The organism is Protaetiibacter mangrovi (assembly GCF_024752305.1).
Taxonomy (GTDB): Bacteria; Actinomycetota; Actinomycetes; order Actinomycetales; family Microbacteriaceae; genus Homoserinibacter; species Homoserinibacter mangrovi.
The window spans coordinates 572073-628476 of sequence record NZ_JANTHX010000007.1 but is presented as its reverse complement, the minus strand read 5'-3'; the positions used below and the strand labels follow the sequence as shown (position 1 = coordinate 628476).

The following is a 56404-nucleotide window of genomic DNA, read 5'->3' as shown; positions in this document are numbered from 1 at the left end:
CCCACGCCAGGTCGGCGGTGCACCAGTGCACGTCGTCGGGCTTCGCGTCGAACGCGGCCCAGTGGGTCCACGAGGCCTGGGTGAGGTAGCCGCCGCTCGTGTGCACGAGACCCTTCGGCCGTCCCGTGGTTCCGGAGGTGTAGATGATGAAGAGCGGCGTCTCGGCGGGGAACGCCTCGGCCGCGTGGGTGTCGGGCTGCCGTTCGACGAGCTCGTGCCACCACACGTCGCGGCCCGGCGTCCACGCGATCTCGTCGCCCGTGCGGCGCACCACGAGCACGTGCTCGACGTGGTCGAGGCCCGCGACCGCGGCATCCGCGTTGTCCTTGACCGGAACGGCCTTCCCCCGTCGGTACTGGCCGTCGGAGGTGACGAGCAGCTTGGCTCCGGTGTCCTCGACGCGGAAGCGCAGCGCCTCGGCCGAGAAGCCGCCGAAGACGAGCGAGTGCACGGCACCGATCCGGGCGACCGCGAGCGTCACGATGACCGTCTCGAGCAGCACGGGCAGGTAGATCACGACGCGGTCGCCCCGCCGGATGCCGAGCTCCGTGAGCGCGTTCGCCGCCTTCGCGACCTCGCGCTGCAGCTCGGCGAAGGTCAGCGTGCGGCTGTCGCCGGGCTCGCCCTCCCAGTGGTACGCGACCCGATCGCCGAGGCCGGCGTCGACGTGCCGGTCGACGCAGTTCACCGCCACGTTGAGGGTGCCGTCGGCGAACCACTCGGCGCGCGGAGGCTGCAGCGTTCCATCGGCGGCGAGCGCGGGCGTCCAGTCGAGGGTGCGCGTGAACGGCGTCTCCCAGCGAAGGCGGCGGGCGGCATCCGCCCAGAACGCGACCGGGTCGTCGGCGGCGCGCGCCCACGCATCCGGCGCGACGTTCGACCGGGCGGCGAGCTCGGCGGGCGGCGGGTAGGCGCGGGTCTCGACCAGGAGTTCGTGGATGGGGGCCTCGCGCGTCACCGGTCGACGCTAACCGCCGCCCGCCCGCAGGCCGAATCCCTCCGCAACCTCGCGTCACACACGCCGCCGCCGCCCCGCCGGGGGTCAGCTCAGCGCGGGGATGACCTTCTCCTCGAAGAGGGCGACGCCGGAGCGGTCGTACGCCGAGTCGGGGAAGTAGTGGATGCTGTAGCCGAGCCCCAGGGCCTCGCGCTCGCGCAGCACCTCGATCACCTCGTCGGGGGTGCCGGCGATGCCCTCCTTGGAGGCCACCCCGCGGTACTGCGACACGAGCTCCGCCGCCTTGGCGTCGCCGATCGACGCCGCGAGCCGCGCCTCGAGGGCGTCGACCTTGCGATGCACCTCGGCGCTCGTCTCGGCGATGATCGTGTTGAAGTTGCTCGAGCGCGTGATCGCACCGAAGTCCCTGCCGAGGGTCTCGCAGTGCCCGCGCAGGATCTCGCTCTTGGCGGCGAACTCCTCGGCGCCTCCGTTGAAGTTCGTGTAGCTCGCGTACTGCGCCGCGATCTTGAGCGTCACCTTCTCACCCCCGCCGGCGACCCAGAACGGGATGCCGCCGTCCTGCAGCGGGCGGGGCTCGACGATCGCGCCGTCGACCTGCCAGAACTCGCCGTCGAGGGTCGCCGTGCCGGTGGTCCAGGCCTGGTGCATGACCTCGACGCCCTCGCGGAGCGCGCGCAGCCGGGCCGGCGCATCCGGGAACCCGTAGCCGTAGGCGCGCCACTCGTGCTCGTACCAGCCGGCGCCGATGCCCATCTCGAGGCGGCCGCCCGAGATCAGGTCGACGGTCGCGGCGACTTTCGCGAGGTAGGCGGGGTTGCGGTACGCGACGCACGTGCACATCTGCCCGAGCCGGATGCGCGAGGTCGACGCCGCGAACGCGGCCATGAGGGTCCACGCCTCGTGGGTGGCCTCCTCGCTCGGCACCGGCGTGGTGTGGAAGTGGTCGTAGACCCACAGCGACTCCCACGGTCCCGCCTCCGCGGCCTGGGCGAGGTCGTGCATCACCCCCCACTGCCGTGCGGGGTCGATGCCCACCAGGTCGAAACGCCAGCCCTGGGGGATGAAGATGCCGAATTTCACGCGGGGGTGCCCTTCTCTGCTCCGGATGCGATCAGCTGCTCGCGCACCTTGCGCCGCAGCACCTTGCCGATCATGGACTTCGGGAGCTCGTCGACCAGGTGCACGCGCCGCGGCACCTTGTAGGCGGCGAGCTGCTGCTTCGCCCAGGCGCGCAGCGCATCCGTGTCGACGCTCGCCCCCGGCTCGGCGACGACCGCGGCGACGACGTGCTCGCCGTCGCGCGCGTCGGGGATGCCGACGATCGCGACATCCGCGATGCCGTCGTAGCCGCGCAGCATGTCCTCGACCTCGGAGGGCGAGACGTTGAAGCCGCCCGTGATCACGAGCTCCTTGATGCGGTCGGTGATGGTGACGAAGCCCGCGTCGTCGACCGAGACGATGTCGCCCGTGCGGAACCATCCGTCGGTGAAGACCTCGGCCGTGGCCTCCGGCTTCTTCCAGTAGCCCGAGAACACCTGCGGACCGCGCACGACGAGTTCGCCCGGTTCGCCCGGCTCGACGTCGCGGGTGGGCTCGTCGGGGTCGACGACGCGCAGCTCGGTGCCGGGCAGCGGCAGGCCGACGGTGCCCGCGCGCCTGTTCGGCGCGACCGGGTTCGCCATGAGCACGGGCGAGCACTCGGAGAGGCCGTAGCCCTCGACGAGGTAGCCGCCCGTGAGGGCCTCCCAGGGTTCGACGACGTCCTTCGACAGCGGCATCGCCCCGGAGATCGCGATCTCGATGCCCTGGAGCGAGACGCCCTTCTCCTCGGCGGCCTTCCGCAGCCGGTCGTACAGCGGCGGCACCGCGGGCAGGAAGGTCGGCGGTCGCTTCTTGAAGACAGGCAGCACGAGGTCGGGGTCGGGCTTCGGGAACAGCACGAGCCGCGCGCCCATGCTCATCGCGAAGGTGAGGCAGAGGGTCAGGCCGTAGGCGTGGAAGAGCGGCAGGATCGCGTGCACCGACGCCGAGCCGCGGGGGATCGCGGGCACCCAGGCGCGGGCCTGCGCGGCGTTCGCCACCAGGTTGCGATGGGTGAGGGTCGCGCCCTTGGGGGTTCCGGTGGTGCCGGAGGTGTACTGGATGAGGGCGACGTCGTCGGCGGCGGGCGTCGGAGCGGATGCGGGGATCGCGGGGCCGGTGAGGAGCTCCTCCCAGGTGACGGTGCCCTGCACCTCGCTCGTGAGCTCGGCGCGGCTGGTGCGCGCCTTCTCGATCGGCAGGCGCAGCAGCATCCGCATCCGCACCGGGAATGCGCGCGTCATGTCGACCGAGACGATCGAGTCGAGCGCGAGGTCGGCGGGGAAGTCCTGCAGGGTGGGCACCGTCTTGTCCCACGCGATCGCGACGCGGGCGCGGTGATCCTCGAACTGGTGCCGCAGCTCGCGGGGCGTGTAGAGCGGGTTGTGCTCGACGACGATGCCGCCGACCCGCAGGATCGCGTAGAACGCCACGACGTGCTGCGGGCAGTTCGGCAGCACGAGCGCCACCCGGTCGCCCGGCTGCACGCCGAGGCGCCGCAGGCCTTCCGCCGCGTGGTCGATCTGGGAGCCGAGGGCGGCGTAGCTGGTCTCGCGGCCGAAGAACTCGAGCGCCGGGTGACCCGGGTAGGAGCGCACCGACTCGGCGATCAGGTCGACGAGCGACCCCGGCGGAACCTCCAGCTCACGCGGCACGCCCTCGGCGTAGGAGTCGAGCCACGGCATCTCGGCAGGCGACCTCGTCACCCGTCGAGCCTACGCTCGTGCCAGTTCCTCGCGGATCGCGGCGACGAACGCGTCGATGTCGGCCTCCGTCGTGTCGAACGCCGTCATCCAGCGCACCTGACCGGCCGCGCGATCCCAGTCGTAGAAGCGGAAGCGCGCGCGGATGCGGTCGGCCGCATCGTTCGCGAGCACCGCGAACACGGCGTTCGCCTGGGTCGCCTGGCTGAACGACAGGCCCGTGATCGAGCCGTCGGCGATGCCCCCCTCGAGGGCGGAACGCAGCCGCGCCGCCATCGCGTTGGCGTGCTCGGCCGCCCGCAGCCCCACCCCGTCGAACAGCGCGAGCAGCTGGGCGCTGAAGAAGCGCATCTTGCTCGCGAGCTGCATCGTCGTCTTGCGCAGCCGCACGATGTCCGAGACGCGGTCGGGGTTCAGCACGACGATCGCCTCGACGCCGAGCGCGCCGATCTTGGTGCCGCCGAAGCTCAGGATGTCGACCCCGGCATCCGTGGTGAAGGCCCGGAACGGCACCCCGAGTGCGGCTGCCGCGTTCCAGATGCGCGCGCCGTCCATGTGCACGGCGAGGCCCGCGGCGTGGGCGGCGTCGGCGATCGCCCGCACCTCGTCCGGCGTGTAGAGGGTGCCGAGCTCGGTGGTCTGGGTGATCGAGACGGCCGCCGGCTCGGCGCGGTGCTCGTCGTCCATGCCCCAGGCCTCGGTGGCCAGCAGCTCGGGGGTGAGCTTGCCGTCGGGCGTCGGCACGACGAAGAGCTTGAGCCCCGCGACCTTCTCGGGGGCACCGCCCTCGTCGGTGTGGATGTGCGCCGTGCTCGTCGCGACGACCGACCCCCAGCGCGGCAGCAACGCGGTCAGCGAGACGACGTTGGCGCCGGTGCCGTTGAATACCGGGAACACCTCGGCGCGCTCGCCGAACTCGGCGCGGATCACCTCGCCGAGTAGCGCGGTGTAGTCGTCTTCGCCGTACGCGATCTGGTGCCCGCCGTTCGCCGCGGCGATGGCATCCATCACCTCGGGGTGGATTCCGGCGTAGTTGTCGCTCGCGAAGCCGCGGAAGGAGGTGTCGTGCAGAGTCACCTCACCATTCTGGTGCCTAGCCGCGCAGGGCCTCGGCCCACCGCACCCGCTGACCGAGCCGCAGCAGCGAGTTCTCGTAGATGCGGGCGCCGAGCGCGATCACCCCGACGCACGTCGCGGCGAGGATCGCGAGCGACAGGATGGGCTCCCACCAGGCCGCGTCGCCCTGGAACAGCCGCAGCGGCATCCCGATGGGCGCCGAGAACGGCACGTACGACATGATCCGCACGACGAGGTCGTTGTCGTTGAAGAAGACGACGATCAGGTAGGGCAGCATCACGAGCATCGTCACCGGCGTCGTCGTCGAGCCGATGTCCTCCTGCCGCGAGACCATCGCGCCGGTGGCCGCGAACAGGGCGGCCAGCAGCATGAAGCCCAGCACGAAGAAGACGGCGAACCAGGCGAACGGCAGCCCGAGCCCGGCCAGCAGCGCGCCCTGCCCCGTGATCGTGAGGCCGGTCACGGCGATCGCGAGCAGCAGCACGATCTGCCCGAGCGCGAGGATCGTCGTGCCGAGGATCTTGCCGGCCAGCAGCGCCCGCGTCGGGATGGTGGCGAGCAGGATCTCGATCACGCGGGTCTGCTTCTCCTCGACGACGGATTGGGCGATCGTCTGCCCGAACGTCATCGCCGACACGAAGAACACGAGGCCGAAGCCGATGGCGACGAAGTAGCCGAGCACGCCCGCCGTCGAGCTCGCGTCGAGCAGGTGCACGGGCGGGGAGACGCTGAGCGCCTGCACGACGCCCAACGGGATGCTGTCGTCGCCGACCACGGCGTAGCCGAGCGGCCCGGCGTCGGGCACGATCGCCGCGTCGACCGTTCCGGCGGTCACGAGCTCCTCCGCCGCGTCGCGGGTGTCCGCCTCGATCACCGTGAGGCCGCTGCCCGCGGGCAGGGTCACGCCCGCGACCACGGCCACCTTCGGCGCCTGCGCGTTGGCGGCGGTCACGGCGCTGATCAGCACCGAGCCGAGGATGAGCGCCAGCAGGATGCCGGTCGACACCAGGAAGGCGACGCTGCGCAGCCGCACCATCACCTCCCGCTGGGCGACGAGCCACACCGTGCGGGGGGTCGAGTAGGGCTGCGCGGTGGCGGTCATCGTGCGACCTCCTTGAAGATCTGCGAGAGCGAGGGATGCTGCCGGGCGAAGTCGGCGACCCGGCCGCGGGCGATCGCCGCCGCGAGCACGCGCTGGGCCGCATCCGCGTCGTCGGCGTCGAACAGCGCGGAGCCGCCCTCCGCCTCGATCACGGTGACGCCCGGCTCGTCGCGCACCCAGGCGGCGTCACCCGTGGTCTGCAGCCGATAGCGCAGCGTCGCGTGCTCCTCGCGCAGCGCGTCGCGGGCGCCGGCGGCGCGGATGCGGCCCTCGGCGATGATCACCAGGTCGTCGCACAGGCGCTCCACGATGTCGAGCTGGTGGCTCGAGAACAGCACCGGAACGCCGCTGCGCGCCCGTTCGGCGAGCACCTCGACCACGACGTCGACGGCCATCGGGTCGAGCCCGCTGAACGGCTCGTCGAGGATCAGCACCTCCGGGTCGTGCACGAGTGCGGCGGCGATCTGGGCGCGCTGCTGGTTGCCGAGCGACAGCTTCTCGATCGCGTCGCCCGCCCGTTCGCCGAGCGACAGCCGCTCGAGCAGGGCGTCGGTGTTGCGGCCGGCGTCGGCTCTCGACAGGCCGTGCAGCCGGGCGAGGTAGACCAGCTGCTCGCCGAGCTTCATCTTGGGGTAGAGGCCGCGCTCCTCGGGCATGTAGCCGAAGCGCCGTCGCCCGGTCGGTCCGAGGGGTTCGCCGTCGAGGGTGACGGTGCCGGTGTCGGCGTCGAGCACGCCGAGGATGATGCGCATCGTGGTCGTCTTGCCGGCGCCGTTCGCGCCGACGAAGCCCGTCATGCGCCCCGGCGCGACGTCGAACCCCACGGCGTCGAGCACGCGTCGCGCGCCGTAGCTCTTGCTGACATCCCGGATCTCGAGCACGGTCCCTCCCCGCGCGCCCCTCGTCGCGGACGCTCCTCCGAGCCTAGGCGGCGTCTCCCGTGTCAACGGCGGCCGCCTCGTCGCACGCGGTGCCGATCGTGCGGCGCACCCGGCGCGCGATCGTGCCGAGCACGCGCTTCTCCTCGTCGGTCATGGTGTCGATGAACCACTCGCGGATCGCGTCGGTGTGGTCGCGTGTCGCGCGCAGCAGCAGGCGCTTGCCGTCGGCGGTCAGCTCGACCCAGACGCCCCGCGCATCCGTGCTGCACTCGCGGCGCTCCACGAGTCCGCGCGACTCCATGCGCGAGACCTGGTGCGAGACCCGGCTCTTCTCCCACGACAGCTCCTCGGCGAGCTCGCCGGTGCGCAGGTGCTGGTCGGGGGCGTACCAGAGGCTCATCATGAGCAGGTACTCCGGATGCGAGATGCCCGCGTCGTCCTGCAGGCGCCGGTCGAGCGCCGCGACGAGCTCGCGACCCCCGCGGAAGTAGTCGCGCCAGAGGTCCCAGTCGTCGGGGCTCACCTCGGACATCGTCGACATGCGCCTCAGGATACTGCCCGGGAATGAGTTGACGCATCAACTTGTTGTGTTACGGTGACACGTCAACTAACGAGAGGACACTCATGACCAGCGCGCTGCGCATCGGCATCATCATCGGCAGCACCCGCCCCGGTCGGGTGGGCGACCAGGTGGCCCAGTGGGTCGGGGAGCACGCCAACCGGCTCGGCGAGGCCGAGTACGAGGTCGTCGACATCGCCGAGGCGAACCTGCCGCTGCTCGACGAGGCGATCCCCGCATCCGCCGGCCGCTACGAGCACGACCACACGCGCGCCTGGGCCGAGAAGATCGACCGGTACGACGGCTTCGTCTTCGTGACCTCCGAGTACAACCACGCCCCGTCGCCCGCGCTGCTGAACGCCATCTCGTTCATCTACCGCGAGTGGAACGACAAGGCCGGCGCGATCGTCAGCTACGGCGCCCTCTCGAGCGGCATCCGCGCCGCCGACAAGCTGCGCAGCACCCTCGGCGAGCTGCAGATCGCCGACGTGCGCACCCAGCTCGCCTTCTCGTTCTTCCACGACTTCGAGAACTTCAGCACCTTCACGCCCGGTGAGCAGCACCTCGCCACCCTGCAGAACCTCGTGAACCAGCTCGAGAGCTGGGCGGGCGCCCTGCGCGGCGTGCGCGAGGCCAAGCTGGAGGCCGCCGCCGCGGCCTGAGCCGGATGAGAACATCCTCAGACTGAGGCCCCGGGCGAGAAACTCCCCGGGGCCTCTGTCTATTCTCGGAACATGGCGGTTCCCCCCGATCTGCCGACCCTCGACGAGACGGTCGCGCTCGTGCGGCGTTGGCTCGCGGCGGCGGAGGGGGAGAAGCCGGATGCGGCGGCCGAGCAGCTCGCGGGGGTGCTGCAGGACCCCCTCGGCCTCGACTTCACCCTCGGCTTCGTCGACCGCGTGGTGCGCCCGGAGGATCCCCGCGTCGCGGCGAAGAGCTTCGAGCGCCTGTCGCGTCGCGTGCCGCGATTCCTGCCCTGGTACCTGCGGGCCGCGGTCGTGCTCGGCGGCGGGTTCGCGGTGCTCGCGCCCCGCCTCGTCATCCCCGTCGCCCGGCGCGTGCTGCGTCGGATGGTCAGCCATCTGGTGATCGACGCGACCCCGAAGAAGCTCGACGGCACGCTCGCCCGGCTGCGGTCGTCCGGTGCCCGCCTGAACCTCAACCTGCTCGGCGAGGCGGTGCTCGGCGACCGGGAGGCGGCGAGGCGACTGCAGGGCACGCGCGAGCTGCTCGCCCGCGACGACGTCGACTACGTCTCGGTCAAGGTGTCGTCGGTCGCGGCGCAGCTGACGCTCTGGGGCTTCGACGAGACGGTCGAGCGGGTCGCCGAGCTGCTGCGCCCGCTCTACCTCGACGCCGTCCGCGCGAAGACCCGCAAGTTCATCAACCTCGACATGGAGGAGTACCGCGACCTCGGCCTCACGATCGCCGTGTTCACCCGCCTGCTCGACGAGCCGGAGTTCGCGCGCCTCGAGGCCGGCATCGTGCTGCAGGCCTACCTGCCCGACTCGGTCGCGGCGCTCGCCCATCTCACCGAGTGGGCGCGGGCGCGGGTGCGCGCGGGCGGTGCCGGCATCAAGGTGCGCATCGTGAAGGGCGCCAACCTCGCGATGGAGCGGGTCGACGCGACGATGCACGGCTGGCCGCTCGCGACCTGGTCGAGCAAGCGCGCCACCGACACGAACTACAAGCGGATGCTGATGGCGGCGCTCGCACCGGAGGCGAGCTCGGCGGTGCGTATCGGCGTCGCGGGTCACAACCTCTTCGACCTCGCCTGGGCGTGGCTGCTCGCGAACGGCCGCGGCGTCGAGCAGCAGCTCGACGTCGAGATGCTGCTCGGCATGGCGCCCGCGCAGGCGCGGGCGGTTCGGGCTGACGTGCGCCGCCTGCTGCTCTACACCCCGGTCGTGCACCCCGACGAGTTCGACGCGGCCATCGGCTACCTGGTGCGTCGCCTCGAGGAGAACGCGAGTCCCGAGAACTTCATGTCGGGGGTGTTCACGCTCGGCGACCCCGCCGTGTTCCGGCGCGAGGCGGAGCGATTCGAGGCGTCGCTCGCCGCCCTCGACGACGAGGTGCCCCCCGCGAACCGCACCCAGAACCGGCTGAGCCCGCCGCTGCCACGCGCGCCCGAGGCGTTCCGCAACGAGCCCGACACCGACCCCGCCCTCGTCGCCAACCGGGTGTGGGCGCACGCCATCCTCGAACGCACCGCGCAGAGCACGCTCGGAGAGCGCACGGCCGCGGCCGCCCGCGTCGACGACGACGCCCAGCTCGCGGGGCTGCTGCGCGACACGGCGGAGGCCGGGCGGCACTGGGGGCGCGTCGCACCGCACGCGCGCGCCGAGCTGCTGGAGCGGGCGGCCGAGGTGCTCTCGGTGTTCCGCGGCCGGCTCATCGAGGTCATGGCGGCCGAGACCGGGAAGACGCTCGCCGAGGCGGATGTCGAGGTCAGCGAGGCGGTCGACTTCGCCGTGCACTACGCGGCGGCGGCGCGCGAGCTCCCCGCCATCCGGGATGCCACCTTCGCGCCGGTGCCGTTCGTGCTGGTGGTGCCGCCGTGGAACTTCCCCGTCTCGATCCCCGCCGGCGGGGTGCTCTCGGCGCTCGCCGCGGGCAGCGCCGTCGTGCTGAAGCCCGCGCCGCAGGCCCGGCGCAGCGCCGCGGTGCTCGCCGAGGCGCTCTGGGAGGCCGGGGTGCCGCGCGAGCTGCTGCGCCTGGTCGACGTCGACGAGGACGCGCTCGGCCGCCGGCTCGTGACCTCGCCCGAGGTCGGACGCGTCGTGCTCACCGGCTCGTACGAGACCGCGGCCCTGTTCCGCTCGTGGCGCGCCGAGCTGCCGCTGCTCGCCGAGACCAGCGGCAAGAACGCCATCGTGATCACCCCGAGCGCCGACCTCGACCTCGCCGTCAAGGATCTCGTGGCGAGCGCCTTCGGCAACGCCGGACAGAAGTGCTCGGCGGCCTCGCTCGCGATCCTCGTCGGCTCGGTCGGCGAATCGGAACGCTTCCGCCGGCAGCTCGCGGACGCGGTGGCGAGCCTCGCCGTCGGCTACCCGCAGGAGGCGTCGACCGTGGTCGGACCCCTCGTCGAGCCGCCCTCCGGCAAGCTCGCCCGCGGGCTCACGCGCCTGGCCGAGGGGGAGTCGTGGCTCGTGAAGCCGCGGCAGCTCGACGGCACCGACCGCCTCTGGTCGCCCGGCGTCCGCGACGGGGTCGCCGCGGGCTCCGACTTCCACCGCACCGAGTTCTTCGGGCCGGTGCTGGGGCTCATGCGCGCGGCCGACCTCGACGAGGCGATCGCCCTGCAGAACGCCGTCGACTACGGGCTCACGGCCGGCATCCAGTCGCTCGACGCCGACGAGGTCGCGCACTGGGTCGACACGGTGCAGGCGGGCAACCTCTACGTCAACCGGCCGATCACCGGCGCGATCGTGCGGCGTCAGCCCTTCGGCGGCTGGAAGCGCTCGTCGGTGGGCACCTCGGTGAAGGCCGGCGGACCGAACACGCTGCTGGCGCTCGGGGACTGGCATCCCGTACCCGCTGCCCCGGAGGGCGACCTGCGCCTCGACGGCCTGGCGCCGCGGGTGCGCGGCCTCATCGAGGCCTTCCAGCCCGCGCTCGACTACGGCGGGTTCGACGCCGTGCGGCGGGGCGCGTTCTCGGATGCGGCGGCCTGGGCCGACGAGTTCGGCACCGCTCGCGACGTCACCGGCCTGGGCGTCGAGCGCAACGTGCTGCGCTACCGACCCGCCGCCGTCACCGTGCGGCTCGCCGAGCAGGGCTCGGCCGCGGAGCTCGTGCGGGTGCTCGCCGCGGCCGCGCTCGCCCGCGCCCCGCTCGCGATCAGCTCCGCGTCGCCCCTGCGGCAGGCGCGCATCCTGGGCGACCTCGGCTGGACCGCGGTCGTCGAGACGGACGCCGCCTTCGCCGCGCGGCTGGCACGCGATGCGCCCGCGCGCGTGCGCCTCGTGGGGGGCGACGACGTCGCTCTCGCGGAGGCGGTCGGCGGCGCTCCCGACATCGCCGTCTATGCGGCCCCGGTCACCGCGGCCGGGCGCATCGAGCTGCTGCCGTTCCTCCGCGAGCAGGCGATCTCGATCACCGCCCACCGCTTCGGCACCCCGGATCGGGCGATGATCGACCTCGCGCTCTAGCGTGGGGGCATGAGCATCCCCTCCATCGAACTGAACACCGGCGCCCGCATCCCGCAGCTCGGCCTCGGCACCTGGCCCCTCGACGACGCGCAGGTCGCCGACGCGGTCGAGGCTGCGGCGTCGCTCGGGTACCGGCACATCGACACGGCCACCCGCTACGGCAACGAGGCGGGCGTCGGCGAGGGCATCCGCCGCACCGGGATCCCCCGCGAGGAGTTCTTCGTCACGACCAAGCTCGACGGCGAGTTCCAGGGCGACGGCAAGGCGGTCGGAGGCCTCCAGGCGGCGCTCGACCGGATGCGCCTCGACTACGTCGACCTGCTGCTCATGCACTGGCCCCTGCCGAAGCGCGGTCTGTTCGTCGACACCTGGCGCACCTTCGAGTCCCTCCACGCCGACGGCCGCGCGCGCGCCATCGGCGTCTCCAACTTCCGCCCCGAACACCTGGACACGCTGCTCGCGGAGACCGACGTCGTGCCCGCGGTGAACCAGATCCAGCTGAACCCCCACATCACCCGCCCCGCGCAGCGCGCGTACGACGCCGAGCACGGCATCGTCACCGAGTCGTGGAGCCCGCTCGGCGGGCAGGGAGCCGGCGTGCTGCGCGAGCCGGTCGTGGTCGAGCTGGCCGAGCGGCTCGGCCGCACACCCGCCCAGGTGGTGCTCGCCTGGCACGTGCGGCAGGGGCTCGTGGCGATCCCGAAGTCGGCCACCCCGGAGCGCATGCGCGACAACCTGGCGATCTTCGACCTCGAGCTCGACGAGGCTGCACTCGCGGCGTTGGCGACGCTGTCGAAGGGCCCGGATGCGGGGGTCGACTCGAACGTGGACGGTCACTGAGCTGTCCTGCGCCGCGATGATCCGCGGCCGCTGGGAGCTCAGGTGCTCGGGTTGCTCAGCGCGTCGTCGAGGATCGCGCGCACCCGCTCGGGCGGCACGTCGAGGTCGCGGGCGGTGGTGACGAGGGCGGCCGCGAGCTCCTGCACGCGGCGCTCGCCGGCATCCGCCGACCACGCCACGAAACTGCCGGCGCGGCCGCGCGTCTCGATCGCGCCGAGGGCCTCGAGCTCCTTGTAGGCCCGCGCCACCGTGCCCGGGGCCAGCCCGAGCTCGTCGGCGAGCGCCCGAACCGTCGGCAGTCGCGCGCCCGCGGGGCGGGAACCCGCGCGCATCTCGGCCAGCAGGCGGTCGCGCAGCTGCTCGTAGGGAGCCTCGGCGGGCATCAGTCGTAGCTGCGGTGGATGAGGTGGCTCAGCACGATCGCGCTGCGCGTGTGGTCGACGCTCGGCGCGATGCGCACGCGCTCGAGGGCGTCCTCCAGCGAGGGGATGTCGCGCGAGCGGATGTGCACCACGGCATCCGCGGACCCCGTCACGGTCGACGCGTCCACCACCTCGGGCACCTGCGACAGGATGCGCTTGAGCTCGTCGGGCGCCACGGTGCCCCGGCAGAACAGCTCGACGTAGGCCTCGGTGGCCATGCCGTCGACGGCCGGGTCGACCTGGATGGTGAACGCGCGGATGACGCCGTCGGCGACGAGGCGGTCCACGCGCCGCTTCACGGCCGACGCCGAGAGGCCCACGCGATCGCCGATGTCGCCGTATCCGGCGCGGGAGTTCTGGCGGAGCAGATCGAGGATGCGGTAGTCGATGTTGTCCACCGCAGAATCCTAGGCCGATTCCTTGCGTCAGAGGGGGGATTCGCGCAGCGATCGTGCACGCGACGCCGAACTCTTCGAGATGCATGCGTGCCACACTGGCCTCACGATCATCCGGGGTGAGGCGGGTGCGCTCGGGCCCCCCACGGTTACCTGCCGGGTCGCACAGCCTCACCCGGGATGTCGATAGCGTGCAGGGATGGCCTTCGTCTTCCCCGATCCGACGCACGTGCCGTTGCGCGGTGGACCCGTGGTGCGCTGGGGCGTGCTCGCGCCCGGCGCCATCGCGAACGACTGGGTGGCCGCCGTGCACCGGTTCACCGACCAGCGGGTGGTCGCGGTCGCCTCGCGGTCCGCCGAACGGGCGTCCGAGTTCGCAGCGCGCCATGGCATCGAGGCCGCGTACGGCTCGTACGAGCAGCTGGTCGCCGACCCGCAGGTCGACGTCGTGCTCGTCGCGGCCCCGCACTCCGAGCATCGCCGGCTCGCGCTGCTCGCGATCGACGCGGGCAAGCACGTGCTCGTCGAGAAGCCGATGGGGGTCTCCGCCGCGGATGCCGCGGAGATCGTGGTCGCCGCGCGCACCGCCGGGGTCTTCGCGATGGAGGCGTTGTGGTCGCGGTTCCTGCCGCAGACGACGATCATCCGCACCCTGCTCGACGACGGCGTGCTGCAGACCCCGGTCGGTGCCGCCGCGACGTTCGCGGGGCGCTTCGAGTACGACCCGCACAGCCGCGCCTTCGATCCGGCGCTCGGCGGGGGGAGCCTGCTCGACCTCGGCGTCTACACCCTGTGGTGGGCGCACTTCGTGCTCGGGCGACCGGAGTCGGTCTCGGCGACCGGCGAGCTCGCCCCGACGGGCGTCGACGCGGATGCGCGCGTCGTGCTCGGCTGGGGGCCGGAGGTCTCGGCCAGCTCGTTCACGAGCATGACGGTCGACCTTCCGATCACCGCGATGGTCGCGGGGTCGAACGGGCTGAAGCTCGAGGTCGAGCCGTTCGTCGGACCCGGCGGGTTCCGGATCGGGCGCATCGACGGCGGCAACGCCTACTGGGAGGACGAGACGGGCATGCGCTGGCGCGACGGGCTCGCCTACCAGGCGACCGCGGTGGCGCAGCACGTGGCCGACGGCCGGATCGAGGCGCCCGAGCATCCGCTCGACACCACCCTCGACGTGCTCTCTACCATCGACGCCGCCCGAGCCCAGCTCGCCGCACGCTGAGGCGTCAGTTTGTGTCGCCATCCCGCGCCGGATGCCGACACGAAGTGACGCCTCGGTCGTAGCGTGAGGGGGTGAGCGTGCTGACACCCGAACTGCTGGAGCGGATCCGCGAGCGGGCCCCCGGATACGACCGCGAGAACCGCTTCTTCGACGAGGACCTCACCGAGCTGCGCGACGCCGGCTACCTGCGCCCGCGCAGTCTCGCCGAGTGCGTCGCCGACCAGCGGCTGCTCGCCGCCTACGCCCCGGCGACGGCCCTCGCGATCAACATGCATCTCGTGGTGGTCGGCATCGCGCGCACGCTGTCGGAGCGCGGCATCCCCGACCTCGACTGGGTGCTCGCGGATGCCGAAGCCGGCGAGCTGTTCGCCTTCGGCAACAGCGAGCCCGGCAACGACCTCGTCATGTGGGACTCGCTCACGACCGCCGAACGCGTGGAGACCCCCGTCGCCGGTTACGCCTTCACGGGCACCAAGATCTTCACCTCGCTCGCGCCCGCCTGGACCCGCCTCATCGTCTTCGGAAAGCAGGCGGACGGCCCGGACGGCCCCCGGCTCGTGCACGGCATCCTCACCCGCGACGACGCGGGCGTCACCACCCTCGACGACTGGGACACCCTCGGCATGCGCGCCACCCAGTCCCGCACCACGACACTCGACCACGCCGTCGTACCGGATGCGCGCATCGTGCGGTTCCTGCCGGTCGGCCCGAACGCCGACCCGTTCATCTTCGCCCTGTTCGCGAACTTCCTCACCCTCATCGCCGCCGTCTACGCGGGGATCGCCGACCGCGCGCTCGAGCTCGCGGTCGAGGCGGTGCGGCGGCGCACCGGCCTCAAGAACGCGGGGGCGAGCTACGCCCTCGACCCCGACATCCGCTGGCGGGTCGCGGATGCGGCGCTCGCGCTCGACGCGCTGGCCCCGCAGCTCGACGCGGTCGCGCGCGACGTCGACGAGAAGGCCGATCGCGGGGCGCGCTGGTTCCGCGACCTCACGGGCCTCAAGCACCGCGCGACCGAGACCGCGCGCGAGGTCGTCGACCAGGCGATGCGCCTCGCGGGAGGGGGCGGCTACCGCAGCTCGAGCGAGCTCGTGCGGCTGCAGCGCGACGTGCTCGCCGGCATCTACCACCCCTCCGACACCGAGTCGGTGCATGCGACCGTCGCCGCGAACCTGCTCGGTCCGCTCCCCTGATCGGGGGACGCTCCTCGCGCACGGTCGTGTACCCCGCCGGGTTACGATGATCCGTCATGTCCTCCACCCGCGAGCCGGCGCGAACCGCCCGAACCCCCTCGCGACCGGACATCCAGGTGCTGCGCGCGCTCGCGGTCGGGGGCGTGCTGCTCTATCACCTCTGGCCCGAGCGGATCGCCGGCGGGTACGTGGGCGTCGACGTGTTCTTCGTGGTGTCCGGGTTCCTGATCACCTCGCACCTGCTGCCCACGGCCGTGCGCAGCGGGGTGCACGTCGGGCGCTTCTGGGCGCGCCGGGCGCGTCGGCTGCTCCCGCTGGCGGGAGTCGTGCTGCTGGCGACGATCGGCGCGGCGCTGCTGTGGATGCCGGCGTCGACCTGGATCCCGACCCTGCGCAACGCCGTCGCCGCCGCGCTCTACGGGCAGAACTGGTTGCTGATCCATGACTCCGTCGACTACCTGACGCGGGATGCGGCGCCGTCGCCCACCCAGCACTTCTGGTCGCTGTCGGTGGAGGAGCAGTTCTACATCGTCTGGCCGCTCCTGTTCGTCGTCGCGATCTGGCTCGCCGGTCGTTCCGGTCATCAGCTCGGAACGACGGGCCACGCGAGCCGTGCCCGCAGGTTCTCGTTCGCGGCGATCGTGCTCGTGCTGGTGGGGTCGTTCGCCGCCTCGGTGGTGCAGACCGCCGGCGATCCCGGATTCGCCTACTTCGCGACCACCACGCGCGCGTGGGAGTTCGCGGCGGGTGCCCTGCTCGCGTTCGGTGTCTCCTCCCGGATCGACGTCGCACCCCTCACGCGCCGCGCCACCATCCTGCGCACCTCCGGGGCGTGGGCCGGCTTCCTCACGATCGTCGGCTCGATGCTCCTGATCCCCGACGGCGCGCCGTTCCCCGGGTGGATCGCCGCGATCCCCGTGCTCGGCACCGTGCTCTGCCTCGCGGCGGGTGACCCCGGGCATCCGTTCTCCCCGACGGTGCTCGGACGCATCCGCCCGGTGACCTACCTCGGCGACATCTCGTACGGGGTGTACCTGTGGCACTGGCCGCTGATCATCGTGCTCGCGAGCGCCGTCGGGCCCCTCACCACCGGGATGAAGGTCGCCGTGATCGGCGGCGCGATCCTGCTCGCCGCGATCTCGAAGGTGCTCGTGGAGGATCCCTTCCGGTTCGGCACCCTCTGGACGACGCCGTGGTGGCGGGGATTCGCGCCGGCGGCGACCTCGATCGCGCTGGTGGTGGCCGTGGCGGGAAGCGGGCTCTGGATTCTCGGCAACCAGTCCGAGCCCGCCAGCGCGCAGGGCGAGATCCCCGACCTCGAGGCACCGGTCGCTCCCCTCGAGCCGCTCGTGCCGTCGATCGGCGCCCGCGTCGACGACAAGGCGGGGATGTACGACTGCTTCGACCTCACCCACGAGGCGGCGCATCGCTGCTCCTACGGTCCCGAGGATGCCGCGGTGCGGATCGCCCTCACCGGCGACTCCCATGCCGCGATGTACATCCCGGCACTCCGGGATGCCGCCGAGGCGGGCGCCTGGCGCCTCGACACCTTCGTCGGCGTCTCCTGCGACGGCGCCGGGTTCTACGCCTGCGCCGGCGGCTCGGAGGTTCCGGACCTCCTCGAGGCCGGCGGGTACGACCTGATCCTGGCCACCGGCTACCGCGGGTCCACGACCCCGGCCGACGACGTCGCCGCGTTCTACCGCGTCCTCGTCGAACACGATCTGCCGGTCGTCGTCATCGCCGACGTCCCGCGGGTCACGGATGCCGCCTACCGCTGCATCGACGACAGCCGTGGCGACCCGGTGCGCGCGGCCGACTGCATCGTGTCGCGCACGGAGGCCCTCGACGAGGTGCCGGACCGGGCCGCCGCCGCGGCGCGTGAGCTCGCGATCCCGGTCATCGATCCCATCCCCGTGCTGTGCACTCCGACGGGCTGTCCGCAGGTGCTCGGCAACGTGGTGCTCTATCAGGACCTCAACGCCCACCTCACACGGACCGCCGTCATGGCCCTGGAACCGTGGCTCGAGCAGCACATCGCCGCTAACCTGACCGCATGACCGGCCCCGTGCTCTTCATCGGCGACTCGATCACCGATGCCGGGCGACGCGACGATCCGGACGGCCTCGGCCGCGGCTATGTGCGCCTCGCGGCCGAGGGTCTCGCGCGGCGCGGCGACCATCGCACGATCGTCAACCGCGGAATCGGCGGGGACCGCATCGGCGACCTCCGCGAGCGCTGGCAGGCGGATGCGATCGAGCTCGCCCCGAGCGTGCTCACCGTCTACATCGGCATCAACGACACGTGGCGGCGCTTCGACCGCGGCATGCCGACGAGCGCCGCGCACTTCGAGAGCGTCTACAGGGGCCTGCTCGAGGAGGCGCTCGCGGCGTCGAACCCGCGGCTCATCCTCGTCGAGCCGTTCCTGACGCCGGTGCGGGACGAGCAGAGGGAGTGGCTCGACGATCTCGACGGCAAGCGCGCCGCCGTCGCGTCGCTCGCCACCGAGTTCGCCGCGGCCTTCGTGCCGCTGCACCGGGTGCTCACGGTCGCGGCGCTCCACCACGGCGCCGCGGCGATCGCGGCCGACGGCGTGCACCCCACCCCGCTCGGCTCGGAGCTGATCGCCGAGTCGTGGGAGGCCGCCGAGGGCGCCTCCGCCGCGTAGCACGCGGCGTTCGCAGTGCGCGCGAGGGCATTCGGCCCGAACGCGAATCCGCACTCCGCGGAGCGTCGAGTGGCACCATGGACGCATGCTCCACCTCGAACTCGAACCCGTCACCGTCGGCACCTCGGGCCTCGGCAAGCGGCCCGGCGCGGATCTCGCCCTCGCCACGGCGATCCTGTCGTCGACGTTCCACCAGGCCGACACCTCGAACAACTACGCCGACGGCGAGAGCGAGCGCCTGCTCGGTGAGGCGATCCGCGGGATCGGCGGCCTGCCCGAGGAGCGGGTGGTGTTCTCGAAGGGCGACCAGGACCCGGTGACCGGTGCCTTCACGGGCGACCGGATGCGACGCAGCTTCGAGGAGTCGACCGAGCGGCTCGGCCTCGAGACGCTTCCGCTCTACCACCTGCACGATCCGTACACGATCTCGGTGACCGACGCGATGGCGCCCGGCGGGGCGGTCGACGCCCTCATCCGGCTGCGGGAGCAGGGCCGGATCGGGGCGATCGGCATCGCCGCGGGTCGCCGCGAGCTGGTGGAGGAGTACGTGCGGACCGACGTGTTCGACGCGGTGCTCACCCACAACCGGTACACGGTCGTCGACCGCTCCGCCGAGCGGATCCTGGATCTCGCGACCGAGCGCGGCATGACCGTGTTCAACGCCGCGCCCTTCGGCGCCGGCATCCTCGCGGGCGACAACTTCCGCGGCCGCACCTACGGCTACTCGGAGCCGAGCGCCGAGTTCCTGGCGCACGTCGACCGCTTCCGGGCGCTGTGCGCCGAGTGGGGTGTCGAGCCCGCGACGGCGGCTCTGCACTTCTCGCTGCGGGATCCCCGCATCCATTCGACCGTGGTGGGCGTCAACTCGACGGAGCGCCTCGCCGAGCTCGAGCGCCACGTGCAGGCGAGTGTCGACGTGGAGTTCTGGGCGGCGCTCGACGCGCTCGGCACGCCGCCGGCACCGCCCACCGACTGAGGCGCCCCGCGATCAGTGCGTGCCGCGGGGCAGCACGATGCGGAACTCCGTGCCGACGCCCTCCTCGCTCGCGACATCCATCTCGCCGTCGTGCGCGCTCACGATCGCCTTGGTGATGTTGAGGCCGAGTCCCACGCCCGGCACCGCGTTCCGGGTGGCGGTGCTCGCGCGGAAGAAGCGGGTGAACAACCGGTCGACCTCGTCGGGCGGGATGCCGAGGCCGGTGTCGCGCACGCTGATCGTCGCCGCCTGTTCGTCGGCGGTGAGGGTGACCACGACGTCGCCGCCTCTCGGGGTGAACTTGAGCGCGTTCGAGATGAGGTTGTCGACCGCCTGGCCGATCCGAACGGGGTCGGCCAGGACCCGCACCTCGCGTTCCGGTACGGCACTCACCATGCCGACGCCGCCCGTGTCGGCGACCGGCTGCGCCGACTCGATCGCCGCACGCACGACGGCGGCGAGGTCGACCTCGTGCTTGTCGAGCGGGAAGCGCCCCGACTCGACCTGCGCCGTGAACAGGAGGTCGCCGACGAGCCGCAGCAGCCGGCGCGCGTTGCGCTCGGCGACGGACAGGAACTGCAGCTGCTCCTCGGTGAGCGGATGCTCGGTGTCGTCGCGCAGGAGCTCCAGGTAGCCGAGGATCGAGCTGAGCGGGGTGCGCAGCTCGTGCGAGATCATGCCGACGAACTCGTCCTTCATGCGGGAGACCTCGTGGGCGCGCGTCTCGTCGGTCGCGACCAGCAGGTAGCCGACCCGCGCATCGGTACCGTCGCGACGGATGGTGATGGTGAGGCGCACCGGCACGGTCGACCCGTCCTCGCGGGTCATCGGGAACTCGCGTACGACCGGGATGCCGGTGTCGGCGAGCGCGAACAGGGAACGCACGCCCGGTGAGAGCGGGTCGTCGTCGCGCACGCGCAGCGCCTCCGTGTCGAGCATGGCGACGGTGTCGGGCGAGAACAGCTCCTGCACCCGCATCGCGTACTCGGCGTCGAGGTCTTCGAAGCCGAACAGTTCGGTCGCACCCGGGTTCCAGGCCACCACGAGCCCGTCGTGGTCGGTCGCGACGACGGCCTGGGCGGTCGTCGCGTTCCAGACGCTGCGGAACATCTCGAGCAGCTCGCGGTAGCGCTGCTCGCTGTCCTGCAGCTTCGCGACGGCGCGCATGGTCTCCTCGAGCGCATCCGACCGTTCGGCGACCAGCCGCTCCGCCTCTTCGGCACGGACGCGGCCGAGGCGCGACAGCTCGTTGATGATCACCGCCACCACGGCGAAGATCGCGGGCGAGACGATGACACGGAGCCACTGCGAACCGCTCTCGGGCGGGTCGGCCAGGTAGGGCAGCGAGAGCGCGAGCGACGACAGCCCCACCACGATGATCACGTTCCGCAAGCCCGGGGCGGCGGCGAGCCAGACGATGGGCATCAGGATGAGGGCGGCGTAGATCGAGCCGGTGCCGCCGGTGCCTGCCCGGAACAGGCCGAGCCCGAGGATGTCGATCATCGGGATGGTGAGCACGGTCCACTCGGGTACCGGCGTGCGCTGCAGGCTCAACACGAGCGCCATCGACGTCGCCGCCGCGACCGCCCCTATCCCGACGAGCGCGGCGGGAAGCGGGTCGAAGACGAGGTCCGGGGTGACCAGCGTGATCACGATCGCGAGCACGAGTGCGGTCGCGGTCGGCGCCTGCTTGAGCAGGGGGCTCGGGGTGTCGAGGAACGCGTACCAGCGCTCCCAGACCCGCCCCTCGGCCCGCGTCACGGCGACCCGATCGCCCGTTCGGCGACGGCCGCGACCTGCGCGCCGGTGAACGGCTTCGGCAGCACCGCGTCCGCTTCCGGATAGCGGGTGGCGTCGTGCACAGAGGTGATCGCGAGCAGGCAGTCGGGATGGGTGCGCCGCAGGTGCTCGGCGAACTCCTCCCCGGAGATGCCGGGGAGGATCAGGTCGACGATGGCGAGCACGGGGCTGACCGTCTCGAGCAGCTCGAGTGCCTTCTCGCCGCTCGCGGCCACGACGACGTCGCAGCCGGAGCGTTCGAGGTAGCGTCGCAGCAGCCCGGCCTGGTCGTCGCTGTCTTCGACGACGAGCGCGACGGGGAGTCCGCTCACGCGAAGAACGCCTGTCGCACCCAGACGATCGCGACGAGGACGACGACGGCGATCCCCGCCTGCACCAGCAGCAGGTACTCGCGTCGTGCGATGCGGCGCAGGTCGGCCCACGCCTCGGTGCGGTCGTGACGAGACTGCTCGCTCATCCCAGGACCCTCCCCGTCTTCTCGGTCTTGATCCAGACGGTATCCGCCTTGCGCCACTCCTTGAGGTACGAGTCGACCGTGATGGCGCACAGAAGCGGACCGTATCCCACGAGGTAGATGAGCAGCGGCGACAGGAAGCGTCCGGCCTTCGTGTTCTCGATCATCCGCGCGAGCGCCGCCCCCGCCATCGCCGCGGAGATCCAGACGTAGATGCCGAGGGTCAGCCAGAAGTACCCCTCCGGCAGCAGCTTCATGCCGAACAGCGCCGGCAGCTGCACCTCGATGAGGCCGGGGAAGAGCGCCGCGACCATCACCACGAACGAGATCGCACCCGGGAACAGGAACGCCTCGCGCCAGGACAGCCGTCCGACCCGCCCGTCGAGCTGCACCCCGAGCACCATCGAGAAGATGTAGGTGAGGGCCGCCGTGATCCACAGCGCCCGGAACACGAGCTGCGCCAGGTCGCTCTCGAGCAGCAGCAGGCCGACCAGCCCGATCGACGAGAGGATCATCGCGAACGGCAGCAGGAAGATGCTGAACCAGGACGCCCCGAAGGCGATGTTGCCGAGGTGGTGCACGCCGCGGCCCCAGCGGAACCAGACCTTGCGGTACATCGAGCTCACCTGCACGTTGCCGCGGGCCCAGCGAAGCCGCTGCTTCCAGAGCGCGTCGATCGTGCCGGGTTCTTCGGCCAGCACCACGGCGTGCGGCTCGAACACCATGCGCCGCCCGTGCAGCTGCGATTCGAAGGTCGCCACGGTGTCCTCGGCGAGCGTGCCGGTCGGGATGGCGCCGCCGATCGCCTCGAGGTTCGCGCGCGAGTGCAGCTGCGCGCCGCCCGCGAGGCAGGCGTGGGCGCCCAGCACGTTCTGCGCCCGGCGCGAGGCGAGCTGTGCGAGCACGTACTCGATGGCGATGAACCTCGTCATGTAGTTGGGGTCGCGACTGCCCTCGGCGATGTAGCCCGACACCGCGCCCACCTGCGGGTCGGCGAGGTGCTGCGTCATGCGGCGCAGGGAGCTGTGGGTGAAGATCACGTCGGCGTCCATGATGAGCACCGCCTCGGCCCAGTCCTCGCCGAGCACCACCCGCACCCCGTGGTTCAGGGTGTGCGCCTTGCCCTGGCCGCCCTGCTGCCGCTGCAGCAGGAACACCTGGCCGGCGTGCTCGGCGGCTTTCGCCCGCACCACATCCGGGGTGTCGTCGGTGGAGGCGTCGTCGATCACGTAGACCCGGAGCGCCTCGGCGGGGTAGTCCAGTTCGAGCAGCCGGTCGATGGTCGTGCCGACGACCGCTCCCTCGTTCCAGGCGGGCACCAGCACGGCGACGTTCGGGGTGAACGGCTCGGCTTTGCCGTAGTGGTTGATGAACGCGTGCAGCGGCACGACGAGGAAGTGGATGGCGGCCGTCACCACGGGGACCGCGCCGGTGGCGACCAGGACCAGGAGCACCACCACCAGTGCGTCGTACGCCACCTGCCAGAACGCGTCCATCACACCGCCCCCTCGTCGTCGAGACCCGCCAGCAGCGGGATCACCCGCTCGTAGCGTCCCACGTCGGAGGCGACGTGACTGTCCGTCGACGCGACCAGCTCGACCCCGGCGGCGTGGGCGGCGGCGAGCGCCTGCGGCCCCGGGCACGCCCACTTCTCGTTGACCTCGACGGCCGTTCCGGTCGCGGCGGCGACGCCCGCCCATTCCGCGAGCCGTTCGGCGCCGAGGGACTCCTCGGAGAGGCCCACCTTGGGAAGGATCGAGAAGCAGTGCGCGAGCTGGTTGCCGGGGTGGCGGCGCATCGCCCCGACCAGTCCGGAGATCAGCAGGTCGAGCGCGTCGTCCGGTGCGAGGCCCTGCGCCAGGCGCTCGACCGTCGCGGCGGGCGACCACGGTCCGTCGGTTCCGGGGAACTGGTGGTCGGCCATGAGGATGCGGTCGACACCGGCGAGGTCGGCCGGGATGTCGAGCCCGCCGGCCGCGTCGAGGATCTTCGCCTCGACCCCGGTGCGCACGACGAGCCCGTCGGGCACCTCGAGCCCCGCGACGGCGGCGAGGAACTCGGGCACCCAGGTGGTGTCGCGGCGCACGTGGTCGACGAGACGCAGCTCGGTGAGTCCGGCGGCATGGGCGGCGGCGACGTTCTCGGCGAGCGTCGAGACCGCGTCGTCCGAGAACGTCGAGTGCACGTGGTGGTCGCCGCGCAGAGCGGGGTGCATGGTCAGTCCTCGTCCTGGTGGGCTGCGTGCGCCGACTCGAGCACCTCGCGCGGGTCGAGCACGACGTCTTCCAGGAAGCGCACCGAGGCGAGCTCCCGGAAGCCGACGTGCTCCGGCAGGCGCGCCCCCGTGAACAGGTCGACGACGAGCGACGGGATGTCGACCCCGGCGGCGATCGTCAAGGGGAGGGCGCCGGGGAACCGGGGGTTCACCTCGAGCAGGGCGGCGCGTCCCTCGCGGTCGCGGCGCAGCTGCACGTTCGCGACGCCGACGAGGCCGATCGCCCGCGCCACCGCGGCCGCCGTCTCCTCCAGTTCCGGGTCGTGGACGGTGCGCCCCGCGATCGCGACGCCCGAGTCCACCCGGGCACGGATGCGCGGCACGGCGGCCACCACGCGGCCGTCCGCATCCGCGAGGACGTCGACGGAGTACTCCTCGCCGGGCAGGAGGTCCTGCACGAGGAGGTCCTCGTCGACGGGCAGCCGCTCGAGCGCCGCCCGGTCGGGCACCACCCGGACACCGCGGCTGCCGGCTCCGCGCCGGGGTTTGGCGAACACCGGGAACTCCCAGTCGACGGCGAGCGCGTCGGGCCCCGCGAGCACCGTGCGCGGGACGTTGACGGTGGGCGTGCAGCGCTCCGCGAGCGCGAGCTTGTCGAGCGCGACGGCGAGGGTGTCGGCGCTCGGGGCCGCCAGCACCGCAGGGGTCAGTTCGGTTCGGCGGGTGGCGAGGGCCTCGAGCTCGACGTCGACGGTCGAGATCACCACGTCGAGGGCGTCGTCGGCGACAAGGGCGGCCAGCCCCGGCACGAACGCGTCCGAGCGCCCGGGTTCGACGAGGCGGCGCTGCGCAGCCGGCACCAGGTAGAGGCCGGCGGCCCACCCGTCCATATCCGCCGCGAACACCGTCACGTCGTCGCGCGCCAGCAGCGAGCGGATCACGGCGACCCCGGCTGCTCCGCCCGCGCCGGTGACGAGCACGCGGGTCATCGCACCTCCCGGTCGCGGCGGACGTCGACCCGATCGCGCACAGGGGTCGAGAGGTCGGAGGTCTCGCGCACGATCTCGAGGGGCTCGACGTTCTCGCTGCTGCTGAAACGCGACCAGTAGCGCGCGGTCGCGCGCACGAAGTCGGGGGCGAGGTAGGCGCGGTTCTCGGCCTGCGAGCGGAAGCAGGCGAGCAGCTCGAGCTTGCGGTCGACGAAGCCGTCGATCGACACGAATCGGGTGGGGCGGAAGTCGACCGTGGCCGAGGGGCTCTGATAGCAGGCGACCGTGTCGATGCTGCGGGTGGCGACGATCGTCGCCTCGTGCACGGCCCGGTGGTCCTGGTGGCGGTCGTGGTTGGTGTGGGTGTAGACGATCGTCGGCACCACCTCGCGCACGACCTCCTCGATGAGCCTCACGGTGCCGCCGCCACCCGAGATCTCGGTGTCGGTGAGGTCTTGGAGGAACAGCCGGGCTCCGAGCAGCTCGGCGGCCGCGAGCGACTCGTGCTGGCGGTTGTCGGCGTCGCCGCCGCGGGCACCCCGGGAGAGGGTGAGGATCGTGATCTCGTCGCCGGCGGCCCGGTGCGCCGCCAGGACGCCGCCGACGCCGATCTCGACGTCGTCGGGATGCGCGCCGACGGCGAGCACGTACTGCTTCTGGGCGACCGCCTCGCGGCGCGCGCGGCCCTCGTCGGCCAGGCGCGTCACGACCTCGACGAGGCGGGTCGAGTCGATGGGCTTGGTGAGGAACTCGTCGGCCTGCGCGCGCAGAGCCGACACGGCGTAGTCGACCGAGACGTGCGCCGTCATGATCACGACCGGCATCCAGGGGGTGTCGATGCGCACCGCCGTCAGCAGGTCGAGCCCCGAGATGCCGGGCATCTGGATGTCGGTCACGAGCACGTCGGGACGGAACGATCCGACCGCGGCGAGAGCCGACGGCCCATCGGTCGCGGTCTGCACCACGCATCCGGCACGGCGCTCCAGCACCGTCTTCACGAACAGCGCGACATCCGGATCGTCGTCGACGACGAGAACCCGGCGTGCCTCCTCAGTCATCTGCCACCCCCTGCTCCGAGCCTAGGGCCCGACCTGTCTGTGGACCAGGAGCGCGCCGCGTGCGCGCCTCAGGGCGCCGCGTAGAGAGAGCGCGCCAGCGCGTCGAGCACTGCGGCCGAGCGCGGCCCGAAGCTCAGCACCACCCCGTCGGCCATGTCGACGAAACGGCGATGCTCGCCGGCCGTCGTCAGGCCGATCGCGGGCTTCGCGGCGAGCAGGCCGTCGACGCCGCCGGCCGAGGCGAGTCCGTCGGTCATCACGAGGATGAGGTCGGGGTCGGCCGCGATCATCGCCTCGTCGGTCATCGGCACCTCGCCCGACCATCCGAGTTCGCTCGCGAGATCGCGCGCGCCGAGGGCGGTGATGAGGCGGCTCGCGCCGGACTCCTCGCCGAACAGGTAGTAGATGCCGGATCCGCCGCGCAGGTAGAGGAACATGACACGCAGCTTCGCGTCGTCGGAGGCCGGGGCGATCTGCGCGATCTGCGCGATCGTGTCGTCGACCTCTGCGGTGATCCGGTCGGCGAGCCGTTCGCCGAGCTCGCCGACGCCGAGCGCCGCGGCGACGTCGCGGGCGAGCTGTGCCGCGCCGTCGAAGCTCGGCTCGTTGGCAAGGAACACGACGGTCACGCCCGAGGCGCGCAGCTGCTCGAGCACGTCGCGCGGGCCGATCGTGCCGTCGGTCAGCACGAGCGTCGGGCGCAGGGCCAGCACGCTCTCGGCGTTCACGGCGTGGGCGCCGGATGTGACCACGGGAAGGTCCTCGGTTCCCGGGAAGGTCGTCGACATGTCGCGGCCGACCAGCGAGTCACCGAGGCCGAGTCCCCAGACCGTCGCCGCGAGCGAGCCGGCCAGGTCGAGCGCGAGCACGCGCGAGGTGTCGGTCACCCGCACCTCGCGATCACCGCCGGGGTCGTGGGAGACGACAGTGGCGGGCAAGGTCTGCACCGGGTCGTCGGCGATCGGGGTGATCTCCGCGTCCGCGACGACCGCGGTGCTGGGCCCTTCCACCGTTCGCGGATCGGGATAGAGATCGAGCTCGGCGAGCGGTCGGTCATCGGCGATCCCCGTCGACGGCGTGACCGGATCAGACGCGCCGGGTGCCGCGCAGCCCACAAGCAGCGCGAGAGTCGCGACAGCCGCGAGGCAGGCGCGGAGTGCTCGGGTCACCCGCACATCCTACGCAGAAGTAAGGTGAGCCTAACCCGAGAGCGGCGGTGCCGCTTTCCGATTTCCCAGCCTGTGCACGGCGACCGCCCAGCATGCCTCCTTACCATGGTCGTATTCCCGCGGCGGCGCTGTGGTGGTCGCCGCCGCGGGAGATCCCCCGGAGCCTCCTCTTGTGCTCCGTGAGACGGCCCGCCCGATCCCCCTCCGGCGGGCCGTTTCCCTGTCCGGCGGTCGGAGCCGCGTTGAAACACCGGCGCAACATCGCGGGCCTAGGCTCGTGCCATGGGTGACCTGTTCGAGGGCTACGGCGCCGTCGCCACGCGCCGGAAGGGCACCCCGCCGTGGGATGAGATGTTCGCATCCGGCGATGCCGCCCGCGTGCCGTACCGCGAGATCCATGCCGCCCTCGCCCGCATGACGCAGGAGGAACTGCGCGGGCGCACCGAGTCGCTGGCCAGTTCGTACCTCGCGCAGGGCGTCACCTTCGACTTCGCGGGCGAGGAGCGGCCGTTCCCGCTCGACGCCGTGCCGCGCGTGATCGAGCAGTCGGAGTGGGTCACCGTCGAGGCGGGCGTGAAGCAGCGCGTGAAGGCGCTCGAGGCCTTCCTCTCCGACGTCTACGGCACCCAGCGCGCCGTGCTCGACGGGGTCATCCCGGCCGGGCTCATCAGCTCGTCGAACCACTTCCACCGCGAGGCGCACGGGATCGAGCCCGCCAACGGGGTGCGCATCCAGGTGTCGGGCATCGACCTGATCCGCGACGAGGCCGGCACCTGGCGGGTGCTCGAAGACAACGTGCGGGTGCCGTCGGGGGTCAGCTACGTGATCTCCAACCGCCGCGTGATGGCGCAGACACTTCCCGAGCTGTTCGTCTCGATGCGGGTGCGGCCGGTCGGCGACTACCCGCAGCGGCTGCTGGGCGCCCTGCGCGCATCCGCCCCCGAGGGCGTCGACGACCCGACCGTCGTCGTGCTGACGCCCGGCGTCTACAACTCCGCCTACTTCGAGCACACCCTGCTCGCCCGGCTCATGGGCGTCGAACTCGTCGAAGGCCGCGACCTCTACTGCTCGGGCGGGCGCGTCTTCATGCGCACCACCGCCGGGCCGACCCGCGTCGACGTCATCTACCGCCGCGTCGACGACGAGTTCCTCGACCCGCTGCAGTTCCGCGCAGACTCGATGCTCGGCTCGCCGGGACTCATGATGGCCGCCCGCCTCGGCAACGTGACCATCGCCAACGCGATCGGCAACGGCGTCGCCGACGACAAGCTCGTCTACACCTACCTGCCCGACCTGATCCGCTACTACCTCTCGGAGGAGCCGATCCTGCCGAACGTGCAGACCTGGCGCCTCGAAGAGCCGGGCGCGCTCGAGGAGGTGCTCGACCGGCTCGACGAGCTCGTCGTGAAGCCCGTCGACGGCTCGGGCGGCAAGGGGCTCGTGGTGGGCCCGGATGCCTCCAAAGATCAGCTCGACGAGCTGCGCACCCGCCTGCAGCGGGATCCGCGCGGATGGATCGCGCAGCCCGTGGTGCAGCTCTCGACGATCCCGACGCTCGTCGACGACGGCCTGCGACCCCGGCACGCCGACCTGCGGCCGTTCGCCGTGAACGACGGCTCGGACATCTGGGTGCTGCCCGGCGGGCTCACCCGCGTCGCGCTCCCCGAGGGGCAGCTCGTCGTCAACAGCTCGCAGGGCGGCGGGTCGAAGGACACCTGGGTGGTCGGCACCGACCCGCTCAGCTCGCCGGGCCACGACATCCAGGCGCTCGTGGCGGAGCAGGCGGCCGTGACCAGTTCGATCCCGATCATCACCGAGTCGCACATCCAGGACCACAACCCGCAGGACGCGCCGCGCCGCGACCAGCAGCAACAGCAGCAGCAGCAACGCAGTCGGTTGAGTAGCGCCCGAAGGGCGCGTGTCGAAACCGAGTCAGAATGCTGAGCCGCATCGCCGAGTCGCTCTTCTGGATCGGCCGCTACATCGAGCGCAGCGACGGCACCGCGCGCATCCTCGACGTGCACCTGCAGCTGCTGCTGGAGGATCCGTGGATCGAGGAGAACCTCGCCTGCCGCTCGCTGCTCTCGGTCATGGGCGTCGAGGTCGAGGGCGACTCCGAGGTGGAGCGCGCCGACGTGCTCGCGATCCTCGCCGTCGACCGCAACCAGCCCGCCTCCATCGCGTACTCGCTCGCCGCCGCCCGCGAGAACGCGCGCCGGGCGCGCGAGGTCGTGTCGACCGAGCTCTGGGAGGTGCTCAACACCACCCGGGCCCGGATGCCGCGCAAGGTCGCGAGCGACAAGGTGCACGAGTTCTTCGCGTGGGTGCGCGAGCGCGCCGCCCTCGCGGTCGGCATCATCGAGTCGTCGACGAGCCGCGACGAGGCCTACCGCTTCTTCACCCTCGGCCGCTCGATCGAACGCGCCGACATGACCGCCCGGCTGCTCGCCACCCGCTCGCTCACCGAGGCGTCCGGCCCGAGCTGGACCACCATCCTGCGCTCGGTCGGCGCCTACGAGGCCTACCTGCGCACGTACCGCGGCGTGCCGAGCGCGCGCAACGCCGCCGAGTTCCTGCTGCTCGACCGGCTGTTCCCGCGCAGCATCCTGTTCTCGGTGACCCGCGCCGAGCAGAGCCTGCGCGACATCGAACCCCGCAGCGACCGGGTCGGGGTCTCCGACCAGGCCCTCCGCCTCCTCGGCCAGATCAGGTCCGAGCTCGAGTACCGCCCCATCGCCGACATCCTCGACGACCTGCCGCGCCACATGGACAGCGTGCAGGCCGCGACGAGCGCCGCATCCGAGGCGATCCGTCAGCGGTACTTCCCGACGAACGCGGCACCCAGCTGGGCGGGGGAGAGCACGTGAACCGCCTGCGCATCCGACACGTCACCGGCTTCCAGTACCAGGGCTCCGCCACCGCCTCCTACAACGAGGCGCGCATGCTGCCCGTCACGGGCGACGGCCAGCTCGTGCTCTACTCGAACCTCGAGATCTCGCCCATCTCGGGCACCCACAGCTACGTCGACTACTGGGGCACCCGCGTCTCGAGCTTCGAGATCCTGAACCCGCACGACGAGCTCTCGCTCACCGCCACGAGCCTCGTCGAGGTGCGCTCGCGCGACCACGACGAGCGCGGGCTCGACTGGCAGCAGCTCGCGGTCGAGACGGCGCGCGCGACCGAGTACGTCGAGCAGCTCGGGCAGACCCCGCGCACCCGGCCGCCCGCCGAGGTGGTGGAGCTGGCGCAGTCGATCGTGGCCGGATACGACGACCCGTGCGCCGCCGCGCGCGCGGTGTGCACGGCGATCGGCGAGCGGATCGAGTACATGCCGGGCGTCACGGGCGTGCACACGACCGCCGGGGAGGCGTGGGAGCACCGCAAGGGCGTCTGCCAGGACATCACCCACCTCGCCCTCGGCGCCCTGCGCTCGGTCGGCATCGCCGCGCGCTACGTCTCCGGTTACCTGCATCCGCGACCGGACGCCGAGATCGGCGTCACCGTCGCGGGGGAGTCCCACGCCTGGGTCGAGTGGTACTGCGGGCAGTGGCACGGCTTCGACCCGACCAACCTCATCGACATCGACGACCGCCACGTGATCGTCGGCCGCGGTCGCGACTACAACGACGTCGCCCCGCTGCGCGGCGTCTACGCCGGCCCGTCGAGCTCGAAGCTCTTCGTGACCGTCGAGATCACGCGCGAGGCGTAGCCGCCGCGGCATCGGCCACGGCGAGGTCGGATGCGGCGGCCGCGACGTTGCGGATCAGCAGGAACAGCCACACGAACACGAGCGCGAACGCCATGATCTCGACGACCGTCAGATAGAAGTAGCCGACCGCGTAGGCGACGAACGCGGCGACCACGACCGCGAGGAACGCGAAGCCCACCAGGAAGAACGGGCGGGGCAGCCGGGGTTCGAGGCGCGGCATCCGGATGACGAGGTATCCGAACGCGATCACCATGCCGATCGAGACACCGATGTGGATCGCGGTGTGCAGGTCTACCGTGAATACGCCGACCCCCGCCATGCAGAGTCCCAGCACGATCAACCCGACGGTGATCTCGGCGGCGTGGCGCCGGGCCGCCGGGTCGGGCGTGCCGTCGGGACGGCGGGTGAGGGGGCTCGCCTCGAGGTCGCTCGTCAGGTAGCTCGACAGCGTCGTGATGAGCACGCCCGCGACGATCATCGTGAAGTCGAACATGGCGCCCGAGAAGTCCTTGTCGACGCCCAGGTCGCTGATGTTGGTCTGCCACCAGTGCGGGTCGCTCTCGCTGAGCGTCGCCGAGAGCACGCCGAGCACCAGGAACACGACGAGCACGGTCGCCAGCCGGCTGGTGGTCATGTCGCTCGCCGAGAGGAACACCAGGTAGGCGGTCGCCGCCGCGCCGCCGCCCACCAGCCCGTAGGCGGCGAGGCTGTAGATGGCGGCGTCGATGAAGGCGTGCGCGAGCACGAAGGCGACCGTGATCCAGGCGAGCATCGCCACCGCCGCGTGGGCGAGGGCGAGCGCGCCGATGTCGACGATCCGGCGCCACAGGGGAATGGTGCGGCGCCACTCGCGGCCCGGGCGCCCGGAGGAGAGCACGTAGCCCGCCACGAAGACGCACAGGCCGACCGCGCCCGAGGTGAAGGTGGTCAGGGTTCCGACCGACCCCGGCCCGGAGAGCGGGGGCGTGCCGCCGTGGAAGACGAGCAGACCGGTCAGGGCGCCCGCGGCGAAGCCGACGATCGCCACGACCAGCGCAGTGGACTCGATGCGGGCAGCGGTGCCGTTCACCCTCCTGTCATACACCCGCCGCGAGACGGTTAGGCTCGGGAGGCCATGACCGACGCGCAGGACCCGACCGAAGCGATCGAGCTGCCGCGGCGGAGGCGCTTCGTCGACCTGAGCCCGCTGCGCGAGCATCCGGTGTTCGCGAGGCTCTTCATCGGCACCTCCATCTCGGGCGTCGGATTCTGGGTCACCTCGGTCGCGGTCGGCCTGTTCATCTTCGACATCACGGGCGACACCTTCGCCGTCGCGCTCGTCGGCGGCATCTCGCTGGTGCCGATGATCGTCGCGGGTCTCTGGGGCGGGATGCTCGCCGACGCCTTCGACCGGCGGAAGGTGCTCATCATCTCGAGCATCGTCGCGTGGGCGGCGATCATCGGGATCGTCGTGCTCGCGGCGATCGATTCGGGCGTTCCCGGCCGGCCGCCGGTGTGGCCGCTGTACGTGCTCACCACGCTCAACGCGGTCGCGTCGACCATCTCGAACGCCACCCGCAGCTCCGTGACGCCGCGCATCGTGCCTGCCGACATGGTGTCGCGGGCCAACGCCCTCAACGGCATCACCTTCGGACTGCAGCTCACCATCGGTCCCGCGCTCGCCGGGGTGCTCGTCGCGGCGATCGGCTTCCCGCTCACCTTCGCGGTCGACGCCGTGCTGTTCACGGCCGGCTTCCTCGGGGTGCTCGGCCTGCCGAAGCTGCCCCCGCTCAGCCACGCGGCGAAGCCCGGACTGGAGTCGCTGCGCGACGGCATTCGGTTCCTGAAGACGGCGCCCAACATCCGCATGAGCTTCATCGTCGACATCGTGGCCATGAGCCTCGGGCGCCCCTACGTGCTGCTGCCGGCGATCGGTGCGTCGGTGCTCGGCGGCGGGCCGGTCACGGTGGGCGTGCTCACGGCGGCCACCGCGATCGGCACCTTCCTGACCGGACTGTTCAGCGGACCGGTCGCCCATGTGCACCGCTACGGGGTCGCGATCGGGCGCGCCATCATGCTGTTCGGTGCGTTCACGGCGCTGTTCGGCATCGTCATCGCGGTCGCGGCGACCGGATGGTTCGGGCCGGTCGGGGCGAGCTGGGACCAGGTGAACCTGCCCCTGCTGCTGCTCGCGGCCGTGGCGCTCGCCGGCACCGGCGCCTCCGACGAGGTGAGCGCGATCTTCCGCTCGACGATGTTGCTGACCGCCGCCCCGGATGAGATGCGCGGCCGACTGCAGGGCATCTTCATCGTCGTGGTCACCGGCGGTCCGCGCATCGGCGACATGATCGCGGGCGGTCTCGCGGTGCTCACCACCGTCTGGCTTCCGCCCGTCGCGGGCGGTCTCGCGATCGTCGCGATCATCGCGATCCTGCTGCGCGCCCAGTCGACGTTCCGCCTCTACGACGCGCGCGATCCGCAGCCGTAGTGCTCAGCTGATCGGGTGGCGGCGCTCCTCCCACGCGGCCACCTCGGCGTCGACGTCGCGCGTGGGGGTGATGACGGGCGGGCCGCCGAGCAGCTGCCGCCGCGCCTCGACCACGCGGGTGTTGAAGTCCTCGACCGCGGCGCGCACCTCGGCGGTGCGCGTCAAACCGTCGAGGCGCGTCTCCAGTTCGGCGTCCTCGGCGCGCAGCAGGATCGCCGTCGGGCCGAGCCCGCGCAGCTGCTCGCGCTCGATCTTGCGGCGGATCCACCAGTCCGGATCGTGCGGGCGCCCGTCGCCGATGCCGGGCAGCGGCTTGCCGGCGCCCGGCAGGTTCTCGAAGTCGCCGCGTCGCATCGCCTGCTGCACCGCGATCTCGGCGGCCAGGGCGCGGTCCGCATCCGTCGCCTCGCGCTGCTCGGGTTCGGGCTCCGGCTCCTCGCCGAGCTGCTCGCGGCGGAAGCGGTCGAGCCGGTAGCGCAGGGCGGCGCGGATCGCGTCGCCGTCGCTCTCGGTCATGGCAGCAGCGTAGGCCGGGTCGGGCGTGGGCGCAGGATGCGAGAAAGCGCTTTCTCGGATACGCTGGCGTCGAGCAGCGAAGGAGCGCGATGACCACCCCGGATTCCGCGGACGCCGCGCCCGCGCGCCGATGGCTCCTGGATCCCGCCCCGCTCGTCGAGAGCCCCGCCTATCGCCGATTCTGGGTGAGCGGTGTCGCCGCCGGGGTCGGAACGCAGCTGACGGCCGTCGCCATCGGGATCCAGATCTACGCCATCTCGGGGTCGACCGCCGCCGTCGCGTTGGTCGGCGGCTTCGCGCTCGTGCCGATGATCGTGGTCGGGCTGGCGGGCGGAACGCTCGTCGACGCCTTCGACCGCCGCCGCGTGCTCATCGCCGCGTCGAGCGTCGCGTTCGTCGCCCCGGTGGGCATCGCCGCCCTGGCCTGGGCCGAGGTCGACGCGCTCTGGCCGTACTACGCCTTCACCACGCTCTCCTCCACCGCGGGCTCGCTCGTGGGGGCGGCCCGATTCGCGATCCACCCGCGCCTCGTGCCCTATCGGCTGCTGCCCGCCGTGGCCGCCCTCTCGGGGCTCAGCGCCGGGTTGCAGACCGCCGTCGGCCCCGCCCTGGCCGGTCTGCTGGTGGCGGCGTTCGGGTTCGCCTGGACCTACACGATCGACATCGGCCTCTTCCTCATCGGCTTCTGGGGAATCCTGTCGTTGCCCGCCATCCCGCCCGAGAACCCGAGCCGCCCGGGGCTCGGCGCGCTCGCCGAGGGCTGGCGGTTCCTGCGCGACGCCCGCAACATCCGCACCGCGATCGCCCTGCAGATCGCCACGCTCGCGTTCGGGCGCAGCTACGCGATCCTGCCCGCCGTGGGGGCGCTGGTCGTGGGCGGCGGGGCGCTGAGCGTCGGGTTGCTGGCCGCCGCCGGGGCCGTCGGGGTGATCGCGAGCGGTCTGCTCTCGGGACCCCTCGGACACGTGCGCCACCACGGTCGCGCGATCGCTCTCGCGACCGGCGCGCAGGCGGGGTTCGTCGCGCTGCTCGGGGTGCTGCTGTGGTTCTTCGGCGCGCGCACCGGGCGTCCCACGGATGCCGCACCCGACCTCGTCGCGCTGCTCGCCCTGTGCCTCGTGATCGCCCTCGCGGGCGCCGCCGACAACGTGGCCGGGATCTTCCGCACCACGATGATGCAGCAGGCGACCCCCGACTCCATGCGCGGGCGGCTGCAGGGGCTCTTCACGCTCGTGCTCACCGCGGGCCCGCGGGTCGGCGACGTCTATGCGGGCTTCCTCGCCGCCGCGGCGGCGCTCTGGGTGCCCGCGCTGCTCGGCGGAGCCCTCATCGCCGGCACGACCGCCGCCCTGACCCGCACGCGCCCCGGCTTCCGCCGCTACGACGCCTGGGAGCCCGTGCCATGACCAGCTCATCCGCCGCCGTGGGCGACGACAGGCCGGCGAAGCTCGCGCGGGTGCGGGAACTGCTCGCCGACCGGGACGCGCCCTTCCTGACCCTCACCGCGGCCGAGAATCTCGCGTGGCTCCTCGACGGGGCGCGGGTTCAGGTGCCGTACGGGGGCCCTCCCGTCGTACGCGCCGTCGTCGACCGCGACGGCGGCATCCGGGTCGACGCGTCCGCCAACGAGGTCGACCGACTCGCCGCCGAGGAGCTCGGCGGGCTCGAACTCCACCCGGTGCCGTGGTCCGTCTCGCTGCCGGACCCGGCGCCGGGTGGTCTGCTCGACACCGACCTCGTGGCCGAGCTGCGGGCGGCGCGGGCCGTGCTGCTGCCGGCGGAACGTGCGCGCTACGCGTCGCTGGGAGCAGAGGTCGCCCGCGCCGTGGGCGAGGTGCTGCGCGCGGCGCGCCCTGGTGACACGGAGCGGCGGCTGGCGGCGGAGCTCGCCCGCGCCGTCGTGGGGATCGGCGCCGAGCCGGTCGTGCTGCTCGTCGCCGGGGAGTCGCGGCTCGGATGGCGGCATCCGCTTCCGACCGACGCTCCGCTCGGACGGCGCGCGATCGCCGTGGTCGGAGCCCGGCGGACCGGCCTGGTCGTCAACCTCACCCGCTGGATCCGCTTCGGCTCCGCCACCCCCTCCGCACGGGCGGGGGATGCCGCCCTGCTCGAGGTGGAGGCGGACGCCTTCGCCGCGACGCGGCCCGGTCGCACCCTCGCCGAGGCGCTCGCCGACATCCGCGACGCCTACCCGCGCCACGGCTTCGATCCGGAGGAGTGGACACGCCACCATCAGGGCGGACCGACGGGCTACCTGGGGCGCGACCCGAAGGCCACCCCGGATGCCGCGGACGTGATCCGCGCGGGGCAGGCGTTCGCCTGGAATCCCTCGGCGCCGGGCGCCAAGGTGGAGGACACGGTGATCGTCGACGACGGGATCCGGGTGCTCACCGTCGACCCCGGATGGCCGACCACGATGGTGCGCGGCCTCGCCCGCCCCATCGAACTCGAACTGTGAACGAGAGGAACACGATGACCCTGGACTGGATCCGCGTCGACGGCGACCGGCTCGCCGGAGAGGACGGCCGCACCGTGGAGCTGCACGGGGTGGGCCTCGGCGGCTGGATGAACATGGAGAACTTCATCACCGGGTACCCCGGCAACGAGGAGGCGTTCCGCCGCCTGCTCCTCGACGCCATGGGCCGGGAGAGCTACGACGCCTTCTTCGACGCCTTCCTCGTCGACTTCTTCGACGAGGCGGATGCCGCCCGCCTCGCCGAGATCGGCATCGACTCGGTGCGCATCCCGTTCAACTACCGCCACTTCGAAGACGACGCCCGGCCGTTCGAGCTGAAGGAGGCGGGCTTCGCCCAGCTCGACCGGGTGGTGACCCTGCTGGCGCGGCACGGCATCCGGTCGATCCTCGATCTGCATGCGCTGCCGGGGCGCCAGAACCAGCACTGGCACTCCGACAACCCCACCCATCTCGCCGAGTTCTGGCAGCATCCGCACTTCCAGGACCGCGTCGTGCACCTGTGGGAGGCGCTCGCCGACCGGTACAAGGACCGCCCCGAGGTCGCCGGCTACAACCCGATCAACGAGCCGAGCGATCCGACGGGCGAGGTGCTGCCCGCGTTCTACCGGCGGCTCGAGGGGGCCATCCGCGCGATCGACCCCCGGCACGTGCTGTTCCTCGACGGCAACAAGTACTCCACCGACTTCAGCTGCTTCGACCCGGCCGAACCGCTGCCGAACGTCGTCTACACGGCCCACGACTACGCGTTGCCGGGCATCACCTCCGCCACCGAGTACCCCGGCACGACCCGCGGCGAGTACTTCGACCGTTCCGTTCTCGAGCAGACCTTCCTGCGGCGCACCGCCTACATGCGCGAGACGGGCACCCCGATCTGGATCGGCGAGTTCGGGCCCGTCTATTCGGCGGACCGGAGCCAGGATGCGTGGCGGCTGCGCCTGCTGCAGGATCAGCTCGACGTCTACCGCGAGCACGGCGCGAGCTGGGCGCTCTGGACGTACAAGGACATCGGGCTGCAGGGGCTCGAGTCGGCCCGGCCGGACAGCCCGTACCTGCGGCTCGTCGGCGACCTCGTCGAGAAGAAGGGGCGCCTCGGCATCGACTCGTGGGGCGGCTCGGATGCGGGTGTGCGCGACGTGATCGACCCGATCCACGCCCTGTTCGAACGGGAGTGGCCCGACTACGCGCCGTGGCCGTGGGGGCGGCAGCCGCACGTGGCGGTGCTGGTGCGGCACATCCTGTTGGCCGAGCCGATGGCCGAGGAGTTCGCGGCCCGCTTCCGGGGGATCACCCCCGCGCAGGCGCGCGAGCTCGCGCACTCGTTCCGCCTCGACGCCTGCACCGAGCGCACCGGCCTCACCTCCCTCCTCGCCGCGCACCTGGCCTGAGGACGCTCAGAAGACGGGAGCGGTGAAGCCGGGAGCGGTGCGGGCGCCGGTGGCGAGGTCGGCGCGGTCGTTCGGGGCGAGGTGCAGGCGGGTCGCGCCGGATGCCGTCACGAGCTCCCCCGCGACCGGACGGGCGGCGAGGCAGACCACGGCGAGCGGTTCGCCGGCGGCATCCGTCTCGACCCGCCATCCGCGCGGGAACGCGAGCCATCGTGCACCGTCGCGCTCCACGACGACGCGCTCGTCGTCGGCGGCGAGCGCGAAGCGGTGCGCGCCGATGCGCCGCCCGGCGGCGACGGCATCCGCTGCGGCGCCGTGCTCGAGGCGCGTGGGGGCGAGGCCCGAGAACCACACGCTCCCGTCGGGGCGGGGAAGGATGCCGCACGAGCGCTCGAGCTGGTCGAGGAAGAACAGCAGCGCGGGGGAGTACGCCTCGGTGTAGCCCGCCGCACCGCTCGACGGATCGAGGCACTGCGGGAAGCGATCGGCGACGGCGAGCGCGGTGAGCGTCGCGGTCGCGACGAGGGCGTGTTCGGCGACCCGACCGTGGTGCTCGAACGGGTGCGCCGCCCGGATCATCGAGAGCAGGTTGACCGGCCCGCCCCACGAGTTCACGGTCGCGTCGCCCGAGAAGCGCGGGTCGTCCATCGCGAGCGAGGTGAGGCCGGCGGCGGAGAGGAAGCGGCGGGTGTTGAGGAGGTCGCGCTCGAGTGCCGCGGCGAACTCCGCGTCGTCGCCGTGCTCCGACTCGTACACGCGCAGGATCACATCCGACACCACGCGTCGGAGCGCACCGCGCGCGTCGCGGTCGTAGTAGCGCCCGTCCTCGGCGAGGCACTGGGCGAGCAGCGCCGCCGTCGACGCGGCGGATCGCGACCGCCAGTCGCCGCCGTCGTCGCCGAGCGTCTCGGCGATGCGCCCCAGCTCGGCGCGCTGGGCCGCGACGTTGGCGGTGAGATCCGGGGCGACGAAGGGAAGCGTCGGATGCGCCGGATCCACCTGGGCGGCGTCGGCGCGGTAGCCGCGGTCGGGAACGCCCCAGAACCGCGGCGAGGCGTCGTGGCCGGTGTCGAAGGTGCAGAACGCCTCGACCCCGCCGGTGCCGAGGGTGTCGCGGTGGCGGGCGAGCCACTCGTCGTTCGCCGCCATCGCGCGGTACATGGTGCGCAGGTAGTCGAGGTCGCCGCCCCCCGTGAGCCGGAACACGTTCCGCACCGTGCGCGCGAGGGGGGTGACCATCTGGATCTGGCTGAAGGCGGGACCGTCGTCGGTCACCTTGTAGGGCAGCAGCCCGTCGGGGCGTGCGTGCGCGGCGAGGCGCAGATGGGTCGCCCGAGCGACCGCGGGCGCGAAGCGCGCGAGCACCTCCGTGCTGATCGAGCCGGTGCTCTCGACCCACGCGCCCGGGTAGGCGCCGCCCTCGACGAGCACGGGTGCGCCGTCCCCGCCGAGCGGACGGATGCAGCCGTCGAGCTCCCGGATCGCCTGGTCCCACCGCGCGGCGAGCGGACCGCCCGCCGCCGCGAAGCCGATCCCCGCTGCCGAGAGGCCGTCCCGGAGCGGGCCGGGGGACGGCGTCGCGCCGACGTCGCGGTCGCCGAGGGCCGCGAGTGCGTCGTCGATGGCGGTCATCGGATGCCTCCTGTGGCTGATGAGAGAAGTCTGCCCCGACACGACCGTGGGCGGCCCCGCGAGGGACCGCCCACGATGTGCATCGACCGATCAGCCCGCGGCGAGAGCCGCGCTCAGTTCGTCGACCCACTGCTGCGAGCCGTCCGCGACGGAGCTCTTGCCGAACAGGATGTCGGACTCGATCCGCTGCGACAGCTCGTTGAGGATGCCGCCGCCGGCCGGCTGCGGCGGGGCCACGACGCCGATCTCGAGCACCTTCTCGAGGTACTCCGCCGACTGCGCGTCCGCCGGGGACAGCAGCGGCTTGACGACCGCGAGGATGTCCGGGTTGAACTGCAGACCGCGGTTGGCGAGGATCGTCTTCGCCGGCTCGGGCTCGTTGAGCAGCCAGTTCACGAGCATCGCGGAGGCTTCCGCGTGCTTGGTCTCCGCCGCGATCGCCCAGAACTGCGAGGGCAGCACCGCGACGCCGGAGACGTCGGTGCTCGTCGGCGGGGGCAGGATCTCGACGTCGCCGCCGGCCCCGGCCCCGTAGCTGCCGATCTGGTTGCTGTACGCGAAGGTGATCGCGGCCTTGCCCGTGCCGAACAGCGTCTGGTCCGGGGTCAGGTTCTGGTTCTCCACGATGATCGACGGGTCGGGCAGGCCGCCTCCGGCGACGAGCTCCTTCTCCATGTCGAACCACGACTCGATGGTCGACTCGCGGGTGGCGAGCTGGCCGTCCCAGCCGTAGATGCCGTTCTCGTCGATCTGCGCCACGTAGGTGCCCAGGATGTCCTGGATGCGCAGGTCGAGTCCGTAGACGCCGTCGGGGGTGTTGGCGCTGATCTTGTTCGCGTCGTCGATCAGCTCCTCCCAGGTCCAGCCGTCGGTCGGCACCTCGACGCCGGCCTGCTCGAACAGCGCCGTGTTGACGAGCGCGCCGATCGCGTTGCCGCCGGTCGGGAGGCCGTAGACGGTGCCGTCGACGGTCGCGTTGGTGAGGGTGAAGTCCTCGTACTTGTCCAGCTGCACGGTGTCGGCGACGGTCGAGAGGTCGAGCAGCGCGCCGTTGCCGCCGTACTCCTGCGGCTTGGCGCCGCCGAGCGCGAACACGTCCGGGGCGGTGCCCGAGGCGAAGTCGGTGGCGAGGCGGTTGAACAGGTCGTCGGGGGCGCCGACGGGCTGCTCGACGACCGTGATGTTCGGGTACTGCGCCTCGAACTCGTCGATGACGTCGGTCATCATGGCCGCGCGCTCGTCGTTGCCCCACCAGGCGATGGTGAGTTCGATCTTCTCGTTCGGGTCGAACCCGCTGTCGGTGTCGCCGCCGGCCGAGCAGCCGGCGAGGACGAGAGCCGCGGCGAGTGCGCCGGCGATGCCGGCCTTCGTCGCGAGGGAACGTGCTGTACGCGTCATTGCGCCTCGTTTCGTGATGCGGTGGGAGCCACCGGGTTGTCTTGGCGGGATGACGAGAGGCTCGCTGCGACCTCGTCGTCGCGATGACCGGCTCCGCCGGGGCGAAGCCGAGAAACCGCTTTCTCGGGAAAGTAGCATCCGGCCCCCGCTCTGTCAACGAGCGGATGCGCCGAGTCAGGCGGGAGCCGCCGCCGTCGATCGGCGGATCTCGAGACGCGGCTGGAACTGCACGTCGTGCTCCGGATCCTCGTGGCGGATGAGGGCGTTCATGCGCCGCCAGGCCTGGACGCCCAGTTCCGCGTGGGGGACGGATGCCGTGGTGAGCGCGGGCGAGGTGTACCGGGCGAAGGGGATGTCGTCGAAGCCGGTCACCGAGATGTCGTCCGGGATGCGCACGCCGAGCTCCTGCAGCCCGTCGATCAGCCCGATCGCGACGAGGTCGTTGTAGGCGAGCACGGCGGTCGCCTTCGACGAGCGCACCTTGGCCGCGGCGGCGCGGCCGTCCTCGGCGCCGGCCCCCGCCGGGATGCGCGTGATGCGCACCCCCTTGGTGCGCGCCGCGAACGCGTCGAGACCTTCGACGCGATGGGCGTTCGAGGCGCTCGACTCCGGTCCCTCGAGGTACACCATCCGGCGGTGCCCCAGCTCGTGCAGATGCTGCGCGAGCTTGGTGATGCCGGCCGCGTAATCGATGGAGAGGGAGGGCGAGGAGATGCCGGGCGCCTCCCGGTTGATGAGCACGAGCGGCTGCAGCTCGCCGGCGAGCGCGGCGAGCTCGGCGTCGGACATGCGGGGGGCGCACAGCACGATGGCGTCGCACCGGCGTCGCACCTCGGCGGCCAGCAGCGGCTCGTCGCTCGGCGACTCGGCGGAGTCGGCGACGAGCACGCGGTACCCGTCGTGGGCCGCCGTCTTCGACAGGCTCGACAGCACGGCCTGGAAGGCCGGGTTGGCGAGATCGGGCACGACGAAGGCCACCGCGGACGTCTGGCCGAGGGCGAGGCTGCGCGCCAGGTGGCTCGGGCGGTAGTCGAGCGCCTGCGCGGCGTCGCGGACGCGTTCGGCGACGGCCGGTTCGCCGACGAAGCGTCCGTTCATGACGCGCGACACGGTGGCCGGCGAGACCGCCGCCCGCGCCGCGACATCCGCGATCGTCGCGGCGCGTGAGCGTCGAGCCATGCCGAGGTCCTTCCGGTGTAGCGCCACCTTAGCGGCGCGCGACGCCTCCGCGGTCGTTTGACGAGCGCCCGGTCGGGCTGCATACTCGTGGAATCGAGAAAGCGCTTTCTCGGATAGCATATCCGTGACGCACAGTGACGAGGAGGTCAGGCGTGAGCAGTCTCGGCGAATTGCGCTCCATGGCGCGCACCCGCAAGGCGGGGAGCGAAGACAAGTCCACCCCCGACAACAAAGCCGCCTACATCTTCCTCGCCCCGTGGATCCTGGGCTTGCTGGTCTTCACGATCGGCCCGATGCTCGCCTCGCTGTACCTGTCGTTCACCGACTACAACCTGCTGAAGGCGCCCGTCTGGAGCGGGTTCGACAACATCGAGCGGATGCTGAACGACGCGCGGCTGTGGAACTCGCTGCGCGTCACCTTCACCTACGTCGTCGTGTCGGTGCCGCTGCAGCTGGCCTTCGCGCTCGTGGTGGCGCTCGTGCTCGATCGGGGCATGCGCGGCCTCTCGTTCTACCGATCGATCTTCTACCTGCCGAGCCTCCTCGGCGGATCGGTCGCGATCGCCATCCTGTGGCGCCAGGTGTTCGGCACCGACGGCCTCGTGAACGGCTTCCTCTCCTGGTTCGGCATCGACGGTCCGGGCTGGATCTCGCATCCGGACTACGCCCTCGGGACGATCATCATCCTGCACATCTGGACCTTCGGATCCCCGATGGTGATCTTCCTCGCCGGGCTGCGGCAGATCCCCGACATGTACTACGAGGCCGCCCAGGTCGACGGCGCGGGGAAGATCCGGCGATTCTTCTCGATCACCTTCCCGCTGCTGACGCCCATCATCTTCTTCAACCTGGTGCTGCAGATCATCTTCGCGTTCCAGTCGTTCACCCAGGCGTACATCGTCTCGGGCGGCACGGGAGGTCCGTCCGACTCGACGATGTTCTTCACGCTCTACCTCTACAAGCAGGCCTTCAACGAGCTCGACATGGGCTACGCCTCGGCGATGGCGTGGTTCCTGCTGCTCATCATCGCCGGATTCACCGCCTTCAACTTCTGGCTCTCGCGCTTCTGGGTCTTCTATGACGACTGAGCCGCGCCCCGTCCACCCGACCGCTCCGACACGAGAGGCTCACCGATGAGCTCTGCAGCCGCCACCGAGCAGGCCGCCCTCCCGGCCGCACCCGCCGCGCCGCCGCGGCCCGTGCGGAACTACCGACGCCGGGCCCGCGTGCTCTCGGTCGTCAAGCACACGATCCTGATCCTGCTCTCGCTCGTGATGATCTACCCGCTCATCTGGCTCGTGGTGTCGTCGCTCAAGCCCAACGACGAGATCTTCACGAATCTGTCGATCTTCACGACCGACCTGACGCTCGACAACTACATCGACGGATGGGACGCGCAGGGGCTGCCGTTCAGCCAGTTCCTGCTGAACTCCGCGATCCTGTCGCTCGGGGCGATCCTCGGCAACCTGATCTCGTGCTCGCTCGCCGCCTACGCGTTCGCGCGGCTGCGCTTCCGCGGGCGCAACCTGTTCTTCGCGATCATGCTCGGCACGATCATGCTGCCCTTCCACGTCGTGCTGGTGCCGCAGTTCGTGATCTTCCGCGAGCTCGGGTGGCTCGAGACGTTCCTGCCGCTCATCGTGCCGAAGTTCCTCGCGACCGACGCCTTCTTCGTGTTCCTCATGGTGCAGTTCATCAGGGGCCTCCCGAAGGAGATCTTCGAAGCGGCCCGCATCGACGGCGCCGGGCATCCGCGCATCTTCGCGCAGATCACGCTGCCGCTCATGACCCCGGCCCTCGCGACCACCGCCATCTTCACGTTCATCTGGACCTGGGGCGACTTCTTCGGTCCGCTCATCTACCTGCGCACCCGAGACAACTTCCCGGTGTCGATCGCCCTGAAGGGCTTCGTCGACGCGCAGTCGAGCTCCAACTACGGCGCCATGTTCGCGATGAGCGTCGTCTCCCTCATCCCCCTGTTCCTCGCCTTCCTGATCGGCCAGAAGTACCTGGTCAAGGGCATCGCCACGACGGGTATCAAATGACCACCACGAACTACGCGCTCGTCGGAGTCGGCTCGCGCGCCCAGATGTACCTGGAGGCGATGGCGGGCGCCCATGCGGATGTCGCGCGCCTCGTCGCCTGGGCCGACACGAACCCGGGACGGCTGGCCTGGTCCGCGGCCCGCTTCCCGGCACTCGGGGAGCCGGCGGTGTTCCCCCTCGACGCCCTCGCCGACGCCGTGCGGGCCCACGCGGTGGACACCGTCATCGTGACGAGTCCGGATGCCACGCACGCCGACTACATCGTCACCGCCCTCGAGGCGGGTGCGGACGTGGTGGTCGAGAAGCCGCTCACGACCACCGTCGACGGGGTGCGGCGGATCGCGGAGGCGGTCGAGCGCACGGGGCACGATGTCACGATCACCTTCAACTACCGCTACGCGCCGCGCAACAGCGCGCTGCGCGAGGTGATCGCCTCCGGTGACATCGGCGAGGTCACGAGCGTGCACTTCGAATGGGTGCTCGACACCGCGCACGGCGCCGACTACTTCCGCCGCTGGCATCGCGACAAGGCCAACTCCGGCGGCCTGCTCATCCACAAGGCCTCCCACCACTTCGACCTCGTCAACTGGTGGATCGGCGACTCCCCCGTGCGGGTGTACGCGTCCGGCGGTCTGCGCTTCTACGGCGCGGAGAACGCCGCGCGTCGCGGACTCGGACCGCGCCCCGAGCGGGGCACCACCGACTCCGCGCTGCGCGACCGCTTCAGCCTCGACCTGCGTCGCGACCCGCTCTTCGCGGGGCTCTACCTCGAGCAGGAGGCGCACGACGGCTACCTCCGCGACCGCGACGTCTTCGACGCGGGCATCACGATCGAGGACAACCTCTCGCTCGTCGTCGACTACGCGGGCGGGCCCTCGATGTCGTACTCCCTCAACGCGCACGCGCCGTGGGAGGGGTACACGGTCACCGTCAACGGAACCGCCGGGCGCGCGGAGCTCACCGTCGTCGAACGGGGAGCCGTCATGCTCGACGAAGACGGCGACGTGGTGGTGGACCCGAGCGCGCGGCCCGACCTGGTGGTCGCCGAGGGCGCGCGGCCGGTGAGCGAGCGACTGCTCGTGCAACGCCACTGGGAGGCGGCCCGCGATGTGCCGATCGTGCACGGATCGGGAGGCCACGGCGGCGGCGACGCGCTGCTGCTGCGCGAGGTCTTCGCGGGCGCCGAGCCCGATCCGCTGGGCCGCGCCGCCGGGTGGCGGGACGGCGTGCGTGCGGTCGTCGTCGGCCTCGCCGGCAACCGGTCGCTCGAGACCGGCGCCGCGGTGCGCGTCTCCGAGCTCGAGCTGGGCGTCGCGGCCGCGGACCTGCCGGGGGTGGGGGCGTGACGCGCACCCTGGTCACGGGAGGGGCGGGCCGCCTCGGACGCAGCGTCGTGCGGGCGCTCGCGCAGAGCGGACGCGAGGTGGTCTCGGTCGATCGCGTGCTCGCGGACGACCTCCCGGCGGAGCAGGTCGAGCTCGACCTGCTCGACGCCGAGGGCCGGCACGCGCTCTTCACCCGGGTGCGACCCGACGAGGTCGTGCATCTCGCGGCGATCCCGGTGCCGTTCGCCGCACCCGACGACGAGCTGTACGCCGTCAACACGGCGCTCGCCTTCGGTGTGCTGGGCGACGCCCTGCGCGTGGGTGCGCGTTCGCTGCTCGCGGCGTCGAGCCCGACGGTGATCGGCTACGGCGCCCCGACCGGGTGGGCGCCGCACTACCTGCCGCTCGACGAGCAGCATCCGGTCGCCCCCTGGAACGCCTACGCGCTGTCGAAGGTGGCGGTCGAGGAGCTCATGCGGATGGCCGCGCGCCGCGAAGGGGATCGCATCCGGGTGGGTGCCTTCCGGCCCTGCTACGTGATCGCGCCCGAGGAGTGGCGGGGGGCGCCGACCCAACAGGGGCATACGATCGCGGAGCGCCTCGACCATCCCGAGTTCTCGGCGGTCGCGCTCTTCAACTACCTCGACGCACGCGACGCGGGGGACTTCGTGGTCGCGTGGCTGGATCACGCGGCCTCGGTGCCGAACGGCGAGGTGTTCTTCGTGGGCGCCCCCGACGCCCTCGTGCGCGGGTCGGTGCGCGACGCCGTCGCGGAGCACCTCCCGAGCTCCGCTGCGGCGGCCGCCGGGCTGGGGGACTCCGCGCCGCTGTTCTCGAGCGCGCGCGCCGAACGACTGCTCGGGTGGCGGGCGAGGCGCACCTGGCGCACCGAGTTCGAGGAGGTCGAGCGTGCCTGAGCCGACATTCGCCGAGGGGGTGCTGTTCTTCCCCGTCACCGCGTTCGACGACGACGGCGGGGTCGATCTGGATGCGACCGGGCGGCACGTCGACGAACGCGTCGCCGCAGGCCCCGGCGGGGTGTTCGCGGCGTGCGGCACGGGCGAATTCCACGCGCTGTCCGTCTCGGAGCACGCCGCCGTGGTGTCGGTCACCGTCGATGCGGTCGCGGGTCGCGTTCCCGTCATCGCGGGCGCCGGGGGTCCGCTCGGACACGCACTCGACTGCGTCCGCGCCGCTCAGGAGGCGGGCGCCGACGGGGTGCTGCTGCTGCCCCCGTACCTCGTCGAGGGGCCGCCGGATGGCGTGGTCGCCTACGCGGAGGCGGTGCTCGCCGCGAGCGAGCTACCCGTGATCCTCTACCACCGCGGAGCGGGACGCCTCACCCCGGGTGGGGTCGCCCGGCTGCTGCGGCATCCGAGGGTCGTCGGCATCAAGGACGGCGTGGGCGACATCGCCCTCGCGCAGCAGTTCGTGCGGCTCGCCGACGAGGCGGGCCGCGGCGACCTGCTCTTCTTCAACGGCCTGCTCACGGCCGAGCTCAGCCAGGCGGCCTACCGGGCGATCGGGGTGCCGCTGTACTCCTCGGCGGTGTTCGCGATGGAGCCGCGGATCGCCTCCGCGTTCTGGACGGCGCTGCGCGACGACGATCTCGGACTGCAGCATCGCCTGCTCGACGCGTTCTACCGTCCGCTCGTCGCCCTCCGCGACGAGACCCCCGGGTTCGCGGTCTCGCTCATCAAGGCGGGCCTGCGCCTCGACGGCGTGCCGGTCGGGTCGGTGCGGGCGCCCCTCGTCGACCCGTCCTCGGCGCAGCTCGACCGTCTCGCGGCGATCCTCGACGAGGGACGACGGATCGTCGGCGCATGACCGCGCCCGTCGTCGAGAGCATCCGCGTCGCACGGATGACGGTTCCGCTCAGCCGGCACTGGGCGCCCGACGTCCGGAGTGTGACGGTGCTCCCCGTGGAGGTGCGGTGCGCCGACGGGATCACGGGGTACGGATTCAGCTGGACCCCGACCATCGGGGCGGGTGCGGTCCGCGCGTTCCTCGACGAGGAGCTCGCACGCTGGTGGACGGGCCGGGCCGCCGATCCCGCGGGATGGTCGGATGCGTGGGCCCACGTGCACGAGGCCGGCGGCGGCGGCATCAGCACGATCGCACTCGCCGGTGTCGACCTCGCCCTCTGGGATGCCGCGGCGCGGCGCGCCGGGCTCGGCCTGCCCGAGCTGCTGGGACGTACGCAGGAGCGGCTGCCCGTCTACGGCAGCGGCGTCAACCTGCACTACCCGCTCGACGAGCTCGTCGCCCAGGTCGAGCGCTGGGTGGCGGCCGGGCACCGGGCGGTGAAGGTGAAGGTGGGGTCCGTCGACCCGCACCAGGACCTCGAGCGCATGCGCGCGGTGCGCGAGGTGCTGGGGCCGGATCGCGAGCTGATGATCGACGCGAACCAGCGCTGGGATCTGCCGACCGCGGAACGCGCCCTCGCCCTGCTCGCCGAGGTGCGTCCGGCGTGGATCGAGGAGCCGCTGCGCGCCGACGACCTCGCGGCTCACCGGGAGCTGGCCCGGCGCATCGACATCCCGATCGCGGCGGGCGAGAACCTCCACACGGTCCATCGCTTCCGGGAGGCCCTCGACGCCGGGATCCAGGTGCTGCAGCCGAACGTGGTGCGCGTGGGCGGCATCACCCCGTTCCTCGAGATCGCCCGCGAGGTGCGGGAGGCCGGCGCACGGGTGGCGCCGCACCTGCTGCCCGAGCTGTCCGCCCAGGTGGCCTTCGCGCTGCCGGAGCCCTGCTGGGTGGAGGACGTCGAGGACGCCCGCTTCCAGACCCTCGGGGCCCTCGTCGATGACCCGGGGCTGAGCTTCTCCGACGGCTGGGTCGCGGGTGGTCCGCGGCTCGGTCTCGGCATCCGATTCCGCGAGGAGGACGTCGCATGAACCAGGTATCCGAGATCGCCCGGCGGGCCGCCGGCGCGGCCCCCGCGCTCGCCGCCATGTCGGTCGCGGACCGGGTCGCACTGCTGGACGCGATCGCCGACGCCCTCGACGGTGCCGCCGACGAGCTCGTCGCCGTCGCCGGTGAGGAGACCGCGCTGCCCGACGCCCGGCTGCGCGGAGAGCTCGCGCGGACCACGGCGCAGCTGCGCAAGTTCGGCGTCGTGGTCGCGGAGGGTGGGTACCTCGAGGCGACGATCGACCACGCGGACCCGGGCGACGTGCCGCCGCGCCCCGAACTGCGCCGGATGCTGCGCCCGATCGGCCCGGTCGCCGTGTTCGCCGCATCCAACTTCCCCTTCGCGTTCTCGGTCGCCGGGGGCGACACGGCGTCCGCTCTGGCGGCCGGCTGCCCCGTGGTGGTGAAGACGCATCCGGGCCACCCGCGCACCTCGGCGCGCACCGCCGAACTCGTCGCGGGGGCGCTCACCGCCGCGGGAGCCCCCGCGGGGGCGTTCCAGACCGTCGCCGGCTTCGACGAGGGGCTCGCGCTCGTCGACGCCGAGCAGATCGAGGCCGTCGCCTTCACCGGCTCGTTGCGGGGCGGGCGGGCGCTGCTCGACCGCTGCACGGCCCGCGCGAAGCCGATCCCGTTCTACGGGGAGCTCGGCAGCCTGAACCCCGTCGTCGTGACCCCGGAGGCGGATGCGGCCCGCGGTGCGGAGCTCGCCGCCGGGCTCGCCGGCTCGTTCCAGCTCGGCGACGGCCAGTTCTGCACGAAGCCCGGGCTCGTGCTGGTGCCCGCGGGCTCGGCGCTCGAGGCGGCGCTCCCGGCCTCGGTCGGAACCGGGGCCCCCCGCATGCTCACCGAGACGATCGCCACCGGCTTCGAGACGGGGCGCGACCGCGCGGCCGCCGTGCCGGGGGTGGAGGTGCTCGCCGGCGGGGGGTCGGCGACCGCGCCGACCGTGCTCGCCGCGGATGCCGCGACCCTGCTCGCGCACCGCGAGCTGCTCGAGGAGGTCTTCGGTCCGGTGACCGTGCTCGTGCGGTACGCGGACCCCGCCGCCCGCGACGCGGTGCTCGAGGCCCTCGAGGGCAGTCTGACGATGACCCTGCACGCCGAACCCGGGGAGGACGTCGTCGGCCTCGCGGAGGCGATGGCGTCGCGCGCGGGCCGCGTGCTCTTCGGCGGCTGGCCCACGGGGGTCGCCGTCTCCTGGGCTCAGCATCACGGCGGCCCGTGGCCCGCCACGAACACCGTCTTCACCTCGGTGGGCGCCATGGCAGTGCGCCGCTTCCTGCGCCCGATCGCCTACCAGGACGCCCCGGCATCCGTGCTGCCGCCCGCCCTGCGCGACGACAACCCGCTCGGCATCCTGCGCCGCATCGACGGGGTGCTGCGCCTGCCCTAGCCTCCGCCTCCGCCCCTCTCTCTCCTCAGAAATGCAGGAGGAATCCGCGGCGCACCCGGTGTTCTGCGGAGCCGGCCGCCCGGCGGCCGCGGATCTCCTGCATTTCTGGAGTGTCAGCGGGCGAGGGCCGGGGCGAAGGCGCGGCCGAGCGCGGTGCGGGGATCGCGGGCGCGGCCGAGGAAGCGGGAGGAGATGAGGTCGAGGCCGGGCTGCGCCGGATGCAGGCCGTCGGGCAGCAGATCGGCCTCGGATGCACCGAGCAGCTCCCGACCGTCGAGGTAGCCGAGAGCGGGGTCGTCGCGTGCGGCCACCAGCTCCGCGAGCAGCTCCCGCGACGCCTCGAGGGTCAGCGCCGTCGCATCGCCCTCCCGCGGCGTGCCCACGAGCCGACCGTCCGGACCCGCGCGCCCCGGGCCCGGGGTGCTCTCGAGGGCGGGGCACGCGAAGGCGCCGATCACCACGATCGGCACCTCCGGCCGGCGGTCGCGCACCAGGTCGAGGAAGGCGTGGGTCGCCGAGGCGAATGCACGTCGGCGCATCCCATCGGCCGCGACCACGTTGATGCCGAGCTCGAGCGTCACGACGTCGGCGTCGAGGGCGCGGATGCCGTGGGCCGTCATCGGATCGAGCTGCGCGTTGCCGCCGAAGCCGAGGTTCGTCCAGCGGAGGCCGAGCTCGCGCCCCACGAGGGCCGGCCAGGTGGAGCGGGCGTCGCGTGCGGTCGCCCCCTGGCTGATCGAGCTCCCGTGGTGCACCCAGTGCGGGCCGTCGGGGCCGGGGGAGGGGGCGACGGGGGCGTCCCCCGTGACTGCGTCGACCGCCACGGCGGCGTCGATCGGCATCCAGATCACCACCTCCCGGGGAGCCGTGGCGCCGTCGTCGAGGCGGAGTTCGAGGCGCGTCGCGGGTGCCGGCTCGCGGTCCCATCTCGCGTCGCGCCGTTCGCGGATGAGTCCGGTGCTCGCGGCGGCGGCCCGCCCGACGATCCGTCCGTCGACCTCGGCGAGGAACTCCGCGGGATGCTCGGGAGCGTCCAGGTGCGCCATGACGAGCCGGTCGACCCTCACCTCGAGCACGAGGCGGCGTGCCGCCGTGCGCACCGGCATCCGGACCCCCGAGGTGAACGAACCCAGCACCTCGAGAGGCTGGGGCGCCCTCCGCAACTGGTCGGCCGGCAGCCGCAGCGGTCGCCAGCCGGCACCGTCGCGCACCGTGTCGACCTGGCCGACGAACCGCGGCGCGGTCACGCGGCGGCCGCGTCCTGGCTGCCCGCCGAGACGTTCCGGATCAGCAGCACGAGCCACGTGAAGATGAGGGCGAAGCCGATGATCTCGACGGCCGTCAGGTTGTAGATGCCGACGGCGAACAGCACCGACGCTCCGACCACCACGGCCAGGAAGGCGAAGCCCACCGTCACGAAGACGGCGGGCAGGCGCGGCACGAGCCGGCGGATGCCGATGACGAGCGCGGCGAAGATCACCACGAGCCCCGTCGCGAACGTGTTGTGCACCCACTCGATCCAGTCGACGTGGAAGACGCCCACGCAGGCGAGGAACACGCCCAGCAGCACGAGGCCCCAGCGCACGAGCCCGACCCGCAGTTCGACGCCGCGGTCGTCGGCGTCGCGGGGCGAGCTCGCCATCCGACCCTCGGCCAGCTCGGCGGCGAGATAGCTGGCGATCGCCGTCAGCACGACGCCGGCCACGATGAGCGTGATGTTGAAGGTGGCGCTCGAGAAGTCGTCGCCGATGCCGAGCGCACTGATGTTCTTCTGCCACCACTCGGGGTCGGATGCGGAGATCATCGCCGTCATCACGCCCACCACGAGGAACACCGCCATGACGGTCGCGACGCGCGTGGTGGTCATCCCGGCGGCCGACAGGAACGACACGTACGCGCTGAGCGCCGAGGCGATGCCGACGAGCAGCGCGGCGCTGAACGGGTACACCTCGGCGCCGATGAACGCGTCGCCCAGCACGATCGAGAGCCCCGTGACGAGCAGCAGCACGGTGAACCCGTGCGCGAGGGCGAGCGCGACGTTGTCGAGCACCAGGCGCCCCACGGTGCGCTCGGGGCGTTGCCGGCGGGCCGCGCCCGGCGACGGCAGCACGTAGCCGACGGCGAACACGAGCGCGCTGATGACCGCGGCCACGATGGCGGCGACCGATCCGAGCGAGTTCCGTCCGGCGATCGGCACCGAGCCCAGTCCGATGATCGCGAAGCCGATGACGCCGCCGAGCACGAGCGCGAACATCGCCACGAGCAGGGCGCGGGACTCGGTCGTGCTGGCCGTCGCCAGCCGGGCCGTGAACGGGTTCTGGCGTGCGGTGGTCACGGGCGGTCCTCCGTCTCTCCCCAGGCGACATCCTGCCCGACCGCGGGCACCGCATCCGGGAGGACGGGCGGCTCGGTCAACGCTGCGTCTCGACCTCGACGATCGCGATCTCCTGGGTCGCGGTGTCGCGGTCGGCCGCGGTGGCCGAGGCGATGCGCAGCGGCCAGCGCCCCTCGCGGCTCCAGCGCAGCCGCACCTCGCGGGTGCGCACGTAGAACACCGCCGCGACGCCCGCGGCGAGCAGACCGGATGCCGCACCGACGGCGATCGCCCAGCGCGGCCCGGCGGCATCCGCGATCGCACCGAGCAGCGGGGCCCCGATCGGGGTGCCGCCCATGAAGATCGCGAGGTACAGCGCCATCACGCGTCCACGCATCGACGGGGCCGTCGTGGTCTGCACGTAGGCGTTCGCGGTGTTCATCATCGTGATCCCCGCGAAGCCGACGATCGCGAGCAGCACCGCGAAGCTCACCGGCTCGGGCGCGAGCGCGGCCGCGCCGAGCGAGACCCCGAAGCCGGCGCTCGCGAGGGTCACGGTGCGCAACCGCGGACGCTCGCGCTGGGCCGCGATCAGCGCACCCGCCACCGATCCGACCGCGAGTGCCGACGACAACCAGCCGAACTCCGACGGCCCCTCCCCGAACTCCACCTTCGCCATCGTCGAGGTGTAGATGGGGAAGTTGTAGCCGAGGGTGCCGGTGAGGAAGACCATCGCGAACACCAGCAGGATGTCGGGCCGCCTGCGCACGTAGCCGAGGCCCGCCCGCATCTGACCGCGGCCGCGGGCCTTGCGGGTGAACGACGTGAACTCGGCGGGGCGCAGCACGGCGAGCGAACCCAGCACGGCCAGGAAGGTGGCGGCGTTGATCAGGAACACCCAGCCCGAGCCGACGGCGGCGACGAGCATGCCCGCGACGGCCGGTCCGATGAGGCGCGCACCGTTGAACGAGGCGGCGTTGAGAGCCACGGCGTTCGACAGCGAGGCGTCGTCGACCAGCTCCCCGACGAAGGCCTGGCGGGCGGGGGCGTCGAACGCGGCCGCGACGCCGAGCCCGAGCGCGAAGCCGAACACCATCCAGAGCTGCACGACGCCCAGCAGGGTCACCACGCCGAGGCCCGCGCCGAGCAGCATCATCGACGCCTGCGTCACGGCGAGCACGCGGCGGCGGTCGAAGCGGTCGGCCACCCATCCGGTGACCGGCAGCAGCAGCAGCTGCGGCCCGAACTGCAGCGCCATCACCACGCCCACCGCGACGGCGTCGTCGTCGGTGAGCTCGGCGAGCACGAGCCAGTCCTGCGCGATGCGCTGCATCCAGGTGCCCACGTTCGACACGAGCGCGCCGGCGAACCAGATGCGGTAGTTCCGTGTCGCGAACGAACGGAACATCTGACTCATCGTCTCCATTCTGCGCCTCTGCGCCCGGGCGCCGCCTGGACGCCCTACGCTCGGAGGCGGCGAGGAGGCCCGAATGAGCGACGTGACCCGGACATCGCACACCTTCGTCGACGCCCAGGGCGTCACGATCCACTACTACGTGTGGCCGGCGCCCACGCCGCGCGGCGTCGTGCAGCTGCTGCACGGCCTCGGCGAGTACGCGACCCGCTACGAGACGTTCGCCCAGGCGCTCGCCGCGGCCGGGTACACCGTCTACGCCGACGACCACCGCGGCCACGGCGCCACCGGGATGCAGCAGTGGGGCGGCGACACGGGCAGACTCGGCAGGCTCGGCCCGGGCGGGGTGCGCGCGACCGTCGCCGCGATCGCGCAGCTCACCGACATCATCCGCGCCGAGAACCCCGGGACGCCGCTCGTGCTGTTCGGCCACAGCCTCGGATCGCTCTTCGCGCAGCAGCTCATCGCCGCGCGCGCCTCCGACTTCGACGCCGTGATCCTCTCGGGCACCGCCTACCGCACCCTCACCGACATGAACGGCGGCGACCTCAACGCGAAGCACAAGCACCTCGGCACGACGGGACACGAGTGGCTCTCGCGCGACCCCGCCGTGTGGGAGGCGTTCGCCGCCGACCCGCTGACCTTCGACGCGAAAGTGCTGCAGCTGTTCGGGCTGCCCGACGCCATCCGCCTGCTCGGCACCCCGAAGAAGCTCGACCGCGACCTGCCGATGCTCATCATGATCGGCGAGGAGGACCCGCTCGGCGGGCCCGCGAGCGTGCGCAAGCTCGCCGACGCGTACCGGCGGCGGGGCGGTCTCACGGATGTCACCCTCACGATCTACCCCGGGGCCCGCCACGAGACACTCAACGAGACGAACCAGGCCGAGGTGCGGGCCGACGTCATCGCCTGGCTGGACGCGCACGTCGCACGCTGACGCCGACCCGACGGCTGAGTCCGGGTAAGGGGCGCCTAACCAGGCGCGACTAGGGTGGGAGCGTGCATGGCGAGTACAAGGTGCCGGGCGGCAAGCTCGTCGTGGTCGACGTCGATGTCGTCGACGAGCGCCTCGCCGACGTGCGGCTCTCGGGCGACTTCTTCCTGGAGCCCGACGACGCCCTGCCGCTCATCGACGCCGCGCTGACCGGGCTCCCGGCGGATGCCGACGGCAGGTCGATCGCCGCCGCCGTGCACGCCGCGCTCCCCGAGGGGGCCGTCATGCTGGGCTTCTCGCCCGAGGCGATCGCGACCGCGGTGCGGCGCGCGGTGAACCGGGCCACCACGTGGCGCGACTACGACTGGGAGCTCGTGCATCCCGGTCCCCTCAGCCCCGTCACCCATCTCGCCCTCGACCAGGTGCTCGCCGAGGAGGTCGGGGCGGGGCGGCGCGCACCCACCCTGCGCATCTGGGAGTGGGACGAGCCGGCCGTCGTCATCGGCAGCTTCCAGTCGGTGAAGAACGAGGTCGACCCGGAGAACGCGGCGAAGTACGGCATCCCCGTCGTGCGCCGCATCTCGGGGGGCGGGGCGATGTTCATGGAGGCGGGCAACGTCGTCACCTACTCGCTCTACGCACCCGCGGAGCTCGTGCAGGGCATGAGCTTCGCCGACAGCTACGCCTACCTGGACGACTGGGTGCTCGTGGCCCTGCGCTCGCTCGGCATCGACGCCACCTATCAGCCCCTCAACGACATCGCGAGCCCGAGCGGCAAGATCGGGGGCGCCGCCCAGAAGCGACTGGCCGACGGGGCGGTGCTGCACCACGTGACCATGTCGTACGACATCGACGCCGACAAGATGGTGCAGGTGCTGCGGATCGGCCGCGAGAAGCTCAGCGACAAGGGCACCAAGTCGGCGCAGAAGCGGGTCGACCCGCTGCGCAGCCAGACGGGCCTGCCGCGCGCCGCCATCATCGAGCGCATGATCGAGACCTTCCGCTCGCTGCACGGCCTGCACGACGGCGAGATCACCCCCGAGGAGTTCGCGCGCGCCGAGCAGCTCGTGGCCGAGAAGTTCGGCACCGACGAGTGGCTGTACCGGGTTCCGTGAGCGCACCTGCGCACCTCGGCCGTCGTCGCGTGATCGTGGGGATCGCGCTCGGCGCCCTGCTCGTCGCGGCCGTGCTGGTGTCGGCGATCGCCGGGCAGTTCGGCGTGAGCCTGACGGAGGTCGTCGGATCGCTGCTGCGCTCGCTCGGCATCCCGAACGGTTGGGCGCCCGACGATCCCACCACGGAGGCGGCGCTCTGGGTGATCCGCTTCCCGCGCATCGTCATGGCGTGCGCCGTGGGGGCTGCGCTCGCGGTGGCCGGCGCGGTCATGCAGGCGATCTTCGGCAACCCGCTCGCCGAGCCGGGAGTGGTGGGCGTGTCCTCGGGGGCGGCGCTCGGGGCGGCGATCGCGATCGTCGGCGGCATGCTGGCCCTCGGCGAGTGGACGATCGCCGTGCTCGCGTTCGCGGGCGGCCTCCTCGCCACGCTCCTGGTCTACGGCGTCTCGCGCGCGAACGGGCGCACGGAGGTCGTGACCCTGCTGCTCACCGGCATCGCCGTGAACGCGTTCGGCGGCGCCGGGCTCGCCTTCCTGCTGTTCCTCGCCGGGAGCGCGAGCCGGGAGCAGATCGTGTTCTGGCAGCTCGGCTCCCTCAGCGGGTCGCTGTGGCGCGAGGCGGCGATCGTGGCGGTGGTGGCCGTCGCGGGCACCGCGGTGGCGGTCGCCCTCGGCCGGCGGTTCGACATCCTCGCGCTCGGGGAGCGCAACGCCCGCCACCTCGGCATCGACGTGGAACGGCTGAGGTTCGGCTCGATCGTGCTCGTGGCCCTGCTGACGGGTGCGGCGGTCGCCTTCGTCGGCATCATCGCGTTCGTCGGCCTCGTGGTGCCGCACCTCATGCGCATGATCCTGGGGCCCTCGCACCGGGCCCTGCTGGTCGCGAGCGCGGTCGGCGGCGCGCTGCTGCTCGTGGTCGCCGACCTGCTGGCCCGCACCCTCGTTCCGGGGGCCGAGCTGCCGATCGGCCTGCTCACCTCGCTCATCGGCGGACCGTTCTTCTTCGTGCTGCTCTGGCGGCAGCGCCGCGCCTCGGGGGGATGGGCGTGATCCGGGCCGAGGCGGTCACGGTGTCGCTCGGCGGCCGGGCCGTCGTGCGCGAGGTCGACCTGCGGGTCGAGTCGGGGGAGCTGCTCGCCCTCGTCGGCCCGAACGGGGCGGGCAAGTCGACGCTGCTGTCGGCGCTCTCGGGGGAGCGCGTCCCGGATGCCGGCCGGGTGCTCGTGGAGGGCCGGCCGGTCGACGCGATCGACCCGCTCGAGC

At 72.2% G+C, this 56404-nt stretch carries 51 protein-coding genes (2 of these 51 only partly in view); 26 read left to right on the top strand and 25 right to left on the bottom strand.

The genetic code is table 11. The features are described from left to right. The 7 genes from acs to NUH29_RS10635 all read right to left on the bottom strand — a co-directional run. Positions 1 to 958: the 5' portion of an acetate--CoA ligase gene (gene acs / locus NUH29_RS10665; RefSeq protein WP_258799101.1), read on the bottom strand. The gene continues 1016 nt to the left of window position 1, outside the view; 958 of the gene's 1974 nt are visible here — the first part of the coding sequence; the start codon lies at positions 956 to 958; its stop codon lies off the left edge, out of view. An 84-nt stretch (positions 959 to 1042) separates the two neighbouring features. Continuing rightward, on the bottom strand, positions 1043 to 2041 hold the full coding sequence (locus tag NUH29_RS10660) for an LLM class F420-dependent oxidoreductase (RefSeq protein ID WP_258799100.1): 999 nt from the start codon (positions 2039 to 2041) through the stop codon (positions 1043 to 1045). Then, positions 2038 to 3726, bottom strand: coding sequence for a long-chain-fatty-acid--CoA ligase (locus NUH29_RS10655; protein ID WP_258799262.1), 1689 nt, complete (start codon positions 3724 to 3726; stop codon positions 2038 to 2040). The genes NUH29_RS10660 and NUH29_RS10655 overlap by 4 nt, the downstream gene beginning before the upstream one ends. 30 nt (positions 3727 to 3756) lie before the next feature. Further along, a complete protein-coding gene (locus NUH29_RS10650; RefSeq protein WP_258799099.1) occupies positions 3757 to 4821 on the bottom strand; it encodes a threonine aldolase family protein in 1065 nt (354 codons plus the stop codon). Positions 4822 to 4837: 16 nt separating this feature from the next. Continuing rightward, on the bottom strand, positions 4838 to 5923 hold the full coding sequence (locus tag NUH29_RS10645) for an ABC transporter permease (protein WP_258799098.1): 1086 nt from the start codon (positions 5921 to 5923) through the stop codon (positions 4838 to 4840). After that, the gene (locus NUH29_RS10640; protein WP_258799097.1) at positions 5920 to 6804 is read right to left on the bottom strand and encodes an ABC transporter ATP-binding protein; all 885 of its coding nucleotides are present in this window, start codon (positions 6802 to 6804) and stop codon (positions 5920 to 5922) included. Before NUH29_RS10640 ends, NUH29_RS10645 begins: the two co-directional genes overlap by 4 nt. Before the next feature lie 43 nt (positions 6805 to 6847). Beyond that, complete coding sequence (locus NUH29_RS10635; protein WP_258799096.1) at positions 6848 to 7345, bottom strand: MarR family winged helix-turn-helix transcriptional regulator; 498 nt, start codon at positions 7343 to 7345, stop codon at positions 6848 to 6850. Positions 7346 to 7428: 83 nt separating this feature from the next. Here NUH29_RS10635 and NUH29_RS10630 point away from each other — a divergent pair, with 83 nt between their 5' ends. From NUH29_RS10630 to NUH29_RS10620, 3 genes are all read left to right on the top strand, one after another. Beyond that, positions 7429 to 8025 (top strand): NADPH-dependent FMN reductase, encoded by a 597-nt coding sequence (locus tag NUH29_RS10630; RefSeq protein ID WP_258799095.1) that lies wholly within the window; start codon positions 7429 to 7431, stop codon positions 8023 to 8025. Between the two features lie 72 nt (positions 8026 to 8097). Beyond that, complete coding sequence (locus NUH29_RS10625; protein WP_258799094.1) at positions 8098 to 11520, top strand: bifunctional proline dehydrogenase/L-glutamate gamma-semialdehyde dehydrogenase; 3423 nt, start codon at positions 8098 to 8100, stop codon at positions 11518 to 11520. Positions 11521 to 11529: 9 nt separating this feature from the next. Next, on the top strand, positions 11530 to 12360 hold the full coding sequence (locus NUH29_RS10620) for an aldo/keto reductase (protein WP_258799093.1): 831 nt from the start codon (positions 11530 to 11532) through the stop codon (positions 12358 to 12360). Positions 12361 to 12398: 38 nt separating this feature from the next. Here the strand turns inward: NUH29_RS10620 and NUH29_RS10615 are convergent, their stop codons facing one another. Together NUH29_RS10615 and NUH29_RS10610 are read right to left on the bottom strand one after the other, a co-directional pair. Continuing rightward, on the bottom strand, positions 12399 to 12743 hold the full coding sequence (locus NUH29_RS10615) for a GntR family transcriptional regulator (RefSeq protein ID WP_258799092.1): 345 nt from the start codon (positions 12741 to 12743) through the stop codon (positions 12399 to 12401). Then, positions 12743 to 13180 carry an Lrp/AsnC family transcriptional regulator gene (locus NUH29_RS10610; RefSeq protein ID WP_258799090.1) on the bottom strand — a complete coding sequence of 146 codons (438 nt, stop codon included), beginning with the start codon at positions 13178 to 13180 and terminating at the stop codon, positions 12743 to 12745. The genes NUH29_RS10615 and NUH29_RS10610 overlap by 1 nt, the downstream gene beginning before the upstream one ends. 196 nt (positions 13181 to 13376) lie before the next feature. Between NUH29_RS10610 and NUH29_RS10605 the strand changes: the two genes are divergently transcribed. From NUH29_RS10605 to NUH29_RS10585, 5 genes are all read left to right on the top strand, one after another. Further along, a complete protein-coding gene (locus NUH29_RS10605; protein WP_258799088.1) occupies positions 13377 to 14399 on the top strand; it encodes a Gfo/Idh/MocA family protein in 1023 nt (340 codons plus the stop codon). A 71-nt stretch (positions 14400 to 14470) separates the two neighbouring features. Beyond that, entirely contained in the window at positions 14471 to 15592 is a 1122-nt protein-coding gene (locus NUH29_RS10600; protein ID WP_258799087.1) for an acyl-CoA dehydrogenase family protein, read from the top strand. A 56-nt stretch (positions 15593 to 15648) separates the two neighbouring features. Next, on the top strand, positions 15649 to 17652 hold the full coding sequence (locus tag NUH29_RS10595; RefSeq protein WP_258799086.1) for an acyltransferase family protein: 2004 nt from the start codon (positions 15649 to 15651) through the stop codon (positions 17650 to 17652). Next, complete coding sequence (locus tag NUH29_RS10590; RefSeq protein ID WP_258799085.1) at positions 17649 to 18260, top strand: SGNH/GDSL hydrolase family protein; 612 nt, start codon at positions 17649 to 17651, stop codon at positions 18258 to 18260. Before NUH29_RS10595 ends, NUH29_RS10590 begins: the two co-directional genes overlap by 4 nt. Positions 18261 to 18345: 85 nt before the next feature. Beyond that, positions 18346 to 19236 carry an aldo/keto reductase gene (locus NUH29_RS10585; protein ID WP_258799084.1) on the top strand — a complete coding sequence of 297 codons (891 nt, stop codon included), beginning with the start codon at positions 18346 to 18348 and terminating at the stop codon, positions 19234 to 19236. A gap of 12 nt (positions 19237 to 19248) precedes the next feature. On the opposite strand, the gene NUH29_RS10580 is transcribed toward NUH29_RS10585, so the two are convergent. The 8 genes from NUH29_RS10580 to NUH29_RS10545 all read right to left on the bottom strand — a co-directional run bounded on the left by NUH29_RS10580 (position 19249) and on the right by NUH29_RS10545 (position 26921). Continuing rightward, complete coding sequence (locus NUH29_RS10580; RefSeq protein WP_258799083.1) at positions 19249 to 20997, bottom strand: PAS domain-containing sensor histidine kinase; 1749 nt, start codon at positions 20995 to 20997, stop codon at positions 19249 to 19251. Beyond that, entirely contained in the window at positions 20994 to 21347 is a 354-nt protein-coding gene (locus NUH29_RS10575) for a response regulator transcription factor (protein ID WP_258799082.1), read from the bottom strand. The genes NUH29_RS10580 and NUH29_RS10575 overlap by 4 nt, the downstream gene beginning before the upstream one ends. Beyond that, the gene (locus NUH29_RS10570) at positions 21344 to 21493 is read right to left on the bottom strand and encodes a hypothetical protein (RefSeq protein ID WP_258799081.1); all 150 of its coding nucleotides are present in this window, start codon (positions 21491 to 21493) and stop codon (positions 21344 to 21346) included. Before NUH29_RS10570 ends, NUH29_RS10575 begins: the two co-directional genes overlap by 4 nt. Beyond that, positions 21490 to 22986, bottom strand: a complete 1497-nt coding sequence (locus NUH29_RS10565) for a glycosyltransferase family 2 protein (RefSeq protein ID WP_258799080.1) — start codon at positions 22984 to 22986, stop codon at positions 21490 to 21492. The genes NUH29_RS10570 and NUH29_RS10565 overlap by 4 nt, the downstream gene beginning before the upstream one ends. Continuing rightward, entirely contained in the window at positions 22986 to 23705 is a 720-nt protein-coding gene (locus tag NUH29_RS10560; protein ID WP_258799079.1) for a PHP domain-containing protein, read from the bottom strand. Before NUH29_RS10560 ends, NUH29_RS10565 begins: the two co-directional genes overlap by 1 nt. 2 nt (positions 23706 to 23707) lie before the next feature. Continuing rightward, positions 23708 to 24694 (bottom strand): ATP-grasp domain-containing protein, encoded by a 987-nt coding sequence (locus tag NUH29_RS10555; RefSeq protein ID WP_258799078.1) that lies wholly within the window; start codon positions 24692 to 24694, stop codon positions 23708 to 23710. Continuing rightward, a complete protein-coding gene (locus NUH29_RS10550; RefSeq protein WP_258799077.1) occupies positions 24691 to 25752 on the bottom strand; it encodes a response regulator in 1062 nt (353 codons plus the stop codon). Before NUH29_RS10550 ends, NUH29_RS10555 begins: the two co-directional genes overlap by 4 nt. 68 nt (positions 25753 to 25820) lie before the next feature. Next, entirely contained in the window at positions 25821 to 26921 is a 1101-nt protein-coding gene (locus NUH29_RS10545) for a heme/hemin ABC transporter substrate-binding protein (RefSeq protein WP_258799076.1), read from the bottom strand. Positions 26922 to 27203: 282 nt separating this feature from the next. Between NUH29_RS10545 and NUH29_RS10540 the strand changes: the two genes are divergently transcribed. From NUH29_RS10540 to NUH29_RS10530, 3 genes are read left to right on the top strand one after another with little or no spacing between them, the layout of a single operon-like run. Next, a complete protein-coding gene (locus NUH29_RS10540; RefSeq protein ID WP_258799074.1) occupies positions 27204 to 28865 on the top strand; it encodes a circularly permuted type 2 ATP-grasp protein in 1662 nt (553 codons plus the stop codon). Continuing rightward, entirely contained in the window at positions 28859 to 29788 is a 930-nt protein-coding gene (locus NUH29_RS10535) for an alpha-E domain-containing protein (RefSeq protein ID WP_258799073.1), read from the top strand. Before NUH29_RS10540 ends, NUH29_RS10535 begins: the two co-directional genes overlap by 7 nt. Further along, a complete protein-coding gene (locus NUH29_RS10530; protein ID WP_258799072.1) occupies positions 29785 to 30630 on the top strand; it encodes a transglutaminase family protein in 846 nt (281 codons plus the stop codon). Before NUH29_RS10535 ends, NUH29_RS10530 begins: the two co-directional genes overlap by 4 nt. Here NUH29_RS10530 and NUH29_RS10525 read toward each other — a convergent pair. Then, entirely contained in the window at positions 30614 to 31699 is a 1086-nt protein-coding gene (locus tag NUH29_RS10525; RefSeq protein WP_258799071.1) for a DUF998 domain-containing protein, read from the bottom strand. The genes NUH29_RS10530 and NUH29_RS10525 overlap by 17 nt on opposite strands. 45 nt (positions 31700 to 31744) lie before the next feature. Here NUH29_RS10525 and NUH29_RS10520 point away from each other — a divergent pair, with 45 nt between their 5' ends. Then, a complete protein-coding gene (locus tag NUH29_RS10520; RefSeq protein ID WP_258799070.1) occupies positions 31745 to 33097 on the top strand; it encodes an MFS transporter in 1353 nt (450 codons plus the stop codon). A 3-nt stretch (positions 33098 to 33100) separates the two neighbouring features. On the opposite strand, the gene NUH29_RS10515 is transcribed toward NUH29_RS10520, so the two are convergent. Beyond that, complete coding sequence (locus NUH29_RS10515) at positions 33101 to 33613, bottom strand: DnaJ family domain-containing protein (protein ID WP_258799069.1); 513 nt, start codon at positions 33611 to 33613, stop codon at positions 33101 to 33103. A gap of 89 nt (positions 33614 to 33702) precedes the next feature. Here NUH29_RS10515 and NUH29_RS10510 point away from each other — a divergent pair, with 89 nt between their 5' ends. The 3 genes from NUH29_RS10510 to NUH29_RS10500 are packed head-to-tail and all read left to right on the top strand — an operon-like array spanning position 33703 to position 37474. Further along, positions 33703 to 35019 carry an MFS transporter gene (locus tag NUH29_RS10510; RefSeq protein WP_258799068.1) on the top strand — a complete coding sequence of 439 codons (1317 nt, stop codon included), beginning with the start codon at positions 33703 to 33705 and terminating at the stop codon, positions 35017 to 35019. Then, complete coding sequence (locus NUH29_RS10505; RefSeq protein WP_258799067.1) at positions 35016 to 36071, top strand: M24 family metallopeptidase; 1056 nt, start codon at positions 35016 to 35018, stop codon at positions 36069 to 36071. The genes NUH29_RS10510 and NUH29_RS10505 overlap by 4 nt, the downstream gene beginning before the upstream one ends. 14 nt (positions 36072 to 36085) lie before the next feature. Further along, positions 36086 to 37474: a glycoside hydrolase family 5 protein gene (locus NUH29_RS10500; RefSeq protein ID WP_258799066.1), complete on the top strand. Its 1389-nt coding sequence runs from the start codon at positions 36086 to 36088 to the stop codon at positions 37472 to 37474. A gap of 6 nt (positions 37475 to 37480) precedes the next feature. Here NUH29_RS10500 and NUH29_RS10495 read toward each other — a convergent pair whose 3' ends face one another. The 3 genes from NUH29_RS10495 to NUH29_RS10485 form a co-directional block, all read right to left on the bottom strand. Beyond that, positions 37481 to 39106, bottom strand: coding sequence for an MGH1-like glycoside hydrolase domain-containing protein (locus NUH29_RS10495; RefSeq protein ID WP_258799065.1), 1626 nt, complete (start codon positions 39104 to 39106; stop codon positions 37481 to 37483). Positions 39107 to 39196: 90 nt separating this feature from the next. Continuing rightward, entirely contained in the window at positions 39197 to 40504 is a 1308-nt protein-coding gene (locus NUH29_RS10490; RefSeq protein ID WP_258799064.1) for an ABC transporter substrate-binding protein, read from the bottom strand. Between the two features lie 174 nt (positions 40505 to 40678). After that, on the bottom strand, positions 40679 to 41683 hold the full coding sequence (locus NUH29_RS10485) for a LacI family DNA-binding transcriptional regulator (RefSeq protein ID WP_258799063.1): 1005 nt from the start codon (positions 41681 to 41683) through the stop codon (positions 40679 to 40681). 152 nt (positions 41684 to 41835) lie between these two features. On the opposite strand from NUH29_RS10485, the gene NUH29_RS10480 reads away from it, so the two are divergent. Genes NUH29_RS10480 through NUH29_RS10450 form a run of 7 tightly spaced genes read left to right on the top strand, consistent with a single transcriptional unit; the run spans position 41836 to position 49365 of the window. Beyond that, on the top strand, positions 41836 to 42771 hold the full coding sequence (locus NUH29_RS10480; RefSeq protein ID WP_258799062.1) for a carbohydrate ABC transporter permease: 936 nt from the start codon (positions 41836 to 41838) through the stop codon (positions 42769 to 42771). Positions 42772 to 42816: 45 nt separating this feature from the next. After that, on the top strand, positions 42817 to 43728 hold the full coding sequence (locus tag NUH29_RS10475; protein WP_258799061.1) for a carbohydrate ABC transporter permease: 912 nt from the start codon (positions 42817 to 42819) through the stop codon (positions 43726 to 43728). Then, the gene (locus tag NUH29_RS10470; protein WP_258799060.1) at positions 43725 to 45074 is read left to right on the top strand and encodes a Gfo/Idh/MocA family protein; all 1350 of its coding nucleotides are present in this window, start codon (positions 43725 to 43727) and stop codon (positions 45072 to 45074) included. The genes NUH29_RS10475 and NUH29_RS10470 overlap by 4 nt, the downstream gene beginning before the upstream one ends. After that, entirely contained in the window at positions 45071 to 45970 is a 900-nt protein-coding gene (locus NUH29_RS10465; RefSeq protein WP_258799059.1) for an NAD-dependent epimerase/dehydratase family protein, read from the top strand. The genes NUH29_RS10470 and NUH29_RS10465 overlap by 4 nt, the downstream gene beginning before the upstream one ends. Continuing rightward, positions 45963 to 46880: a 5-dehydro-4-deoxyglucarate dehydratase gene (locus NUH29_RS10460; protein ID WP_258799058.1), complete on the top strand. Its 918-nt coding sequence runs from the start codon at positions 45963 to 45965 to the stop codon at positions 46878 to 46880. The genes NUH29_RS10465 and NUH29_RS10460 overlap by 8 nt, the downstream gene beginning before the upstream one ends. Continuing rightward, entirely contained in the window at positions 46877 to 47953 is a 1077-nt protein-coding gene (locus NUH29_RS10455; protein WP_258799057.1) for a mandelate racemase/muconate lactonizing enzyme family protein, read from the top strand. Before NUH29_RS10460 ends, NUH29_RS10455 begins: the two co-directional genes overlap by 4 nt. Next, positions 47950 to 49365 carry an aldehyde dehydrogenase (NADP(+)) gene (locus NUH29_RS10450; protein ID WP_258799056.1) on the top strand — a complete coding sequence of 472 codons (1416 nt, stop codon included), beginning with the start codon at positions 47950 to 47952 and terminating at the stop codon, positions 49363 to 49365. The genes NUH29_RS10455 and NUH29_RS10450 overlap by 4 nt, the downstream gene beginning before the upstream one ends. Positions 49366 to 49478: 113 nt before the next feature. Here the strand turns inward: NUH29_RS10450 and NUH29_RS10445 are convergent, their stop codons facing one another. The 3 genes from NUH29_RS10445 to NUH29_RS10435 form a co-directional block, all read right to left on the bottom strand. Beyond that, the gene (locus NUH29_RS10445) at positions 49479 to 50612 is read right to left on the bottom strand and encodes a GDSL-type esterase/lipase family protein (RefSeq protein WP_258799055.1); all 1134 of its coding nucleotides are present in this window, start codon (positions 50610 to 50612) and stop codon (positions 49479 to 49481) included. Beyond that, positions 50609 to 51700, bottom strand: coding sequence for a hypothetical protein (locus tag NUH29_RS10440; RefSeq protein WP_258799054.1), 1092 nt, complete (start codon positions 51698 to 51700; stop codon positions 50609 to 50611). The genes NUH29_RS10445 and NUH29_RS10440 overlap by 4 nt, the downstream gene beginning before the upstream one ends. A gap of 76 nt (positions 51701 to 51776) precedes the next feature. Then, complete coding sequence (locus NUH29_RS10435) at positions 51777 to 53096, bottom strand: MFS transporter (RefSeq protein WP_258799053.1); 1320 nt, start codon at positions 53094 to 53096, stop codon at positions 51777 to 51779. Positions 53097 to 53169: 73 nt separating this feature from the next. Between NUH29_RS10435 and NUH29_RS10430 the strand changes: the two genes are divergently transcribed. The 4 genes from NUH29_RS10430 to NUH29_RS10415 form a co-directional block, all read left to right on the top strand. Continuing rightward, positions 53170 to 54030 carry an alpha/beta hydrolase gene (locus NUH29_RS10430; RefSeq protein ID WP_258799052.1) on the top strand — a complete coding sequence of 287 codons (861 nt, stop codon included), beginning with the start codon at positions 53170 to 53172 and terminating at the stop codon, positions 54028 to 54030. Between the two features lie 62 nt (positions 54031 to 54092). Further along, on the top strand, positions 54093 to 55142 hold the full coding sequence (gene lplAB / locus NUH29_RS10425) for a lipoate-protein ligase LplAB (RefSeq protein WP_258799051.1): 1050 nt from the start codon (positions 54093 to 54095) through the stop codon (positions 55140 to 55142). After that, positions 55139 to 56191, top strand: a complete 1053-nt coding sequence (locus tag NUH29_RS10420; protein ID WP_258799050.1) for a FecCD family ABC transporter permease — start codon at positions 55139 to 55141, stop codon at positions 56189 to 56191. The genes lplAB and NUH29_RS10420 overlap by 4 nt, the downstream gene beginning before the upstream one ends. After that, on the top strand, positions 56182 to 56404 hold the 5' end (the start) of the coding sequence (locus NUH29_RS10415) for a heme ABC transporter ATP-binding protein (protein ID WP_373317450.1). Its footprint extends 545 nt past the window's final position; 223 of the gene's 768 nt are visible here — the first part of the coding sequence; it begins with the start codon at positions 56182 to 56184; the stop codon falls past the right edge of the window. The genes NUH29_RS10420 and NUH29_RS10415 overlap by 10 nt, the downstream gene beginning before the upstream one ends.

What these genes read in the sequence shown, in the direction of transcription:
- NUH29_RS10655 (WP_258799262.1), bottom strand. Translation starts at nt 3,726, where the DNA reads ATGCCGTGGCTCGACTCCTACGCCGAGGGCGTGCCGCGTGAGCTGGAG.
- NUH29_RS10645 (WP_258799098.1), bottom strand. Translation starts at nt 5,923, where the DNA reads ATGACCGCCACCGCGCAGCCCTACTCGACCCCCCGCACGGTGTGGCTC.
- NUH29_RS10635 (WP_258799096.1), bottom strand. Translation starts at nt 7,345, where the DNA reads ATGTCGACGATGTCCGAGGTGAGCCCCGACGACTGGGACCTCTGGCGC.
- NUH29_RS10630 (WP_258799095.1), top strand. Translation starts at nt 7,429, where the DNA reads ATGACCAGCGCGCTGCGCATCGGCATCATCATCGGCAGCACCCGCCCC.
- NUH29_RS10625 (WP_258799094.1), top strand. Translation starts at nt 8,098, where the DNA reads ATGGCGGTTCCCCCCGATCTGCCGACCCTCGACGAGACGGTCGCGCTC.
- NUH29_RS10620 (WP_258799093.1), top strand. Translation starts at nt 11,530, where the DNA reads ATGAGCATCCCCTCCATCGAACTGAACACCGGCGCCCGCATCCCGCAG.
- NUH29_RS10615 (WP_258799092.1), bottom strand. Translation starts at nt 12,743, where the DNA reads ATGCCCGCCGAGGCTCCCTACGAGCAGCTGCGCGACCGCCTGCTGGCC.
- NUH29_RS10605 (WP_258799088.1), top strand. Translation starts at nt 13,377, where the DNA reads ATGGCCTTCGTCTTCCCCGATCCGACGCACGTGCCGTTGCGCGGTGGA.
- NUH29_RS10595 (WP_258799086.1), top strand. Translation starts at nt 15,649, where the DNA reads ATGTCCTCCACCCGCGAGCCGGCGCGAACCGCCCGAACCCCCTCGCGA.
- NUH29_RS10590 (WP_258799085.1), top strand. Translation starts at nt 17,649, where the DNA reads ATGACCGGCCCCGTGCTCTTCATCGGCGACTCGATCACCGATGCCGGG.
- NUH29_RS10585 (WP_258799084.1), top strand. Translation starts at nt 18,346, where the DNA reads ATGCTCCACCTCGAACTCGAACCCGTCACCGTCGGCACCTCGGGCCTC.
- NUH29_RS10570 (WP_258799081.1), bottom strand. Translation starts at nt 21,493, where the DNA reads ATGAGCGAGCAGTCTCGTCACGACCGCACCGAGGCGTGGGCCGACCTG.
- NUH29_RS10565 (WP_258799080.1), bottom strand. Translation starts at nt 22,986, where the DNA reads ATGGACGCGTTCTGGCAGGTGGCGTACGACGCACTGGTGGTGGTGCTC.
- NUH29_RS10560 (WP_258799079.1), bottom strand. Translation starts at nt 23,705, where the DNA reads ATGCACCCCGCTCTGCGCGGCGACCACCACGTGCACTCGACGTTCTCG.
- NUH29_RS10555 (WP_258799078.1), bottom strand. Translation starts at nt 24,694, where the DNA reads ATGACCCGCGTGCTCGTCACCGGCGCGGGCGGAGCAGCCGGGGTCGCC.
- NUH29_RS10550 (WP_258799077.1), bottom strand. Translation starts at nt 25,752, where the DNA reads ATGACTGAGGAGGCACGCCGGGTTCTCGTCGTCGACGACGATCCGGAT.
- NUH29_RS10540 (WP_258799074.1), top strand. Translation starts at nt 27,204, where the DNA reads ATGGGTGACCTGTTCGAGGGCTACGGCGCCGTCGCCACGCGCCGGAAG.
- NUH29_RS10535 (WP_258799073.1), top strand. Translation starts at nt 28,859, where the DNA reads ATGCTGAGCCGCATCGCCGAGTCGCTCTTCTGGATCGGCCGCTACATC.
- NUH29_RS10520 (WP_258799070.1), top strand. Translation starts at nt 31,745, where the DNA reads ATGACCGACGCGCAGGACCCGACCGAAGCGATCGAGCTGCCGCGGCGG.
- NUH29_RS10515 (WP_258799069.1), bottom strand. Translation starts at nt 33,613, where the DNA reads ATGACCGAGAGCGACGGCGACGCGATCCGCGCCGCCCTGCGCTACCGG.
- NUH29_RS10510 (WP_258799068.1), top strand. Translation starts at nt 33,703, where the DNA reads ATGACCACCCCGGATTCCGCGGACGCCGCGCCCGCGCGCCGATGGCTC.
- NUH29_RS10505 (WP_258799067.1), top strand. Translation starts at nt 35,016, where the DNA reads ATGACCAGCTCATCCGCCGCCGTGGGCGACGACAGGCCGGCGAAGCTC.
- NUH29_RS10500 (WP_258799066.1), top strand. Translation starts at nt 36,086, where the DNA reads ATGACCCTGGACTGGATCCGCGTCGACGGCGACCGGCTCGCCGGAGAG.
- NUH29_RS10495 (WP_258799065.1), bottom strand. Translation starts at nt 39,106, where the DNA reads ATGACCGCCATCGACGACGCACTCGCGGCCCTCGGCGACCGCGACGTC.
- NUH29_RS10490 (WP_258799064.1), bottom strand. Translation starts at nt 40,504, where the DNA reads ATGACGCGTACAGCACGTTCCCTCGCGACGAAGGCCGGCATCGCCGGC.
- NUH29_RS10485 (WP_258799063.1), bottom strand. Translation starts at nt 41,683, where the DNA reads ATGGCTCGACGCTCACGCGCCGCGACGATCGCGGATGTCGCGGCGCGG.
- NUH29_RS10475 (WP_258799061.1), top strand. Translation starts at nt 42,817, where the DNA reads ATGAGCTCTGCAGCCGCCACCGAGCAGGCCGCCCTCCCGGCCGCACCC.
- NUH29_RS10470 (WP_258799060.1), top strand. Translation starts at nt 43,725, where the DNA reads ATGACCACCACGAACTACGCGCTCGTCGGAGTCGGCTCGCGCGCCCAG.
- NUH29_RS10455 (WP_258799057.1), top strand. Translation starts at nt 46,877, where the DNA reads ATGACCGCGCCCGTCGTCGAGAGCATCCGCGTCGCACGGATGACGGTT.
- NUH29_RS10450 (WP_258799056.1), top strand. Translation starts at nt 47,950, where the DNA reads ATGAACCAGGTATCCGAGATCGCCCGGCGGGCCGCCGGCGCGGCCCCC.
- NUH29_RS10435 (WP_258799053.1), bottom strand. Translation starts at nt 53,096, where the DNA reads ATGAGTCAGATGTTCCGTTCGTTCGCGACACGGAACTACCGCATCTGG.
- NUH29_RS10430 (WP_258799052.1), top strand. Translation starts at nt 53,170, where the DNA reads ATGAGCGACGTGACCCGGACATCGCACACCTTCGTCGACGCCCAGGGC.